Origin of the sequence: Streptomyces sp. NRRL S-37, from assembly GCF_000721605.1 — a bacterium.
Taxonomy (GTDB): Bacteria; Actinomycetota; Actinomycetes; order Streptomycetales; family Streptomycetaceae; genus Streptomyces.
Genome location: NZ_JOIZ01000003.1, coordinates 230687 through 288357, shown reverse-complemented (window position 1 = coordinate 288357; position 57671 = coordinate 230687). Strand labels below are relative to the sequence as shown.

Below are 57671 nucleotides of genomic sequence, written 5' to 3'. Positions count from 1 at the left end.
GACGGCGCGGATCGCCCGGGTGCGCCCGCTGGTGACCGTCGAGGACGGCACGGGGCAGGTCGAGCTGGCGGTCGACGTGGAGCGTTCCCGGGGCGGGGCACCGCTCACCGTGGAGGCGAGCGTCGGCGGCGTACGCGCCCGCGCGGAGCTCGACGGGACACGGGGGGCCGTACGGCTGCGGGTGCCGGACGTACGGCTGTGGTGGCCCCGGGGGTACGGCGAACAACCGCTGTACGACGTCGAGTTGACGCTGCTGCACGGTGAGGAAGCGCTGGACTCGTGGCGGCGGCGGATCGGGTTCCGGACGGTGGGGCTGGACACCTCGGCCGATGAGCACGGCACCGGGTTCACCCTGGTCGTCAACGGGGAGCGGCTGTTCGCGCGGGGCGTCAACTGGATCCCGGACGACGTCTTCCCGTCCCGGATCACCCGTGAGCGCTACCGGCGGCGGCTGGAACAGGCGGCCGGCGCGGGCGTGGACCTGGTGCGCGTCTGGGGCGGCGGGATCTACGAGAGCGAGGACTTCTACGACGCCTGCGACGAGCTGGGGCTGCTGGTCTGGCAGGACTTCCCGTTCGCGTGCGCCGCCTACCCCGAGGAGCAGCCGCTGCGCGGGGAGGTGGAGGCGGAGGCGCGGGAGAACGTCGTACGGCTGATGCCGCACCCCTCGCTGGTGCTGTGGAACGGCAACAACGAGAACCTGTGGGGGTTCCGGGACTGGGACTGGGAGCCGGGGCTGGCCGGGGACTCCTGGGGCGAGGGGTACTACCTGGGCGTACTGCCCAGGGTCGTCGCCGAGTTGGACCCCACACGGCCGTACACGGCGGGCAGCCCCTGGTCCGGTTCCTGGCGGCACCACCCCAACGACCCGGCGCACGGCACGCACCACTCCTGGGAGGTGTGGAACCGTACCGACTACGCCGACTACCGGCTCCATGTGCCGCGTTTCGTGGCCGAGTTCGGCTGGCAGGCGCCGCCCGCGTACGCCACGCTGCGCCGGGCGCTGCCCGGGGAGGAGCTCGCGCCGGACTCCCCCGGCATGCTGCACCACCAGAAGGCGGACGACGGCAACGGCAAGCTGGAGCGCGGGCTGGCCCGCCATTTCGCCGTTCCGGAGGGCGACTTCGACCGCTGGCACTATCTGACGCAGGTCAACCAGGCGCGTGCGATCGCCGCCGGGGTCGAACACTGGCGCTCGCACTGGCCGGTGTGCGCGGGCACGGTGGTGTGGCAGCTCAACGACTGCTGGCCGGTGACGTCCTGGGCCGCGATCGACGGGGACGGGCGGGAGAAGCCGCTCTACCACGAGCTGCGGCGGCTGTACGCGGACCGGCTGCTGACCGTGCGCGCGGACGTGGACGGGGGCGGCGGTGGTCTGGTGGTGGCGGCGGTCAACCAGTCCGCCGGGGACTGGCACGGCACGCTGTGGCTGCGCCGGATGTCCGTGGACGGCACGGTGCTCGGGGAGGCGGGCCCGGCGCTGGCCGCCGGGGGGCGGACGGTGGCGGTGACCGAGGTCCCGGCCGGCCTGGTCCCGGCCGGCCCGAAGGAGTTCCTGGTCGCCGACGCGGACGGCCTGCGGGCCGCGTACTTCCCGGTGCCGGACCGGGAGATCCCGTACCCGCGGCCCGAGTTCGAGGTGGCGCTCGCGCCCGGCGGGATCACGGTCACGGCCCGCACCCTCGTACGGGACCTGCTGCTCCAGGCCGACCGGCTGGACCCGGACGCGGTGGCCGACCGGGGGCTGGTGACCCTGCTGCCCGGAGAAGAGGTGACCATCGGGGTGCGGGGCTGGAAGACTCCGGACCCGGACACCGCCCGCCGCGCCCTGTACTGCGTGGAGCCCCCTCGATGACGGCAACGCCGGCCCCCCGCGTCACCATCAAGGACGTCGCCGCGCGCGCCGGTGTGTCCAAGGGGGCCGTGTCCCTCGCCTTCAACCGGAAACCCGGCCTGTCGGAGGCAACCCGCGAGCGGATCTTCCGGGCGGCGCGGGAACTGGGCTGGGCGCCGAGTCCGACCGCGCGCACGCTGGCCGGGTCGCGGGTGGACGTGGTGGGGCTCGCGGTGTGCCGGCCCGCCCGGCTGCTCGGCCTGGAGCCGTTCTACATGGAGTTCATCTCGGGGGTGGAGAGCGTCCTGGTCGAACGGTCCTGCTCGCTGCTGCTGCGGCTGGTGCGCAGCCCGGACGAGGAGGTCGGGCTGATGGAGTCGTGGTGGAGGGGCCGGCAGATCGGCGGATCGATCCTGGTGGACTTCCGGGCCGACGACCCCCGCCCGGCGGTGGCCGGGCGGCTCGGGCTGCCGACGGTGGCCGTCGGGCACCCGTCGCTGACCGGCGGGCTGACCTCCGTATGGACGGACGACGCCACGGCCGTGACCGAGGCGGTGCGGTATCTGGCGGCGCTCGGGCACCGGCGGATCGCCCGGGTGGGCGGCGCGGCGGCGCTCGGGCACACCGCGATCCGTACGACCGCGTTCGACGAGGCGGTCGGGGCGCTGGAGCCGCCCGCGCGGGCGTGGCAGGTGGCGACGGACTTCTCCGGGGACGCGGGCGCGCGGGCGACCCGCTCGCTGCTGGCCGCCGCGCCGGGCGACCGGCCGACGGCGATCGTGTACGACAACGACATCATGGCGGTGGCGGGGCTGTCGGTGGCGGCGGAGATGGGGCTGCGGGTGCCGGACGACGTGTCGCTGCTGGCGTGGGACGACTCGCAGCTGTGCCGGCTGACGCATCCGACGCTGTCGGCGATGAGCCATGATGTGCACGGGTTCGGGGCGGAGGTGGCGCGCACGCTGTTCGGCGTCATCACCGGCGAGGGGCCGGGCTCCCACCCGGTACCGACCCCGGTCCTGACACCTCGGGGGTCCACGGCACCGCCGTGAGGGGTTCTCGCCCCCGCCGCCCTTACCCGTCCCCTCCCGGGGGCGCTGCCCCCGGACCCTCGCTCCTCGAACGCCGGAGGGGCTGGAAGTCAGCCCCTCCGGCGTTCGAGGAGCGGGGTCTGGGGCGGAGCCCCAGGTTCGGGACGGGAAGGGGCGGCGGGGGCGAGGCAAACGTGTGATGTTCGCCGCTCCGGCCGACGGGACTGTGCAGTCACGTTACCCACAAGTAGCATGTCCCGTAAGCAAGCGCTCAGCGTCCCGCACCTGGAGGAGAGCCATCGTGCCTCGTACCGTCAGGGACGTCGTCTTCGTCGACGGCGTCCGTACCCCGTTCGGCAAGGCGGGCCCGAAGGGCATCTACCACGAGACCCGGGCCGACGACCTCGTGGTGAAGGCGATCCGGGAGCTGCTGCGCCGCAACCCCGGTCTCGACCCGAAGAAGATCGACGAGGTCGCCATCGCCGCGACCACGCAGATCGGCGACCAGGGCCTGACCATCGGCCGCACGGCCGGCATCCTCGCGGGCCTGCCCACCTCGGTCCCGGGCTACTCCATCGACCGCATGTGCGCCGGCGCCCTGACCGCCGTCACCACGGTGGCCGGCTCCGTCGCCTTCGGCGCGTACGACGTCGCCATCGCGGGCGGCGTCGAGCACATGGGCCGCCACCCGATGGGCGAGGGCGTGGACCCCAACCCCCGCTTCGTCTCCGAGAAGCTGGTCGACGAGTCCGCCCTCTTCATGGGCATGACCGCCGAGAACCTGCACGACCGCTACCCGCACATCACCAAGCTGCGCGCCGACGAGTACGCGGTCCGCTCCCAGGAGAAGGCCGCCAAGGCGTACGCCAACGGCAAGATCCAGGCCGACCTGGTCCCGGTCTCCGTACGCCGCACCAACGAAGAGGCCGGTGAGACGGGCTGGGGTCTGGTCACCGCCGACGAGCCGATGCGTCCCGGCACCACCCTGGAGAACCTCTCCGGCCTGAAGACCCCGTTCCGCGTCCACGGCCGGGTCACCGCCGGCAACGCGGCCGGTCTGAACGACGGCGCCACCGCCTCCCTCATCGCGAGCGAGGACTTCGCCCGCGAGAACGGCCTCCCGGTCAAGATGCGCCTGGTCTCCTACTCCTTCGCGGGTGTGGAGCCCGAGGTCATGGGCTACGGCCCGATCCCGGCCACGGAGAAGGCGCTGGCCCAGGCCGGCCTGTCCATCTCCGACATCGGCCTGTTCGAGATCAACGAGGCCTTCGCCGTCCAGGTCCTCGCCTTCCTGGACCACTACGGCATCGCCGACGACGACGAGCGCGTCAACCAGTACGGCGGCGCCATCGCGTTCGGTCACCCGCTGGCCTCCTCCGGCGTCCGCCTGATGACGCAGCTGGCCCGCCAGTTCGAGGAGCAGCCGCACGTCCGCTACGGCCTGACCACCATGTGCGTCGGCTTCGGCATGGGCGCGACGGTCATCTGGGAGAACCCGCACTTCGAGGGGGACAAGTGAGCACCACCACCGCAGAGCTGCTGAAGGGTGCGGCCGAGCTGTTCCCCGGCGAGGTCGTCACGCAGGCGCACGTACGCCACTTCGACCTGCCTCTGGGCGCGGGCCGTTTCGCGCTGATCACGCTGGACAACGGTCACGACCACACCAAGCCGACCACCCTCGGCCCGCAGTCGCTGGCGAACATCGACGCCGCGATCGACCAGGTCGAGAAGGAGGCCGCGGACGGCGACATCGTCGGCGTCGGCGTCACCGGCAAGCCGTTCATCTTCGCGGTCGGCGCCGACCTCAAGGGCGTCGAACTGCTGAAGCGTCACGAGGACGCGCTGGCCATCGGCAAGGGCGGCCACGACGTCTTCAAGCGGCTGTCGAAGCTGGCCGTGCCGACGTTCGCGTACTACAACGGCGCGGCGATGGGCGGCGGCGTCGAGATCGGCCTGCACTGCTCGTACCGGACGGTGTCGGCGGCCCTGCCCGCCTTCTCGCTCCCCGAGGTCTTCCTCGGCCTGGTGCCCGGCTGGGGCGGCTGCACGCTGCTGCCGAACCTGATCGGCGCCGAGAAGGCCGTCTCGGTCATCATCGAGAACAGCCTCAACCAGAACAAGCAGCTCAAGGGCGCTCAGGTCCACGAACTCGGCATCGCGGACGCGATCTTCGAGGGCGCGGACTTCCTGGAGCAGTCGCTGATCTGGACGGCGGCCGTCCTCAAGGGCGAGATCGTCGTCGAGCGTCCGGTGATCGACCGCGGTGAGGCCTGGGACCAGGCCGTCGCGCGCGGCCGGTTCATCGCCGACTCCAAGGTGCACGGCGCCGCCCCGGCCGCCTACCGTGCCCTGGACATCATCGCCGCCGCCAAGGACGGCGACCTCCAGAAGGGCTACGACGCCGAGGACCAGGCGCTCGCCGACCTCATCATGGGCGGCGAACTGCGCTCCGGCATCTACGCCTTCAACCTGGTGCAGAAGCGCGGCAAGCGCCCGGCCGGCGCCCCGGACAAGTCGCTGGCCCGCCCGGTCACCAAGGTGGGCGTGGTCGGCGCCGGCCTGATGGCCTCCCAGCTCGCGCTGCTCTTCCTGCGCCGCCTGGAGGTGCCGGTCGTCCTGACCGACATCGACCAGGAGCGCGTCGACAAGGGTGTGGGCTACGTCCACGCCGAGATCGACAAGCTGCTCGGCAAGGGCCGGATCAACCAGGACAAGGCCAACCGCCTCAAGGCGCTGGTCTCCGGCGTCCTGGACAAGGCCGAGGGCTTCGCGGACGCGGACTTCGTCATCGAGGCCGTGTTCGAGGAGATGGGCGTCAAGCAGAAGGTGTTCGCCGAGGTCGAGGCGGTCGCCCCGGCGCACGCGATCCTCGCCACCAACACCTCCTCCCTCTCCGTGACGGAGATGGCGTCGAAGCTGAAGCACCCCGAGCGGGTCGTCGGCTTCCACTTCTTCAACCCGGTTGCGGTCCTGCCGCTGCTGGAGATCGTCCGCGGCGAGAAGACCGACGAGGCCTCGCTGGCCACGGCGTTCGGCGTCGCCAAGAAGCTGAAGAAGACCGCGGTGCTGGTCAAGGACGCCCCGGCGTTCGTGGTCAACCGCATCCTGACCCGCTTCATGGGCGAGATCCAGAACGTCATCGACGAGGGCACACCGGTCGAGGTCGCGGAGAAGGCGGTGGAGCCGCTCGGCCTGCCGATGTCCCCGCTGGTCCTCCTCGAACTGGTCGGCCCGGCGATCGGCCTGCACGTCTCGGAGACCCTCAACCGGGCCTTCCCGGACCGCTTCACGGTCTCCCCGAACCTCGCGGCCGTCGTCAAGGCCGGTAAGCGCGGCTTCTACGTCTACGACAGCGGCAAGCCCGAGCTGGACCCGGAGGTCGCCGCGCTGCTGAAGCAGGGCGACACCGTCCTCACCGAGGAGCAGGTCCGCGCCCGCGTCCTGGACGCGGTGGCCCAGGAGATCGGCCTGATGCTCGACGAGGGCGTCGTCGCCGAGGCCCAGGACATCGACCTCTGCCTGATCACCGGCGCCGGCTGGCCCTTCCACCTGGGCGGCATCACGCCGTACCTGGACCGCGAGGGCGTCTCCGAGCGGGTGAACGGGAAGCGGTTCCTGGAGGCGGGGGTGGCTTCGGTTCCGGCGTAGCGCCGACCGCACCACGCGCCGATGGGCCGTACCGGACTCCTCCGGTACGGCCCATCGGGCGTTCGGCGCGGTACCCGGCGCCTACCAGTCGCCGGTGAAGGGACGGTGCTCACACACATCACCGCACGCGTGGCGCGAGGCGCCGAAGGAGCGGATGGGGCTGTTCTCCGGAACACCGACGACCTTGAACGTCGTGCTGGCCGGCGCCGACTCCGTCGCCCCGAAGAGGGCGATCGCCTGCACGGTGTGGGTGCCGGGACGCCAGGGATGACCGTGCCGGAACCCCCATTCGCCCTTCTCGTCGACACCGGTCGCCCCGATGAGCAGACCGTGTTCCATCAGTACGACCTTCGTGGCGCCGGGCTGGACCTTTCCGGAGAAACGGGGCCGGGGTCCGCAGAACGCTCCTTCCGAGGGCACCGAGATCACAGGCGGCAGCACCTCCGTCCGCACGGTGAACCGGCGCTCCAGTACCGGTGAGCAGCCGTCGCCGCGCAGTCCGACGCACTGGACGACGTGCTCCCCCGCCGTCCAGTTGACGGAACGGCGCCAGATCCACTGGCCGGCGCCGCCGACCTGGGTGCCGCCGATGTACTGGCCCTGTTCGAAGAACAGGATGTAGTCGGTGCCGGGCGCCGCGGTTCCGGAGAACTTCACCATGGGACCGGCCAGCGCGCCCGCCGCCGGCTTGGACACGGCGGGAGGCTCGCCGACCGGCTGCGCGTAGTGCAGCGCCGACTCGGGTGACTGGATGGTGAACTCGGTGGAGACGGGCGGCAGGGTCGGTGGCGTCATGAGCGTGGTGACGTCCACGTCCGCCTTGTCTAGGACGCCGAGGTTGCACAGTTCGGACACGACGACGCGGGCCACCTGGGAGGCGCCGGCGTGGTTCAAGTGGGAGGAGTCGATCTGCCCGTCCGGGTGGAGGGGGTGCTCCCCCGCATCGACCCAGGAGAAATACTGACGCAGGCGGGTCGGGCCGATCTGGGCCCACAGTTCCATGGTGCGGCCGGTCAGGTCGATCACCGGGGCGCCCAGTTCGGCGGCGACCTCCAGCATGGCCCGCGGGTACTCCCCCCGCGTGTTCAGCACCTCGCCGGTGGCCGAGAAGGCGTAGCGCGCGCAGGGGGTCACCAGGACCGGCACGCCTCCCTCCGCGTGGATGTACTGCACGAAGAGCCGGAGCAGCTCCTGGTACTCGGGCACGGGCACGTAGCGCATACCGTTGTGGATCATGTGGTCGACACCGCCGAAGCCGATGAGCACGATGTCGCCGCGCTTCATCCGGTTGAGCATCGCCGGGAAGCGTTCGGTGAAGTACTTCCGTGTGGTCATGGCGCTTCGGGCGTAGTTGGCCACGGCGACCGGCCCCACCAGAAGGTCCTCGATCTTCTGTCCCCAGCCCGCCATCGGGGCTTCTTCGTCCGTCCGCGGAGCGGGTACGGAGTCCCCGAGGACGAAGATGGTTCGGTTCACTGATTTCCCATTCCTAGCGGTCGACCACGTTCATGGCCATGGCTCCCGAAGCCGAGCAGTAGGGCCGCACCCACACCGGACGGACCGGGTGGACGACGGCGTACTCCGACGTCTCGTCCCCGACGAGCGGCAGGGACGGGTAGGCGTAGGCGCCCTTGACGTCGGGGAAGTCCTCCAGCAGGTGGCACACGCGCACCTTGTGCCGGTCCAGCGGGTCCGGCTGCAGCCACCAGTCCCAGTCCTCCCAGCGCTCCAGCCGGTGGTCGACGACCCGGCGCACCGGCACCTCGGCACGGAACGCCTGCCGGCCGAGCACCTGCACGGGCACCGTGAAGTTCTTGCCGTACCGGCCGCGGCGGCTGACGACGAACAGCGCTCCCGGCTCGATCCGCCGGCCCCCGCACAGCACGCCCCGCAGGGTGATGGCCCCGTCGCCGATCTCCACTCCAGTGCACTCGGCGTGCTCCTCTCGCAGCACCGTGCGCAGCATCAGCCGGCCGTTGGGCTGGGCGTAGGGCAGGTTCCAGGTGATCGGCCCGGCCGGCGGGCGGCCGACGAGGCGTCCGCGCGCGTCGATGAGCGCCCGTGTGTCGCGGAGACCGGCCTTCATATGGACGTGCGCCGACTTGGGTGAGCGCATCGTCACCTGCCAGCGTCCGTCGCCGAGTTCGTCCAGTGACGCGGGGCTGAGCGCGGCGGTGTAGCGGGTACCTCCGTTGTCCAGGTGCGCGCGGGAGGTGCGCAACGGAAGGTCGGGCCTCCGGTTGCCGTCCGAGGACTTGTGGCGCAGCACGTACTGCCAGCGGTGGCGGCCCTCCCCCGGGCCGTCGGTGCTGAAGTGCAGCCAGCCCGCGCCGTCGGCGGTGACGTTCACCGTCGCCGCGCCGAGGACGGTCGGCGGCACGGTGGTCTGGACGGCCGCGGTCTTGCGCGGACCGGCCGGTGCGCGGTAACCGCGGACGGCGGCGGCCCGGCGGCGGGCTGCGTCCTCGAACAGCTTCACGTAGCGGTCCGCCACGGCGGCCGGGTCGTAGCGGGCCGCGTTGCGCAGCGCGGCCTCGCCCATGGCGCGGCGCAGCGGCTCGTCGGCCATGAGGCGGCGCAGCCCCCAGGTGATCCCCTCGACCTCGCCGTTGGGCACCAGGAAGCCGTCCTCGCCGTCGCGGAGGATTTCCCGGGGGCCCACGGGGCAGTCGGTGGAGACCACGGGCAGTCCGCAGCGCATCGCCTCGACCAGGGTCATGCCGAAGGACTCGGCGCTGGAGGTGACGGCCGCGATGGATCCCTTGGCCCACTCGGACTCGATCGGCGAGAAACCGCCCATGAGCAGCGCGCGGCCGTTCAGCCCGAGTTCGGTGACCAGCGCCCGCAGCTTGCCGGCCTCGCCGCCGTCACCGTAGATGCGCAACTGCCAGTCGGGGAACTCCTCGGCCAGGCCGGCGAAGGCGCGGATCAGCAGGTCGTACCGCTTGATGCGGTGCATGCGGCCGGCGCTGACCACGATCTTGCGGGTACAGTCGGAGGGTTCCACGGTCGGCTGCGGCACGCTGTTCGGGATGCCGACCACGGAGATGCCGGGGATCGGGGTGTTCTCCATGAAGGAGCGTGCGTCGGCCTCGGTGACCGTCGTGATCGCGTCCAGCCGCGGGTAGACCCTGGCCATCTCGGCGCGCACGGCCGGCGGGATGGCCAGGTGGGTCATGTGCTCCTGTGCGACGCGCAGGGCGCCGTCCCTGGTGTGGGCGGCGACGAAGAGGTTGAGGCTGGGCCGGGTGCCGACGACCACGTCGGCGTCGGTCTTCTTCAGCTCCCGGATGATGCGCTCGTCGGTGAACCGGCTGTACTGGGCGTAGAACTCCTCCTGGCGGGGAACCACCTCGCTCGGTTCCTTGCTGCCCGCGGCGCCGCGGTCGGACGACCCGGGACGCAGGTCGACGAGGGCCCGGACCGTGATGCGCGGGGATATCTCGAACTTGGTGGTGTTCGCACGCCGGAAGACGGAGACGATCTCCACGTCGTGGTGGACGGAGAGGGCCTCGGCGAGGTTGATGACGGTTCTGTTGGTACCGCCGATGCCGTAGATGTTGTTGATGAGGAAGGAGATCTTCACCGGACCTCGCGCTCCTTCCGCTCGAAGGGACTGGGCACCGGGTAGTAGGACTCGAGGAACGCGCCGAGCATCGCCGTCTGACGGTCGGTGTCGTTGCCGTCGGAGAGGGTGTCGTTGATACAGAACGCCTGCCGGTCGCGACGGGCCAGCAGGATGCCCAGCCGGCGCTGGATCTCGGGCTTGGCGAGGTCGAGGTAGGCGAACTTGATGTCGGCCGGCACGGCCCGGCCGGTGAAGTAGGCGTAGTAGTGGTACAGCGAGGAGGGGATGGAGATGTCGGTGGGGCTGCGGAAGCGGCTGTGCGAGGTCTGCCAGTGCGCTTCCCGGTACTCGTGCTCGATCTCCTGCAGCACACTGCGGCGCAGGGCGTAGGGCGCGTGCCGGAGCTTCTGGACGATGACCGTGCCGAAGTTCTCCAGGAGCAGCCGCCGGTTGTTCTTCCCGGCGGCGTCGACCGGCCGGTCCACGGGGCTGGAGTCCCAGCGGGGCACCTGGGACGGCGAGAAGAAGGTCCGGGTCATGCCGTTGGACAGGAAAAAGTCCTGGGGTGTGACGGGGCGGCCGAGGAACATGTCGTCGTTGAGGTAGAGGAAGTGCTCCGCCAGGCCCTTGATGTGGTGCAGGCGGCTCTCGATGGCGTGCGAGTTGAAGGTGGGCAGCGCGGCCGGGTCGGCGAAGATCTCGGAGTGGTCGACGACGGTCAGGCGCGGATGGCTGTCGTTGAGCCAGGCCGGACGCTGCCGGTCCGTCACCAGGTAGACATGGCGCACCCAGGGGGCGTTCTGTTCCAGGGCCCGCAGGGAGTAGCGCAGTTCGTCGCGGCTGATGTACCGGGCCGCGTTCGCCGACTCGGTGTGGTAGCCGCCTCCGTAGACGCCGCGTCGCTGCTGCCAGGCGGGGTCGTTGCCGTCGACCCAGGTGTAGACGACATCGACGGGGAAGCGGACGTCCTCGGGCAGGGGGTCGGCGCACGCCTGGAGGGTGCGCACCGAGCGGGTGCGGCGAGTGTGCAGGGCGGCGAAGCCGGTCAGCCGGCTGACCGGCACGGTGACGCGGGCCTCGTACGGTGACACGTCCTCCGTGACACGGTTGGGGCGCGGCGCCACGAGGCGTCCGTCCTCCGGTCGCCAGAACTCGATGTCGCAGCTGTGTTCCAGGCCGAGTACGAGCGTGCCGGTGGGATCGCTCCACACCATGCCGATCTGCAGTACGGCCGCGTGCCGGGCCAGTTGCCGACCGGGGCGCGAGCCCGCCAGCACCGCCCTGCCCTGTGGCGTCTCCCCACGGCAGGCCCGCAGATACACGGGGCTGTGCCCGGCACAGCGTTCCAGCGCCCTGCCGACCCGGTCGCGATCGGCCTCGGACACGGCGAGGCAGGAACGGAAGTCGGAGGCTCCGCGGATCGCGAAGTAGTCGATGCCCGCCTCCTCCAGGGCGGTCACGACCAGTTCGAGGTTGGCCTCCCGCAGACCCAGCGGTGAGACGGTGGGCCGGACGAGGGCGATCCGGTCTCCGTGTCCGGCCAGTGCGGCAAGCCGCTCGCCCTCACCGAAGAGATGTGGCCAGCGGCGGCGGGCCCGGATGCCGCGGAACAGCCGGGGTACCAGGGAAAGCACGTGCAGTCGGCGGAGCACGTGCTTGAGCACCATGCGCAGCCGCAGGGGGACACGGCGTGCGATACGGCGTCTGAGGCCGGCCGGGACCAGGCTGCGGTAAGCCCCGACCGCGGCGGACGCCTCGGGGTTGCCTGTACTCACGAGTGGTTGTCCGGATCTGTGGAGGTCCCCGGGCGGTCGTGCTCGAAGACGCTGGGAACGGGGAAGTACTGGTGCAGAAAGCGCACGACGGCCTTGGTTCCACCGCCGGTTCGCGCTTCCTCGGTGCCCAGTCCGAAGAACTGCAGCTGTTGCAGGTCCCGGCGGACGAGCAGCCGCTCCAGGCGGGTGCCGATGCCGGGCAGCGCCGCGTGCAGCGCCACCGATGCCTCCCCCGACGGGTCGGCGAGGCCGGCGACGTACCCGAAGTGGTGGACCATGCCGTCCATCGGGTGGGTCCCCGGGACGGCGGGCAGCAACTGGTCGTCCGCGACAGGCAGCGGGTGCGCCCCCGTCTCCGCGAGCCGGGTGAGGGTGTCGGACCGGTAGGGCTGGGGGCCCGGGGCGTAGCCGTGTCCGGTGAGGCGGCCCGTGGCGGAGTAGCCGGCACGGACCCACTCGGCGAAGGACTCTGCCGCGTTCCACGGACCGCGCCGCGGACGGGTTCCGCCGCTGGGCGTGAAGTAGTCGAAAGGACGTACCGGGCGGCCGATCAGTGCCCCGGGACGCAGCAGGAGGAAGTGTTCGGCCACGTCGGGGAGCTGGTCCAGCTGCCACTCGGCGCCGGGCCGGGCACGGACGACGCTGAGCCGTTCGTCCGCCTTCAGCCAGGCGGGCGGCTCCGCCTGGGCGACGACGTGCACGACGTCGACCCACGGCGCGTACTGGTGCAGGGACCGCAGGGCGGCGCGCAGCAGCTCCTCTCCCCATGGCTTGGGGTGTTGCCACAGGAGCACCGCGTCCACGGGGAAGGTGATCTCCTCCAGCCGTACGACGTCGAAGTTCTCCAGGGTGATCGTCGGCTCCAGGTCACCGTCGATGTCGCAGTAGCCGGACAGCCGGTCGAGGCCGATCTCGATGCCGGGTGCTTCGGCGGGTACCGCGCGCTGGACCCGGTTGGGGCGTGGGCCGATGAGCCGTTCGTGGGGCAGGTCGGTGTTGGTGGTCCAGAACTCGATCTCGATGCCCTGGTCCTCGCCGAGCCACAGGTGTTCCGTGGGATCGGTGCGCAGCCAGGTCAGGCGGATCACCCTGGCCTTGCCGTAGTTCTTCCATGCCCTGATGTGGCTGCCCGGGATCTCGCGGGTGTCGCCCGCGGACGGGGAGACGGAGACGACGTAGCCGGTGTGTTCCTCCAGCAGCGCGCGCAGCACCCGGCGCACCGTGCCCTTGTCCCGCTGTTCCACGGCGATGCAGAGCCGGCGGTCGTCCAGGGCGGGCACGGCGAACCAGGGGACCTCGGCCGTGTCGAGCGCGTGGGTGACCAGGTCGTGGTCGAGCCGGCGGGCGAGGTCGACGGTGAGGCCGGTGTGCACGTGGGCGACCCTGCCGTCGGGTGCCTGCGTACGGCGTTCGGACTGTCCGAGCCCCGCTCGGCGCACGCGCCGCAGGGCCTTGCGGTGCAGTCGGGCCTCGCGGCGGCTCAGGGTGCGTGCGAGGCCGCCCTTGACCTTGCGCCGCACGCCCGCCGGGAGCGTGGTCGCTGCCGCCGAGCGCACCGGCTGGGGGACGAACCGCCGGTAGACGTGGGCCGCGGAGCTCATCGACGTCGGATGGGACACGTCATGAACTCCGTCTCATCGTTCGAAAGGACTGGGGGTGGGGAAGTAGGAGGTGAAGAAGTCGTCCAGCAGTTCCTGCTGCGCCTCGATGTCCTCGGGGGTCGAGAAGGCGTCGTTGAGACAGAAGGTGTCCTGGTCCCGGCCGTCGAGCAGCCGTTGCAGTCGGTCCGCCAGGTCCGGCACGGCCAGCTGGAGGTAGGTGAAGGGCATGGATCCCGGCTGTGCCCGTCCGGTCAGCGCCGCGTAGTACAGCGCGAACGACGAGGTGGGCGACAGGTCGGTCATGGCCCGGAATCTGCTGGCCGAGGTGCGCGCCCATGCCTCGGGGAACTCGAGTTCGGCCTCCTCCATCGCCGAGCGGCGCAGGGCGTAGGGGATGTGTTCCATGGGCTGGGTGATCACCTTGCCGAAACGTTTACTCAGAAGGGCCCGGTTGTTCTTGCACGCCGCGTCCACCGGCGTGTCGGTCTCGGCGACCGGACCCTGCGGGATGCGGTTGCGCGAGGGGAAGTAGCGGGCCGTTCCGTTCGGAGTGAAGAAGGCGTGCGGGGCCACCGGGCGACCCATGAACATGTCGTCGTTGAAGTACAGGAAGTGTTCGGCGAGCCCCTCGATGTGGTGGAGCTGGCTCTCGATCGAGTGCGAGTTGAAGGTCGGCAGATCCTCCGGGTCGCGGAAGATCTCCCGGTGGGTGGCGATACGGATCCCGGGCACGTCCTCGCGCATCCAGGCGGGGACCTGGTCGTCGGTGACCACGTAGATGTTCCGGATCCACGGCGCGAACATGTGGATGGACCGTACCGAGTAGCGCAGTTCGTCCCGGCTGATGAAGCGGGCGTCACTCGCCGACTCCGCGTGGTAGGCCTCACCCTTGGCCCGGGCCTTGCGCTCCGCCCAGACGGGGTCGTTGCCGTCGACCCAGGTGTAGACGGCGTCGACCGCGAAGGCGATGTCGTCCGCGCAGTTCACCAGGAACTCGGGCCGGGTGGGCAGTGCGGGCGCGAGGTGCCCCGGGGTCCAGTCCGAGACGAACCGGCTGAACAGCCGGGCGGCGCCCATGACGTTCCCGCCGTCGGCCGCCACCGCCCAGGTCGCCCGGTTGGCCCGGGGAGCGACGAGGTGCGTGCCGTGCCGCTGCCAGAACTCGATGGCACAGCCGTACTCGTGCTGGAGCAGCAGGTGCCGGCCCGGGTCGGTGCGGTACCAGCTGATCTGGAGCACACGCGCGTTGGCGACCTCTCGCCAGGCCCGGGGGTCGCGTGAGGAAACCGGCTTGGCGGGCCGGGGCGCGTCCGGGTCCACGACGGACAGATGGCCCGGGAACTGGCCCAGCCCGCGGAACACGGCCTGCAGCACGCGTTCCCGGTCCTCCTCGGCGACGCCGAGGACCGTGCCGTGGTCGACCGTGCCCCGGACGGCGAAGTGGGGGACGCCGACCGCGGTCAGCAGAGCGGAGAGCGCCGAGCGGTTGGCCTCGCGGGCCGCCAGCGGCGTCAGCCCCGGCTCGACGTAGACGTCGCCGTGCTCGGCCGTGAACGTCGTGGGCGCGGTCGCGGCGGCACGCCGCGGTCCGGCACCACCGTCCCGCCGCGAACCGTCCGGCCTGGCCGTTCGCTGGGCGGGGAAGTCAGATACGGTCGTCACGCCACTGCCCCTCACGGGACGACGCATGCAGCGGCACAGTCACCCACCCTCTCCTCACCCGGGACATGCCGCAGTGAGCACTGGTGGCCGTGAGCCCTCGTGCCCCCCGGCTCGATTCACGACCACATCCGGCACCGGCACACCGGCCGGCGCGGTTCATACCGTTGATTCAACCTTCACAGGACCGCCACAGTGTCACCAATGGTCCTGATAGCTGTCAACAGCAATCACTTATGACAGAAAATACACGGCTCCCTGACATGGGCCTGAACGTCGGACATCGGGTAGATGTCCAGGCCTGCCATCCGACTCGTCCGGCAATCGGTCTATAGTTCGGAAACGCTTCGGCGGCCATCGCCACGGCGGGGCCCGGCCTCTCCCCCCACGCGTGCCCTGCATCCCATGTCCGGACAGCGAGCCGGCAGACGAGAGAGGACCGAGGTCCATGACGCACGCCCCGACGGAGACGACGAGCCCCCGCCGGTCCAGACGTGCGCCCTCCGGCCGGCGGCCGACCTCGGGCCGGCGGCCGGTCCGGCCACCGCGACGCCGCCGCGTCTGGCGCTGGATCGCGCTGAGCCTGGTGCTGCTCGTCCTGGCCGCGGGGGGTGTCGGCTACTGGCTGTACAGCGACCTCAACGGCAACATCAAGGGCGTCGACATCAACGAAGCGATCGGCGACGACCGGCCCGAGAAGCTGCCGACCTCCGGGCAGAACATCCTGGTCCTGGGCTCCGACTCCCGCTCCGGGGACAACGCCGAACTGAAGACCGGCAAGGTCTCCGGCGCCCGCTCGGACACCGCGCTGGTGATGCACATACCGGAGGGCCGCACGGAGGCCGTCGCGGTCAGCATCCCCCGCGACACTCTCGTGACCCGGCCCGCCTGCTCGAAGCAGGACGGCTCCGAGGTGGCATCGGCCGAGCGTGTGATGTTCAACTCCATCTACTCGCAGGTCGGTCCGGCCTGCGTGGTCAAGACGGTGGAACAGATGTCGGGGATCCGCATGGACCACTACATGGAGATCGACTTCGCCGGCTTCAAGGATCTGGTGGACGCGATCGGCGGGGTGACCGTCACCGTCGAGGAGCCCATCAAGGACACCTCCAGCGGTTTGGACCTGGCCGCCGGGACGCACAAGCTGAACGGCACCGATTCACTGGCCTTCGTACGCACCCGGCACGGCGTCGGGGACGGCAGCGACCTCGGCCGCATCGGTCTCCAGCAGCAGTTCATGCTCGCGCTGCTGAGCGAGATCAAGCGCCAGGACCTGTTCGGCAGTCCCGCCAAGACCTACAAGATCGCCGACCAGCTCACCTCGGCGCTCACCACCGACTCCGAGCTGGCCTCCCTCACCAAACTCGCCGAGTTCGGCCGCAGCCTCAACGGCGTCGACCCGTCCTCCATGGAGACCATCATGCTGCCGGTGGCCTACGACACCCAGGACCCCAACCGGGTAGTGGCGGCCCAGCCGCAGGCGGACGACCTGTGGCAGGCGCTGCGCAAGGACGAGGACATCCCGGAGTCGGCCAAGAAGTCTCCCGCCACGGGCGGCGGCACTTCCTGAACCACCGGCCCTCACGGCACCAGGGGCCTCGACGCACGGATGTCCGGCAGGGCAGGAGCCGGGCTCCCCTCCTGCCGGACATCCATGCGTACGTCAGACACTCACCGCCGGATCGAGCGACAGGCCCGGACCCGCACCCTGCCGGGCGACGCGCGGCGCCCCGTCCGGGCCGATCACCGCGAGCACGACCCGGCCGCGGCCGTCCAGAGCCAGCGCCGGAGCTCCCACACCGAATTCACCAGTGGGCGACCACCACAGGCCCGCCCCCTCGTTCTCGGTACCGCACACAGCGAGCATGACCTGCCCGTCGAGTCCCCGGTGCGCCAGCACCGTGCAGTCGTACCCGTCGAGCACCACGCGCAGCACCGCGATCCGGTCACCGGTCGACGCGCCGCCGAGCGGGACCACCCAGCCGCCGGGGCGGTGGGCGAGGAGCTGCCCTGTCTCCTCGTCGGCCCAGTAGTACGTCGCCCGGTCCGGCGCCGTCTCCAGCAGGGCGAGGGTGCCGGGCGTCACCCGCAGCGCGATCTTCGGTTCCTGGGTCAGGTCACCGTCGGCCGCCGACTGGCACCACCTCATGGCGTGCGCCCGGTTGCCCGCGAGCACCTCGATGCGGCCGGAAGCATGGGCGACCGCCGCGAAACCGTCCCGCACACCACTGCCCTTGAGGTCCGCCCAGGGCTCCCACTTGCCGCTCGCCGCCTCCCTGCGGAGCATCAGTCCACCGCCCGCATTGGGTACGAGGACGTGCACCCGGCCGCTCGCGCTCACCGCGGCCACCGGTACCCCGAGCCGGGCGGCCCGCTCCCGGTCCTTGTGCGGATTGCCCAGCGACCGCCACTCGGTGACCGGGCGGGCGGTCTGGTACTGGATGGCGTGGACGATGTCGACGGCGGGCGGGCCGTCGCCCCCACGGGCACGCCGGCCCAGGAAGTGGACATAGGTGTCCGCGCCCTGCGTCACCGACAGATGGGTGAGACCCGGGACGGCGACGAACTCCGGCTCCGACCAGTGCGGGCCGCCGGGCCTGGTCTCCGTCCAGCGCAGCAGCCCGGCGCGGGTGCGGGCGTAGGCGGTGAGCCTGCCGTCCTTGCCGAGAACGAGCCAGCGACCGTCGAGGGTCTCCTCGGCGGCGTGTCGCTCACTCACGGCGCCGATGCCCCGGTCGGCCGAACTGCCGCGGGCCGTGCCGCGCCCGGATTTGGTCCGCATGACGTGACCTGCCCCTCCTGCCGCTGGATGCGACTGACCTGCCGTCCTCCCGAGCAGCTGTTCTACGCGGAGGCTGAGCGCAGACCATCATAGATCGAACATTTGACGACCATGATGTGACAACCACTGCACGGATCCGCCTTGGGTCAGGGCATCTTCAGACCTCCCGCCATGCCCGAAGTGCCAGCCCCGGCTCGTCCTTGCGGCGGGTGAGCAGGAGGGTGCCGGTGGACGGGGTGAGGGTGGCCGCGACGATCTCGTCGTGTTCGTCCAGGGCCACGGCCACCTCCGCGTCGGGTGGCAGCTGAGGGCCCGACCCGGTCCACCAGGCACCGGCCCGCTCCCGCTCGGTGGGGTACGCGGCGAACACGACGCGGCCGTTCGTGGAGCGCTGGGCGAGCACCGTGCAGTCGTGGCCCTCGATGACGCAGCGTACGGCCGATACGGGGCCGGGGCCGGCCGCGGTGATGAGGGGGACCGGATCGGACCCGGGACGCCAGGCGCACAGCTCCCCGCGTTCGTCGGTGAAGTAGAGGGTGGTGTGTTCCGCGGAGGTGGCCAGCGCGTGGAGGGTGTCCGGGCGTGCGGAGGCGCCGGTGTCCCCCGTCCGTACGGGCTGTTTGCCGGGCTCCTGCTGGCGCCAGTGCGCGATCCCGCCCGGGACGGCGGCGTACAGCTCGACCAGGCCCGACTCCCCGGTCACGGCCGCGAGCCGGTCCTGGACGCCCTCTCCCCCGAGGTCCTGCCACGGGTTCCAGCCGCCCTTCTCCTTCTGCGCGAGCAGGCTCACCCCGCCGCCCTTGTTGCGGACGAAGACGTGTGCGCGGCCCCGGTCGTCGACGGCGACGGCCGGGGTGCCGGTGCGGTCGCCTTTCTTGTCGGGGTGGCCGACGGGGGTCCAGTCCAGCGGGGCGAGGCGGGGGCGGAAGTGGGTGGAGTGCACCAGGACCGACCCGTCGGACCCGGTGGGCCGCCAGGCGACCAGGTGGGCGTAGCCGTCGGCGCCCTGCCCGACGGCCGGGCCCGGGTGGAGTCGCTGGTCGCCGCCGACCCTGCGGGGTGTCTCCCAGGGGCCGCCGGGGACGAGTTCCGCGCGGCACAGGACGGCGTCGTCCGACGGCAGGTAGACGGTGAGGCGGCCGTCGCGGCCGCGGAGGAGCCAGTCGCCGTTCACCGGTTCACCTTACGCAAACCTGTTCGTGGGGCGGGGCGGGTCCGGGCCTTGGCACGTGTTCGCCGTGTTGTCGTCGGTCGCCGGATCCCCACGGGCGGCTTCGCCCGCGTGCGGCGGGACGGGTGGGGCTCGCGTGGGACCCTGGCGCCATGGATGACACCGCCGCCCTGCTCGTGATCGTCGACGCCGCGAACGTCGTCGGGTCGGTGCCCGACGGGTGGTGGCGGGACCGGCGGGGGGCCGCGGAGCGGCTGCGCGACCGGCTGGCCGCGGACGGGGTGCCCGGTCGTCCGGGGCCGGTGGAGATCGTGCTGGTGGTCGAGGGTGCGGCGCGTGGGGTGGAGTCGGTGCCGGGGGTGCGGGTGGAGTCCGCTCCGGGCAGTGGTGACGATCACATGGTCGCGCTGGCGGCCGGGGCGGGAGACCGTCCCGTCCTGGTCGTCACGGCCGACCGTGAGCTGCGCCGCAGGGTGACCGCCCTGGGGGCGGAGGTCGCCGGTCCGCGGTCGGTGCCCCGCTGAGACCGGCGACGTCCGGCGCCCGCTACGTGTCGGCGTTCAGGTCCAGGCGCTGGTGGATCAGGCGGGCGAAGTGGGCCAGGGTGCGTCCGGTGGCCAGGTCGGCCGGGCCGAGGCGGATGCCGAACAGGTCCCTCGCCTGGAGCAGGAACTGCATGCCCAGCAGTGAGTCCAGTCCGAAGTCGGTGACGTTGCGCGTGGGGTCCAGGTCGGCCGGGTCGGTCTGCAGGACGTCCGCGAGGAGCTGGGTGATCGTCTCGGTGATCTTGTCGATCGCCTCGTCCGCCGGGAGGTCCGCCAGCGTGCTCAGGAGTTCGTCGCGGGCGTCCGGGGAGGCCGTGGCGGAGGACGGGGCCAGCGGGGCGAACCGGGGGGTGGCCAGGGCGGGCAGCAGGTGGCGTGCGGCTCCCCAGCGGTAGCGGCCCGCCCCGGCGACGTCGGTGCCGGCGGCCAGGAGGCGGTCGGTGGTGGCGAGGACCTCGGCGGGGGTGAGCAGTTCGAGGCCGCGTCCGGCCATGGCCGGGCCCATGCCGCTGCGGGCGACGTAGCCGGTCTCGCCGATCGGCCCCCAGGCCAGTGCCGTACCCGGCCGGCCGGTGTCGCGCCGGGCCCGTACGAGGGCTTCCAGGTAGGCGTTGGCCGCCGCGTAGGCGGCCTGGCCCGGGTTGCCGATGGCGGCGGAGACGGAGGAGCAGGTGAGGAACAGGTCCAGGTCGCGGTCGGCGGTGAGGCGGTCCAGGAGGGCCGCGCCGCCCGCCTTGGGCGCCAGGACGGCGGCGAACCGGTCGTCGGTGAGGTCGGCCAGCACCGCGTCGTCCATGTGCATCGCCGCGTGGACGACGCCGCGCAGGGGGTGTCCGGTGGCGTCGACGGCGTCGAGGACCCGGCGCAGCGCGGTTTCGTCGGTGACGTCGGCGGCGTGGGCGGTGGCGTGCACGCCGCGGTCGGTGAGTTCCCTCAGCAGGGCGGGTGCGTCGGGGGCGTCGGGGCCGCTGCGGGAGAGCAGGGCCAGGTGGCGGGCTCCGCGGTCGGCCAGCAGGCGGGCGGTGGCGGCGCCGAGTCCGCTCAGTCCGCCGGTGATCAGGTAGGTGCCCTCGCCGTCGAGGCGGAGGGTGCCGGGTGCGGGTTCCACGGGGACGGGTTCGTCGAGGGGGTCGAAGGTGACGACGACCTTGCCGGTGTGCCGGGAGTGCTGCAGGAGGTGGAAGGCCTCCTCGACCCGTGCGGCGGGGTGGACCGTGTGGGGCAGGGGGCGGTAGGTGCCGGAGGCGGCCTCCGCCTCGAAGTCCGTGAGGAGCAGGGTGCCGAGTTCCGGGTCGTCGATGACGGCGTCGAGGTTGAAGCCGATGAAGGTGAGGCTGCGGTCGAAGGGGCGCAGCCTGATCGGGTTGTTGAGGAAGATGTCCTTCTTGCCGAGCTCGATGAAGCGGCCGTTGGGCCGCAGGAGGCCGAGGCCGTGGGTGATGGCCTCGCCGCTGAGGGAGTTCACCACGACGTCCACGCCCCGGCCGCCGGTCAGTTCCCGTACGCGGGGGACGAAGTCCAGGCTGCGTGAGTCGAGTACGTGCTCGGCGCCGAGCGTGCGCAGCAGGTCCCGTTTGGTCTCCGTGCCGGCGGTGGCGATGACGCGGGCGCCCTGACGGCGGGCGCACTGCAGGACGGCCAGGCCCACCGCCCCGGCTCCGCCGTGCACGAGCACGGTCTCCCCGGGGCCGAGACGGGCCTGGTTGACCAGGGTCTGGTGGACGGTCAGGAAGGCGACGGGGAAGGTCGCCGCCTCCGTGAAGCCCAGCCCGTCGGGGATGCGGACGACGGCGGAGGCGGGGGTCGTCGCACGGGAGGCGAGGGCGGCGGGCACGAGGCCGCAGACCCGGTCGCCGGGCTTCAGGTCTTGTACGCCCTCCCCCACGGCGCGTACGACACCGGCGCCGTCGGTGCCCAGTCCGCGGCCGATCGGGCTGTTCTCCACCGCCTCGGGCGGCAGCAGGCCGTTGGCCCTCATGGGGTCGCGGTAGTTGAGGGCCACGGCCCGCATCTCCAGGGCCACCTCGCCCGGTCCGGGTGCGGGGAGGTTCGTCTGCCGCCAGATCAGCCGCCGGCGCAGGCCGGGGTCGCGGGCTTCCAGGATGTACGGCGTGCCGGCGGGGACGCCGGGGGGCTCGTCCGCCGGGTGCTGGACCTGCCGGGGGACGAACCTGCCCCGGCAGGTCAGGACGATCTCGTCCTCCTGGGCGTCCGGGCCGTCGTCGCCGGGGGCGAGGAGTTCGCCGGCCAGGCGGCGGGCGTCGGCGTGGGGGTCACCGGTGCGGTGGCAGGAGAGGCGCCGCAGGGAGAGGTCGGGGCGCTCGTTGGCGAGGGTGCGGCAGGCCGCCCAGACGGCCGCGTCGCCGGGGTGGGAGGGCTGCTCCGGGGCCGGGAAGAGGCCGGTCGGGCGGGTGACGAGCCATACGCGGGGGACGGCGGTGGTGCCGGTGGTGCCCTTCGGGCCGTCGCAGGCGGTGGCCAGGGAGCGCAGGAGGGCCGCCCGGCGGGTGGTCCGTGTGACGACGGTGTCGTACGGGCCCGGTTCGGCGAGCAGCAGGACGACGCGTGGATCGGGGCCCGTGGGCAGGGTCTCGCGCCAGGCGGCGGGCCGGTCGGGCGCGATGACGACGGTGGCCTTTCCGAGGAGGGCGGCCAGTGCCCGCGCGGTCGCCGTCTCGGTGTCGTCCTCGACGGCGATCGTCCAGGCGGCGCCGGGGATCACGGGCGGTGGTTCGGTGTCCGGATCGTGGTGGTGGTCCGAACTGTGGTCACGGTCGCGGTCCGGTCCACGGCCCAGATCATGGTCGCGGTCATGGCTCGTACCGCCGTCCTGGCCCGGAGCGTCGTCGTGGTCCGCCGCCGCGAGGAGGACGGAGCGGTCCTCGGGCCCGGTCTGGGCCACACCGGAGAAGCCGCACCGCCGCAGCAGCGGGGCCCACTGGTCGCGGGAGAGGATGCGGGACGCCGGGCGCAGGGTGTGGTCGCCGCGCTCCCAGAAGTCGTCCAGCGTGCCGGAGAGCAGGGCCTGGAGCCGGGCGTGGTGCGGTTCGGTGGCCAGCAGGTGTCCGCCGGGGGCCAGCACCGTGTGCAGCCGGCGCAGGGTCGCGGCCAGGTCGGTGGTGGCGTGCAGGGCGTCGCCCGCGAGGACGAGGTCGAAACCGGACCGGGGCAGGCCCTGGGCGATCAGGTCGGCGTCCGGGTCCAGGGTGCGGTGGTCGACGAAGTCGTGGGCGGCGAAGCGGTGTTCGGCGCGGGTGAGGCCGCTGCCGGTGGGGGCGGCGCAGGTGTAGCGGGTCCGGTCGGCCGGCAGTACGGGCAGGGCCGCGGCGGTCAGGGCTGTGGTGGCCGCGCCGACTTCCAGGACGCGCAGCGGACGGTCGGCGGGCCAGCGGGCGACGATGTCGCCGAGCAGCGCCTGCACGGCGCGGTGGGTGAAGCGGTGGGCGGGGCCGGTCTCGTGGAGTTGCTCGTATGCGCTGTCCCCGGCCGGCAGGAGGTCGCGTGCGTCGACGCGTCCCCGCACCACGTCGGGCAGCCGGCGCAGCTGCCGGTTGAGGAGCAGCGTCTCGGCGCCGAACCGGGGGTGGTCCTCCACCAGGCCGCGCAGCAGCTCCTCGGCGCGGGTTCGCGCGCCGGTCAGCTGCCAGGTCTGTCCGGTCGTCCGGGCGAGGCCGTGCTCGGCCAGCAGGGGCAGCATCAGTCGCACCACCCGCCGGTGCCGGGGCTGCAGTCCTCCGGCCACCAGGTCGCCCATGGAGAACGGGGCCGTGGGATCGGTGAGGAGGCCGTGCAGCGTCTCGGCCCAGCGGTGGGCGCCGGCCTGTTCGGCGGCGGCGGTGAACCGGTGGTGGCCGCTGTCGTCCAGGGCGGCGCGGGCGGCGGCGATACGCGGTCCGGCCGCGCGGAGGATCTCGGCGGGCGCGGGGAGCGGGGAGGGCGGGGCGGGGGTTCCCGGGTGGGGGGCGGCCCGAAGCACGGTGCGCTGGACGGTCAGCGGGGTGTGCTCGGTCAGGTGGCCGCGGCGGGTGCGGCAGCCGTCGATCTCGGCGGTGACCGTGCCGTCGGCGTCGGCGTAGGTGATGTCCCAGCACATCTCGTGGGCGCTACGGCTGCGTCGGCGCAGGTGGACGACGCCGGTGGGCGCGGGGGTGCGCCACACGCGTACGGATCCGAACACGGTCGGCAGGAACGCGGCGGATTCCGTGTTCTCCCCGGCGAGGGCCACGGTGGCCTGCAGCGGTGCGTCGATGAGGACCGGGTGGGCGGTGTAGGTATCAGCGGTGTGCGTCAGCCGGTAGGTGACGAGGGCCTCTTCGTCGCCGACGTCGACCCGGTCGATGAGCTGGAAGTCCGGCCCGCAGTTCAGGCCGATGCCGTGGCACGTCCGGTAGAAGTCGGGGCCGTCGACGCTCCGGTCGCAGCGGGCCCGGAGGGCGGCGAGATCGAGCGGGTCCGGTGCCGTGCCGAGCAGGGTGCGGACCTGGGCGCGTACGACGGGGTGGCACTCCCCCTGGTGTTCCTCGCGGACGCTGATGGTCACGGCGCCGTCGTCGGGGGTGACCGCGGTCTGCAGGGCGACCGGGGTCGGGTCGGGCCAGGGCACGGACAGCGGGCGGCCGATCTCCAGGTGCCGTACCTCGACCGGGCGGTCCAGGGCCCGGCGGCCGGCGCTCAGGGCCATCTCGACGTAGGCCGCGGCCGGCATGAGGACGTCGTCCCCGATCCGGTGGTCGCCCAGCCAGGGCACGAGTTGCGGTTCGACGGTGCCGTGCCACACGGGGTGCGGGGCGGGCATCCGCTCACCCACCAGCGGATGGTCCAGCAGACCGCTGCCGCTGGTGCCGGCGACCCGGTCCTGCGCGGTGCCGTGCCAGTACCGCTCGTGCTGCCAGGCGTAGGCGGGCAGGTAGACGACCCGGCCCGGCCGGGGGAAGTGGTGGCGCCAGTCGGTGGCGGTGTCGGCGGCGAGCACGGCGGCGACGGTCGCCGCGGTCTCGCGGGGGCCGTCCCCGTCGCGGTGCAGGGTGGCGACGCAGGTGGCGCCGGTGCGGCGCAGGTAGGGGCGCAGCACGGGGTGCGGGCCGATCTCGGCCAGGATGCCCGCGTGTCCGGCGGCGAGCAGCGCGGCGGCCTCGGCGAACCGGACGGGTTCGCGGATGTTGCGCCACCAGTACGTGGCGTCGAGTTCCGGTCCGTTCAGTTCGGTGCCGGTGACGGTGGAGACGAACGGGATCCGGGCGGGGGCGGGCCGGAGTCCGTCGAGGGCGTCGAGCAGCGGTTCCCTGATGGGGTCCATGGCCCGGCTGTGGAAGGCGTAGTCCAGGTCGAGTTCGCGGAAGAAGACGCCGCGGCCGGTCAGTTCGGCGCCCCAGGCGGCGAGTGCGTCGGCGTCCCCGGCGACGGTCACGTCGCTCTCGCTGTTGATGCCCGCGATCTCCAACGTGCCGTCGTGACGAAGGAGTTCCTCACGTGCCCGCGCTTCGGGCAGGCCGACGGCGGCCATGCGGCCCCGGCCGGCCGTGGCGCCCTGGGTGCGGCTGCGTGCGGCGATCACCAGGGCCGCCTGTTCGAGGGTGAGGGCCCCGGCGGCGTGGGCGGCGGCGACCTCGCCGACGCTGTGTCCGGCCACGGCCCGCGGGCGCACGCCGTGCGAGGCGAGCAGCCCGGTCAGGCCCACCTGGACGGCGAACAGGGCCGGCTGGGCCACCTCCGTACGCTGCCACTTCCGGGGGGAGGGGTGGGCGAGTTCCTTGGCCACCGACCAGCCGAGGTGGGGTGCCAGGGCCGCGTCGGCCTCCTCGACGGCCCGGCGGAAGGCCGGTTCGCGCTCCAGGAGGTCGGCGGCCATGCCCGGCCACTGGGAGGCGTTACCGGAGTACACGAACGCGGTCCCGTCCCGTTCGCCCGTGCGGACGACGGCCCCGCGGGCGGGTTCCGCGGCCGTCAGCCGGTCCAGTTCCCGGGCGGCGTCCTCCGGGCCGGTGGCCAGGACGGCGGCGCGGTGCGGGTGCGCGGTGCGCCGTACGGTGCTGGTGTGGGCCAGGTCGTAGAACTCGCCGGGTTCCGCGTCCCGCAGCCGCTGCGCCATGTGGGCGGTCATCCGCTTCAGCGCCTTGGGGGACCGCGCGGAGACGACCAGTGGCAGCGGGCGCCCGTCCGGCACCGGACTCGGCCCGGTCCCGTGGGCGGCGGGCGGCGGGGTGACGACGACGTGGGCATTGGCGCCGCCGAAGCCGAAGGCGCTCACTCCCACGGCGGACCGCTCCCCCACCTCCAGCGGGACGGGTTCGACGGCGGGGGCCAGTCCCAGGCCGTCGAAGTCGATGCGGGGGTTGAGGGGGAGGGCGTGCAGGGACGCCGGCACCAGCCGGTGGCGCAGCACCAGGATCGCCTTGAGCAGGCCGGCCATGCCGGAGGCGGGCTCCAGGTGGCCGAGGTTCGACTTCACCGAGCCGATCGGCAGCGGGCCGCCGCGCCGGTTTCGGCCCAGGGCCCGGCCGATGGCCTCGGCCTCCGCCGGGTCCCCGATCTGGGTGCCGGTGCCGTGGGCCTCGACGTAGACGACGTCGTCGGCGTCGATGCCGGCCTCCGCGTAGACCGCGTGGAGCAGCGCCTCCTGTGTCTCGGCGCTGGGGACGATCATGCCGGTGCTGCGGCCGTCGGTGTTGTTGCCGGTGGCGGCCAGTACGGCGTGGACGCGGTCGCCGTCCGCCACCGCGTCCGCGAGGCGCTTGAGGACGAGCACCGCGCCGCCCTCCGCGCGGACGAACCCGTCGGCGTCGGCGGAGAACGCCGCGCAGTGCCCGCGCCGGGAGAGCATGTTCGCGTAGGAGAATCCGGCGAAGGAGTAGGGGTTCGACAGCACGTTGACACCGCCGGCCAGGGCGACGCGGCCGGTGCCCTCGTGCAGGGTGCGGCAGGCCCGGTCGAGGGCGACCAGGGCGGAGGAGCAGGCCGTGTCGACGGCCATGCTCGGCCCGCGCAGGTCGAAGGCGTACGACATCCGGTTCGCCGTGATGGACAGGGTGGCGCCGGGCATGGTGTGCGGGCTGGTGTGGTCCTGCATCATCGACAGGTTGACGCCGTAGCCGGGGTCCGAGACGCCCACGTACACGCAGGTGTCCGATCCGGCCAGCGATGCGGCGGGGATGGCGGCGTCGTCCAGTGCCTCGGCGGTCATCTCCAGCAGCAGCCGCTGCTGCGGGTCGATGTGCCGGGCCTCCGCGGGGGACATGCCGAAGTAGGCGGGGTCGAACGAGGCGACGTCGTCGAGGAAGCCGCCGGCGGCGGTGTAGCTGCGGCCGGGGCGCACGGTGCCCGGGTCGACCGTACGGTCGCGGGGCAGCCGGTCGGCGGGCATCTCGCCGACCACGTCCCGCCCGTCGCGCAGCACGGACCACAGGCCGTCCAGGTCGGTGACGCCTCCGGGGAGCCGGCATCCCACGCCCACCACCGCCACGGCCCGTTCACGCTGCTGCATCACCAAGTACCCGCCCCTTCACGCCGATTACTGGCTCTCGTGCGGATTGAAGCGGATCGGAGGGGACGACGAGCGGGAAAATCCATCCCATATCACTCGTTAGGGTGGACATCCCCGTGTATGCGTCATGACGGTCATGCGGCGGCTACGGTGGCGCGGTGCCCGAAGCCATCCGTGCCCGTATCGCCGCCGTCTCCGCTCATCTTCCGTCCCGTTACCGGACCTTGGACGAGATCCGCGTCAAGATCACCGAGACGGGTGGCTACGCTCCGCCGCCCGGCCTGCTGGAGGACCTCACCGGGGTGCGCGGCGTCCATGTGCACGAGGACGGCGAGGACGCCTCCGACCTCGCCGTGACGGCCGCCCGCACGGCGCTCGACGAGTCGGGGCTGAAGATCGGCGACATCGGTCTGCTGCTGTTCGCCTCGACCTCGCAGGACCTGGTCGAACCCGCCACGTCCCACCTCGTGGCCGCCAAACTGGGCGCCTCGTGCCCGGTGTTCGACGTCAAGAACGCCTGCAACAGCTTCCTCAACGCCATGGAGGTGGCCGCGTCGTTCATCGAGACCGGCCGCTGCCGCACGGTCCTCATCGCCTGCGGTGAACCCTCCACCCTGGCCACCCGCTGGCACGCCCCCAGCCGGGAGGACCTGCTGAGGGCCCTGCCCGGCTACACCGCCTCCGACGCCGGCGCCGCGATGGTGCTCACCGCCGGCCCCGCGGGTGACGGCGATCCCGGCATCCTGGCCCAGCGGTTCGTCAGCAACTCCGCGGCCTGGAACGCCTGCACGGTGTCCGGCGGGGGCAGCATGCACCACCTCTCCGTCCACGATGACCACACCACCCTGCGGCTGAACGGGGACCTGCGCCGGGCCGCGCTCGACGTGCTCCCCCGGATCCTGGACACCGCCGGGGAGGGACTCGAGGCGGCGCGTTCCGGCGCCTACGCCTTCATCGCCTTCCACCAGATCGCCATGCCGCAGTACCGCGAGGTGATCGACTGGTTCTCCCTCCCCGAGGACCGCTGCCTGCCCGCGGTGGCCGAGCACGGGAACTGCGCGGCGGCCTCCCTCCCCCTGCAACTGGTCAAGGCGCGCGAGGCCGACCGCATCGAGAGCGGGGACCTGGTGGCGATGATCGGCCTGGCCAGCGGTTTCAGCTTCGGCCTGGCGCTCGTACGGTGGTGACCGCCCGAGCCGTGGACACCCCGGCCCCCGACCCCGTACCGGATCCCGCCACGCTGGAACGGCTGATGCCGGGCTACCCCGCGCCCCGGCACTGGCGGCGCGTGCCGGTCACCGGACAGCACTACCTCGATCTCGGCTCCGGGCAGCCGGTGCTGTTCCTGCACGGCAACCCGTCGTGGAGCTACGTCTGGCGGGGGCTGCTGCACCGGCTCGCCCCGCACGCCCGCTGCCTGGCCCCGGACCTGCCGGGCTTCGGGCTGTCCCGGCACCTGCGGCCGGCGGACGGGGTGCCGGACCCCTACGAGGCCCAACTGGAGGGACTGGACGGCCTCTACCGCCACCTGGTGCGGGACGAGGGGCTGCCCGAGCGGGGCTGGACGTTCGTCCTGCACGACTGGGGCGGCCCGCTCGGTGCCGCCTGGGCCCTGCGGAACCCGGGTGTCGTGGCCCGGCTGGTCTGCTGCAACACCGTGGCCTTCCCCTTCCCGGACGGCTTCCGGCTGCCGCTCCCCCTGCGGTGGATCCGTGACCACCGGCCGGTCGCCGAACTCGTCCACGCCACCAACGCGTTCGCCCGGGTCGCCGTGCGCGCCGGCGTCCACCGTCCGCTGCTCACGGCCGAACGGCGGGCCTACCTGCGGCCCCACGCCCGCCGCGCGGAGCGCCGGGCGCTCACCGACGCCGTCCGGGCGATCCCCCGCGGCCCTGCGGACCCGGCGTGGCGGCTGCTCGAACCTCCCGGCGACGGGGCCGGCCTGTCGGAACTGCCCCTGCTCATCGGCTGGGGCATGCGCGATCCCGTCTTCACCCCGGCGCTGCTGGAGGAGTGGGTCCGCCGCCACCCGCACGCCGTCGTCCACCGTTTCCCCGACGCGGGGCACTTCGTGATGGAGGACGCCGGCGCCGAACTCGGCGACCACGTCCGTGACTTCCTCCAGGGGGCACCATGACCGCCACCGTTCCCGGCATCGCCGCACGCCTGACCGACGGGCCCGACACCGTCGCCCTCGTCGAATGCCGGAAGGGGACCTCCCGGACGACCCGCCGTGACGAGCTGGTGCGGCGCTGCCACCTCCTCGCGCGGGCCCTGCGCGAGGCGGGCGTCCGGCCCGGTCACAAGGCCGTCGTGATGACCCGCGACGCCCACGACCTCACCGCCGTCTCGTACGCCCTCGGCCTCCTCGGCGCCGTCCCCGTCCTGATCGAACCGCGCGCCGAGGTCGGCCGCTGTCTGCGGGACGTCGCCCCGGACGTCTTCGTCGGGGAGCCGCTGGCCCACCTCGGGCGCCGGGTTCTGGGGTGGGGCCGCCCCCACGTACGGATCCCCCTGGTCACCGCTCCCGCGCCGTTCCCCCTGGGACGGCGGCTGACCACCCGCGCACCGGCCGGCGACGTCCCGGTCCCGCCGGTGCGGGAGCCCGACGGCGACGAGCCGGCCCTCATCGCCTTCACGTCCGGCTCCACCGGACGGCCCAAGGGCGCGGAGTACCGTCACACCACCCTGGCCGGGCAGCTCGACGCGCTGACCACGCTGATGGACCCCCGGCCCGACGACGTACTGCTCGCCGGGTTCCTGCCGGCCGCGCTGCTCGGTCCGCTGCTCGGCGTGACCACCGTCGTCCCGGCGGTGAACCACCTGGCCCCGGCCCGCACAGCGCCGGAGGAACTCGTCGGGCCGGTCCTGAAGCACCGGGCGAGCATCGTCCTGGCGTCACCCGCCGTGCTCACCCTGATCGCCCGTCACTGCGCCCGCCACGGCATCACCCTGCCCTCGGTCCGGCAGGTGCTGTCCTTCGGCGCCCCGCTGCGCGTCCGCCTCGCCGACGCCCTGCGCAAGGCCGTGCCGGACGACGCCGAGATCCTCAGCGTCTACGGTGCCACGGAGTGCCTGCCCGTCTCCGCGATCGGCGACCACGAGCTACGGGCCTCACGCGCCGCGCCGCCCGCCGGGCACGCCGGGACCTGTCTGGGCCGGCCGCTGCCCGGCATCCGCGCCCGGATCCTGGACGCCGACGCCACCGGGCTCGGCGAGATCGCCGTCACCGGCCCCACCGTCAGCCCCGCCTACCACGCGCGCCCCGACGCCGACGCCGCCGTCAAGAGCGCCACCGGCCACGGCGTGCTGCACCGCACCGGGGACCTCGGCCGGCTCGACGACGAGGGCCGGCTGTGGTTCCTCGGCCGCAAGGCCCACCTGGTCACCGGCGCCGGTTTCACCCTGACCACCGAGGACGTCGAGGCCGCGGCGGACACCGCCCCCGGCGTCCGGCGCACCGCCCTGGTCGGCGTCGGCACGGCCGTGTGCCAACTGCCCGTGCTGTGCGTGGAGCCCCTGCCGTCCACCCCGCACGCCGCCGCCCTGTCGGCTGTACGCGCCGTCCTGAGGGACCATCCGGACGGGCACCGCGTCGGCGCCCTGCTGATCCGTCACGGTTTTCCCACCGACCCCCGGCACAACTCCAAGATCGACCGGATGCGGCTGGCCGGCTGGGCCGCGAAGCGCCTGCGCGGGAGGGTCCGATGAGGGTACTGGTCACCGGCGGGAGCGGCTTTCTCGGCCTGGAGATCTGCCGGCAGCTCAAGGCGCGCGGCGACACCGTCTCCTCCCTGTGCCGCCGCCCCAGCGGCGCGCTGGAGCGGCTGGGCGTCCACCAGCACCTGGGGGACCTCACCGACGCCACCGCGGTCTCGCGTGCCGTCGCCGGGTGCGACGCCGTCGTCCACAACGCCGCGCTGGCCGGTGTCAGCGGCCCGCCGCGGCCCTACTGGGCCACCAACGTCGTCGGCACCCGCCAGGTGATCGGGCAGTGCCGCGTCCACGAGGTACGCACGCTCCTCCACACCTCGACCGCCAGTGTCGTCTTCCGGCCCGGCGGTGTGGAGGGCGTCACCGAGAGCCTTCCCCCCGTCCCCCGCCACCTGGCCGCCTATCCCGCGACCAAGGCCCGCGCCGAGGCCCTGGTGCTGGCCGCGCACGGTCCGGAGCTGGCCACCGTCTCGCTGCGCCCGCACATCATCTGGGGGCCGGGCGACCCCCATTTCGCGCCCGCCCTCGCGCGTGCCGTGCGGGCCGGCCGGCTGCTGATGCCCGGTGACGGCGGCAACCTCGTCGACACCACCCACGTCCGGACCGCCGCCCACGCCCATCTGCTCGCCCTGGACCGGCTGCGGCGGTCACCGCAGGCGGTGGGCGGCCGCGCCTACTTCATCGGCCAGGACGACCCGCGTCCCCTGCGCGAGCTCACCCGGCACTTCCTGCGGGCCGCCGGCACCGACGCCCGCTGGTGCGCCGTACCGCCCCGGCTCGCCACCGCCGGCGCCGCGGCCGGTGACGCGCTGCTGCGCGCGGTCCGCAGTCCCCGTACCCACGCCCTGAGCCGCTTCCTGGTCGCGGAACTGCTGCATCCGCACTGGTTCGACCTCACTGCGGCCCGCCGCGACCTGGACTTCGAGCCGCCGGTCTCGTTCGACGCCGGTGTCGCGGAGCTCATCCGGCTCGCCCCGTCCGCCCCGAACGACCGAGAGGAAACCCCGTGCCGGACACCTACGCCGCCGTCCGTTCCGTCCTGACCAGCGCCTTCCGGGTCCCGGAGGACGAGATCCTGCCCCAGCGCACACTGGGGCAACTGGACCTGGACTCGCTGGCCCTGACGGAGCTGGTGCTCGTCCTCCACGAACACCTCGGGGTGCGGATCGGCACCGAGGACCTCTCCCGCGGCACGACCCTCGCGCAGCTCGCCGGCCGCCTGGACGCACTGCTCGCGGACGGCACGAGCACGGTGGCGCCGTCGTGACCGAGCCCGTCGCCGTCACCGGTCTCGGCCTGGTCACGCCCGCCGGAGAGGACGCCGGCGCCACCTGGGAGGGGGTCTGCCGCGGGGTGGGCACCGCGTCCCGCGATCCGGCGCTGGCCGGGCTGCCGGTGGACTTCTCCTGCCGCGTCCCCCTGTCGCGCGACGCCCTGGACCGGCGCGTCGGGCGCACCGCCTGGCGCATGTCGCGCAACGCCGTCCTGGCGGTGCTCGCCGCCCGTGAGGCGGTGCGCGACGCCGGCCTCGACCCCCGGGCGTGGGACGGCGAGCGGGTCGCCGTCGTCATCGGCTGCGGGATGGGGGCGGGCGCGGAACGCGAGGAACAGGCCGGGCGGCTGCGGGACCTGGGCGCCGGCATGGTCTCCGCGCTCACCGTCCCCCAGATCATCCCGAACATGGCGGCCGGGGAGGTCTCCATCGACCTCGGGGCCCGCGGGCCCGGTCTCGCTCCCGCCACCGCCTGCGCCTCGGGGGCCACCGCCGTCGCCGTCGCCCGCGACCTGCTGGTCTCCGGCCGGTGCGACGTCGCGGTGGCCGGGGCCACCGAGGCCGCCGTCACCCCGCTGACGGCCGCCGGTTTCTGGCGTGCGGGCACCCTGTCCCGGCGCACCGGCGAGCCCGCCGGTGCGTCCCGGCCCTTCGCCGCCGACCGTGACGGCTTCGTCCTGGCGGAAGGCGCGGGCGTCGTCGTACTGGAGCGGACCGGGGACGCGGCCGCCCGCGGTGCGCGCGTCCGTGCCCTGCTGGTGGGCTGCGGCAGCACCTCGGACGCCCACCACCCCACCGCGCCCGCCCAGGACGCCCGGGGTGCGGAGGCGGCGCTGCGCACCGCCCTGGCGGACGCGGGCCTGGCCCCGCACGACGTCGACCACGTCAACGCGCACGGCACCTCCACTCCGCTGGGTGACGCCGCCGAGGCGGCCCTGATCGCCCGGGTGCTGCCGCACCGCCCCTGCGTCACCGCGCCCAAGGGCGTGCTCGGCCACAGCCTGGGCGCGGCGGGCGCCGTCGAGGCGGCGCTGACCGTGCTCACCCTTCAGCACGGCACGGTGCCGCCGGTCGCGAGCCTGGACGCCCCGGCGCCGGGGTCCGGCCTCGACTGCGTGACCAAGCGGCCCCGCCGGCAGGACGTCCGGGTCGCCGTCAGTCACTCCTTCGGCTTCGGCGGGCACAACGTCGTCCTCGCTCTGGCCAGGGCCTGACGGCGGGCCCGTACCGGTTCAGCGGGACGGCGGGGCGGCGGCCGGGTCCTCGTCGTGGCCCGGGGCCATCCGGCTGTGGCCGCGGCTGTAGAGGAAGTAGACGACGAAGCCGATCGCCATCCAGATGCCGAAGCGGACCCAGGTCTCGGCGGGCAGGTTCAGCATCAGCCACAGGGACGCGGCGACCGACACGATCGGCAGGACCGGCACCCAGGGGGTGCGGAACGACCGGTGCAGGTCGGGCCGGGTCCTGCGGAGGATGATCACGCCGATCGCGACGACGACGAAGGCGAACAGGGTGCCGATGTTCACCAGCGCGGCGAGCTCGTTCAGCGGGGTGAAGCCGGCGAGGACCGCGATGAGGACGCCGAGCAGGACGGTCGGCCGGTGCGGGGTCTTGAACCGGGGGTGGACCCGGGAGAAGAACCTCGGCAGCAGTCCGTCGCGGCTCATCGCGAAGAAGACCCGGGTCTGGCCGAGCAGCAGGATCATGCAGACGGTCGTCAGGCCGACGGCGGCGCCGAAGCTGATGAAGCCCGCGAACCAGGGATGCCCGGTGGCCTTGAAGGCGTCCGCGAGCGGGGCGTCCACGGACAGCTCGCTGTAGTGCTGCATGCCGGTGACGACGATCGACACCAGGACGTACAGCGTGGTGCAGATGAACAGGGAGCCGAGGATGCCGCGGGGCATGTCGCGCTGCGGGTTCCTGGTCTCCTCGGCGGCCGTGGCGACGATGTCGAAGCCGATGAAGGCGAAGAACACCACCGAGGCGGCGGTGAAGATGCCCATCACACCGAAGTTGGCCGGGGCCCAGCCGAACATGAGCTGGATGAGCGGGGCGTCGAGGCTCTGTCCCGCGGGTACGGGCTTGGAGTCCGGGATGAACGGGTCGTAGTTGTCGGCGGTGATGAAGAAGGCACCTGCGATGATCACCACGAGGACCACGGTCACCTTGATGGCGACGACGACGGAGGTGACGCGGGCGGACAGCTTCATGCCGAGGACGAGGATGCCGGTGAGCACCAGCACCAGGGCGGCGGCGAGGATGTCGAACCCGAAGACGTCGGCTCCCTCGCGGCTGCCCAGCGCCGCGGGCATCTCCCAGCCCGCGTTGGCCATGAGCGACTGGATGTAGCCCGACCAGCCGACGGCCACCACCGCCGTGCCGAGCGCGAACTCCAGGACCAGGTCCCAGCCGATGATCCAGGCCGGCAGTTCACCCAGGGAGGCGTACGAGAAGGTGTACGCGGAGCCCGCCACCGGGACGGTGGAGGCGAACTCGGCGTAGCAGAGCGCGGCGAGCGCGCAGACGACACCGGCCACGACGAAGGCCAGGGCGGTAGCGGGGCCGGCGTTGTTCTTGGCGACCGTACCGGTGAGGACGAAGATGCCGGTGCCGATGATGACGCCGACGCCGAAGACGGTCAGGTCCAGCGCGGACAGGGATTTCTTGAGCGCGTGCTCAGGCTCCTCGGTGTCGCGGATGGACTGCTCTACCTTCTTCGTCCGGAAGAGGGGGCTTGTCACGGGGACCTCCCACGCTTGTCGTCCTCGACATGATCGAGAGGGGGCGTAGCTCGTATGCCCCGGCGCGGGCTCTTTCACGCAGACGGGCCGCGCGCGCCACTCTTCACAGTGGCACGGGCGGCCCGTCCGGGCGACGCGTGAGGCGCGGGTCAGTCGCGGGCCGGCTCCACGGAGTCGACCGCGTCGGCGGTGGAGCGCTCGTACCTGCCGTCGAGCTTGGCGACCAGGCCGGTGACCTGGCGGGCGATGTCGGGGGCGGTCAGTCCGATCTCGGCCATGACCTCGGCACGGGAGGCGTGGTCGAGGAAGCGCGGCGGGATGCCGAAGTCGCGCAGCGGCACGTCCACGCCGGCGTCGCGCAGGGCCTGGGCGATCGTGGAGCCGACGCCGCCGACGCGGGAGTTGTCCTCGACGGTGACGACCACGCGGTGCTTCTCGGCGAGCGGGGCCATGGCCTCGTCGACGGGTTTGACCCAGCGGGGGTCGACGACGGTGGTGGAGATGCCCTGCCGGTCGAGGAGGGCGGCGATCTCCAGGCACATCGGGGCGAGCGCGCCCACGGAGACCAGCAGCACGTCGGGGGCGTCGGTGCCGGGCTCGCGCAGGACGTCCATGCCGCCGACGCGGCCCACGGCGGGTACGGCGGGGCCGACGGCGCCCTTGGAGAAGCGGACCACGGTGGGGGCGTCCTCGACGGCGACGGCCTCGCGGAGCTGGGCGCGCACCTGGTCGGCGTCGCGCGGGGCGGCGAGCCTGAGGCCGGGGACGACCTGGAGGATCGACATGTCCCACATGCCGTTGTGGGAGGCGCCGTCGGTGCCGGTGACGCCGGCCCGGTCGAGCACGAACGTCACGCCGCACTGGTGCAGGGCCACGTCCATGAGCACCTGGTCGAAGGCGCGGTTGAGGAAGGTGGCGTACACGGCGAAGACGGGGTGCACGCCGGCGTGGGCGAGTCCTGCGGCGGAGACGGCGCCGTGCTGCTCGGCGATGCCGACGTCGTAGACGCGGTCGGGGAAGCGCTTGGCGAACTTGTCGAGGCCGACCGGCTGGAGCATGGCGGCGGTGATGGCGACGATGTCCTCGCGCTCCTCGCCGAGCTTGACCATCTCCTCGCCGAAGACGCTCGTCCAGTCGGCGCCGGAGGTGGCGATCGGCAGGCCGGTGTCGGGGTGGATCCTGCCGACGGCGTGGAAGCGGTCGGCCTCGTCCGCCAGGGCGGGCTGGTAGCCGCGGCCCTTCTCGGTGAGGCAGTGCACGATCACCGGGCCGTTGAAGCGCTTGGCGCGGGCCAGGGCGGACTCCAGGGCCTCGATGTCGTGGCCGTCGATGGGGCCGACGTACTTCAGGCCGAGGTCCTCGAACATGCCCTGCGGGGTGATGAAGTCCTTCAGGCCCTTCTTGGCGCCGTGCAGGGTGTCGTAGAGGGCCTGGCCGACGACCGGGGTGCGCTCCAGGACCTCCTTGGTGCGGGTCAGGAAGCGCTCGTAGCCGTCGGTGGTGCGCAGGGTCGCCAGGTGGTTGGCGAGGCCGCCGATGGTGGGCGAGTAGGAGCGCTCGTTGTCGTTGACGACGATGACGAGCGGGCGGTCCTTGGCGTCGGCGATGTTGTTGAGGGCCTCCCAGGCCATGCCGCCGGTGAGCGCTCCGTCGCCGATGACCGCGACGACGTGGCTGTCGTCCCGCTTCATGATCTGGTTGGCCTTGGCGATGCCGTCGGCCCAGCCGAGGACGGTGGAGGCGTGGCTGTTCTCGATGACGTCGTGCTCGGACTCGGCCTGCGAGGGGTAGCCGGACAGGCCGCCCTTCATCTTCAGCTTGGAGAAGTCCTGCCGGCCGGTCAGCAGTTTGTGCACGTAGGACTGGTGGCCGGTGTCCCAGAGCACCTTGTCCTTGGGCGACTCGAAGACCCGGTGCAGGGCGATGGTGAGCTCCACCACACCGAGGTTGGGGCCGAGGTGGCCGCCGGTCTTGGAGACCGCGTCGACCAGGAAGGTCCGGATCTCCCCGGCCAGCAGGTCGAGCTCCTCCAGGCTGAGCCGGTCCAGATCGCGCGGTCCCCTGATGCGGGTCAGCAGCGGCACCCGTGCCTCCTTGCAGTAGAGCTGATCGAGCTGTTGCCGGGCGGGTCGAGTCTAATGTTCCGCTCAACCGATCGGCCCCCGGGCCGTGCGTCGTACATCACCCGGTCAGCGGTACCCACGGACAAAGAACTGTTGCCCGGCACCTGAAAGGCACCGGGCAACAGCAACACCCTCTACGGGGCGCGGAGCACTGCGCGGTCAGCCGCGGCGGACCGGCAGTCGCGGCGCTACGCGCGTCCCGCGGTCTTCTGCGTCTTGCGGGTGACCGCGTCGATGACGACGGTCGCCAGCAGCACGCCACCGGTGATCATGTACTGGACCGGCGAGGCGATACCCTCCAGCGCCAGACCGTACGTGATCGAGATGATCACCATCACACCGAGCAGCGCGTCCCACGTGCGGCCACGGCCACCGAAGAGCGACGTACCGCCGATGACGGCCGCGGCGATGACGTTCATCAGGAACTCACCGGTACCCGCGCCCTGGTTGGCGGAGGCGATCTTCGAGGCGACGAACAGGCCGCCGATCGCGGCGAAGGTGCCGGCGATCGCGAAGACCGAGATGCGGACCAGCTCGACGTTGATGCCGGCGCGGCGGGACGCCTCGACGCTGCCGCCGAGCGCGAAGACCTTGCGGCCGTACGCGGTGCGGCGCAGCACGAAGTCCGTGAGCACCAGGAACGCCAGGAAGATCACCACGGCCAGGGGCAGGCCCTTGTACTGGTTGAAGACGATCGCGGCGGCGAAGGCCAGGATCGCGAGCAGCACGGTCCGCACGATGATCTCGTTCAGCGGGCGGGACGGCACACCGGCGGCCTCGCGGCGGCGGTTGTCGAAGAACGCCAGGAGGAAGTACCCCACGGTCGCGACGAGCGCCAGGCCGTACGCGGCGGCCACATCGCTGAAGTAGTAGCTGGTCAGCTTGACGACGATGCCCTCGGAGTCGAGGTTGATCGTGCCGTTGTCGCCCAGGATCTGCAGCATGAAGCCCTGCCAGAACAGCAGTCCGGCCAGTGTCACGGCGAAGGCCGGGACGCCGATGCGGGCGAAGATGAAGCCGTGGATGGCGCCGGCCACCGTGCCGGTGAGGATCGCCAGCACCAGGGCCAGGATCTCGTTCATCCCGTTGGTGACGTTCATGACCGCGAAGGCCGCGCCCGCGACACCGCTGACCGAGCCGACCGACAGGTCGATCTCGCCGAGCAGCAGGACGAAGACGATACCGACGGCGATCATGCCCGTGCCGACCATGGCGACGGACATGTCGGAGAAGTTGCCGGCGGTGAGGAAGTTGGAGTTCAGGCTGGTGAAGATGGCCCAGATGATCAGCAGGCCGACCACGACGGGGATGGAGCCGAGGTCACCGGCCTTCATCTTCCGCTTGAACTCGTTCCAGTAGCCCAGCAGGCCCTGTTCGCGCACCAGCAGCCGGGGGTCGACCACGGTGACCGCGGCGGCGGCCGCCTCGGGGTTCTCCACGGCGTGGTCCTCGGCGGGGGTGGAGGTCTTCTCGGTGCTCACTTCTTGATCTCCCCATTGGTGCGCGCCGCACGACGGGTGACGGCGTTGTCCGTGGCGCCCGTGATGGCGGAGATGATCTCTTCCTGCGAGGTCGACTTGACCTCGAAGACGCCGTTGTTGCGCCCGAGACGCAGGACCGCGACCTTGTCCGCCACGGCCTTCACATCGGCCATGTTGTGGCTGATGAGGATGACCGCGTGGCCGCGCTCGCGCAGCCGCTCGACGAGGTCGAGGACCTGCGCGGTCTGCTCGACGCCGAGGGCGGCGGTGGGCTCGTCCAGGATCACCAGCTTGGGCTCGCCGAGCATGGACCGGGCGATGGCCACGACCTGGCGCTGACCGCCGGAGAGGGAGGCGATCGGGATCCGGACGCTGGGGATGCGGATCGACAGGGTGTCGAGGAGCTCGCGGGAGCGGCGCTCCATCTCGACCTCGTCCAGGACTCCGCGCCTGCGGATCTCCCGGCCCAGGTAGAGGTTGCCGACGACGTCGATGTTGTCGCACAGCGCGAGGTCCTGGTAGACCGTCGCGATGCCCAGGTTCTGGGCGTCGTGCGGCTTGCTGATCTGGACGGCCTTGCCGTCCCACTCGATGGATCCCTCATCGATGGGGTGCACGCCGGCGATCGTCTTGACCAGCGTGGACTTTCCGGCGCCGTTGTCGCCCACCAGGGCGACCACCTCACCGGCGTGGACCTCAAGCTCTACGTCGGTGAGCGCCTGGACGGCACCGAAACGCTTGGAGACCCCGCGCAACGCCAGCACGGGCGTAGCGGACACGTGAACCATCTCCTTCGCCGCCTGACCGGGCGGGAGGTTGTGCAGAAGTTTCTGAGGGGGGTGTTCCGTCCGGCGCCCCGCGTAGCTTGCGGGGCTGATGTGTGCGGGGCGCCGGCGGAGCGTGTGGCAGTCGGTCCCGTGCGGGGAGTCCGGGTCACGGATTCCCCGAGGCATCACGGGAGTCGGCGACTGCTTACTTGAGGCCGATCTTGTCGCAGGCGGCCTTGTACTTGCCCGTGCAGATCTCCTGGACGGTGTAGATGCCGTCCTTGATCACGGTGTCGTTGATGTTGTCCTTGGTCAGCGAGACGACCGGGACGATCACGGACGGGACACCCTTGGTGGTGGGGCTGTCGACCTTCTCCTTGGCGAGGGAGTCGAGCGACTTGCCCTGGGCCAGCAGCACGGCCATCTCCGCGGCCACGTCGGCCTCCTGCGGGTACGGCTTGTAGACGCTCATGTACTGCTCACCGGTGACGATGCGCTGCACACCGGCGAGTTCGGCGTCCTGGCCGGTGACCGGCACGTTGTCGAGGCCGGCGGCCTTCAGGGCGGTGATGATGCCGCCCGCCATGCCGTCGTTGGCGGAGTAGACGCCGACGATCTTGTCCTTGCCGATGGCGGAGATGGCGCCCTCCATGTTGGAGTTGGCGTTCTCCGGCTTCCACTCCTTGGTGTCGTACTCGCGGCCGACCTTCACCTTGCCGTCGAGGACGGAGTGCGCGCCCTCCTTGAACATGGCGGCGTTCGGGTCGGTGGCGGAGCCGTTCATCATGACGATCTGGCCGTCCTTGGCCTTGTCGCCCAGCGCCTCGAGCAGGGCCTCGCCCTGGGTCTTGCCGACGGTCACGTTGTCGAACGAGGTGTAGGCGTCGATCGGGCCCTCGGCCAGACGGTCGTAGGCGACGACCGGGATGCCCTGGTCCTTGGCCTTCTTCACCGAGCCGGCGATGGCCTTGGAGTCCACCGCGTCCACGATGAGCACGTCCACCTTGTTGGTGATCATCGTGTCGACCTGCTGGTTCTGCAGGCTGGCGTCCTGCTTGGCGTTGGCGTAGACGACCTCGCCCTTGTTGTTCGTGAGCTCCTTGACCTTCTTCTCGATCAAGGGCTTGTCGAGCTTCTCGTACCGCGCGGTCTGGTTCTCCGGCAGGAGCAGACCGACCTTGATGTCATCGCCCTTGGCGGCGGAGTCGCCGGAGTCCTTCTTGTCACCGGACTCGGCGGCGCTGCCGCAAGCGGCCAGCGAGACGGCCATCGCACCGGCGGCGATGGCAACGGCGGCACGACGCATACGCGTGTTCACTTCTACAAAACCTCCCTGACGAGGCCGCGTCGTTGCGGCCGAGGTGGCTGGAAGTCAACTCGGCCACACGTGCGACGTCAAGAAGTAAATCCTTAACGAGATGGCAACGGTGCCATCCGTTCTCTAAGTGAAGGCAGGGGTCGCCGCGGTGAGCGACCCGGTCGCCGTGCCGTCCAGAAGGGTCGAATCGCCCATCTCGCTCAGTGCGAGGGCGAGCGCTCCGAGCACCTCGGCACGGCCTCCAAGTGCCCCGGGGAGAACGGACAGTTGACGTGCCGCACTGGGGATCGCGTAGCGGCCGACGGACTCCCGGATCGGCCCGAGCACCAGTTCACCGGCCTCGGCGAGATCACCGCCGAGGACCACCCGGCTCGGGTTCAGCAGGTTGCAGAGATTCGCGACTCCACTGCCGATGTGGCGGCCGACGTCGGCGATCACCCGACGGCAGCCGGGGTCCCCGTCCCGCGCCAGCCGCACGATGCCTTCCATGGTGAGGTCGGTGCCGTGACTGGGCTGGAGCAGCGGCAGCACGTAGCGTGCGGCCGTGAAGGTCTCCAGACAGCCGCGGTTGCCGCAGCGGCAGACGGGGCCGGATTCATCGAGTGTAATATGTCCGATTTCTCCCGCGGTGCCGCCCGGACCGCGATAGATCTTCCCGCTGATCACCAGGCCGGCGCCGACACCGCTCGCGACCTTGATGTAAGCAAGATCACGCACCCCCCGGCCGCTGCCCCAGACCATCTCGCCGAGGGCGCCGAGGTTGGCGTCGTTGTCCACGTGCACCGGTACGCCGAGCCGCCCCCGCAGCTCCTCGGCGGGCCTGGTGCCGGTCCAGCCGGGCAGGATCGCGGTCGAGCCCAGGGTCCCGGACTCCACGTCGATCGGCCCCGGTACGCCGAGGCCCACCCCCGCGACCTTGGACGGGGCCACCCCGGTCGCCTCGATCAGCCGCTTGACCAGGTGTTCCGCCCGGTCGAAGCCCTCCGCCGAGGAGGCGTCCACATCCAGCGGCTCGGACTCCTCGGCCAGTACCTGATGGGCGAGGTTCCCGACCGCGACCCGCAGATGGGTGTGCCCGAAGTCGACCCCGATCACGATGCCGGCGTCGCCGCTCAGCGAGACGCTGCGCGCCCGGCGGCCGCCCGCCGAGGTGGGGGTGACCTCGACGGTTCCCCGGTCCTTCAGTTCCCGGACGATGTTGGAGACCGTGGCCGCGGACAGACCGGTCGTCCTCGCGATCTCGGCCTGGGTGAGGGAACCCGCAAGACGTACTGCCCGGACGACCCGCTCCAGGTTGGCTCGGTGCAGCGACGACTGCGACCCCGGAGTCTCCACGACGACCTCCTGCGCGCGGGGGCCGCTTCGGTGAGGCCCCTCTCATGTCCAACTAGTGAACTCTAAGATGAGCCGTTCGGGTTGCCTCCCGTCAAGAGGTTGAACCGTTTCCGGGTGCATGGACACAGGGACACGCGCCGCTCCCAGGGGCGGGAGCGGCGCGTGTGCGAGGCGTTCCGGTGCGTCACTTCAAGGCTGTACCAGGGCGTTACTTCAGGGTGGCGGAGGTGAGACCCGCCTGCACCTGGCGCTGGAAGGACAGGTAGACCACCAGCATGGGCACCATGGCGATCGTGACGCCCGCGAAGAGCACGGGGAGGTCCGAGGCGTAGCCCTGCTGCTGCTGGAGCTGGATCAGTCCCTGGGTCAGCACATAGCGTTCCGGATCGTCGCCGCTCTGCGGCTGCATCAGCACCGTCGGCAGGATGTACTGGTTCCACTGGCCCAGCGTGTTGAAGATGCCGACGCTCAGCAGACCGGGCTTGGCCATCGGCAGCATCACCTGGAAGAAGGTCCGGGTGTGCGAGGCGCCGTCGAGGACCGCCGCCTCGAAGACCGCCGTGGGCAGGGTCCGGAAGAAGGCGTGCAGGAAGAACACGGTGAACGGCATCGAGTAGGCGACGTACACCAGGGCCAGACCGTGGTAGGTGTTCAGCATGTCGAGCCGTTTGACCATGAAGAACAGCGGCACCAGGGCGAGGAAGACGGGGAACATGGCGCCCGCGACGAAGAAGTAGTAGAGCAGGCGGTTGCCCCGGAACTCGTAACGGGCCAGCACATAGGCCGCCATGGAGCCGAGCAGCATCGTCAGCGGCACGGACATGACGAGGACGATGACGGTGCTGGTGAAGTAGTCGCCGATACCCTTCTCCCAGGCGCGGGAGAACACGTCCAGGTCCCAGTTCCGCGGCCAGCCGAAGGCGGAGCCTCCGATCTGCGTGTCGGTCTTGAAGGAGCTGAGCACCAGCCACAGCAGCGGCAGCACGATCAGCACCGCCCACACGGCGAGGAAGCCGTGCGAGAAGACGTTCAGTACGACGCCTTCGCCGCGCCGGTCGCCGGGGCGGACGGTGCCCTTGGTCACCGGTGGCGGGGTGGGGCCCTGGGTGGGGGCGGTTTCCTTGAGGGGTGCGCTCATCGTCGTTACTCCGCCTCAGAACTCGATGCGCTCGCGACGGGTGGCGCGCAGCATGACCACGGACACGATCAGGGTGAGGAGCAGCATGACCACGCCCATGGCGCAGGCGTAGCCGCTGCGGCCGTACACGAGGAAGTTCCGCATCATCACGGTCGACATGACCTCGCTGGCGTGGTCGGGGCCGCCGCCGTAACCCCGGCCGGAGGTCATGGTGGAGACCAGGATGAACATGTCCATCGCCGCGATGCCGAGGTAGACCCAGGCGGTCTGCACGGAGTCCCACAGCAGCGGCAGGGTGATGCGGAAGAAGGACTGGGCGCGGCCGGCGCCGTCGATCAGCGCGGCCTCGTAGATGTCCCTCGGAATGGACTGCATGGCGGCGGAGAACAGCACCAGGTAGAAGCCGACGCCGTGCCAGACGACCACCGCGATGAGCGCCCAGAGCACGAAGTCCGGTTCGTTGAGCCATTCCACCGGGTTGTTCTTGTCGACGAGCCCGAGTTCGATCAGGACGCCGTTGAGCATTCCGCCGCCGTCGCTGCGGTACACCGCTCCGAAGAGCACCGCCATGATGGCCAGGGACAGCACCTGCGGAAAGAAGTAAATGACCCGGTAGTACTTGGATCCGGCGACTCCCGAGACCCCTCCAGAACGTCCGCGTCCGCCCGCGTTCAGCATGAAGGCGAAGAACAACGCGAGCAGAATGGTGATCACCGGGATGAACACCAGGAACAGGATGTTGTGCCAGATGGCACCCATGAAGATGTCGTCCTTGAACAACGCCGTGTAGTTGTCGAGGCCGACAAAACTGAAGGTCTGCGACTGGCCTTTCCAGTCGGTCAGTGAATAACCGAACGTCTGGATGTACGGCCAGATCACGAAGATCAGATAGAGCGCCACGGGAAAGAAGAGGAATCCCGCGACGAACCGGTGCTGCCCTTTGCGCATGGCGTTCCTGCCCCTGGGTGCGGCCGTTCCGGGCCGGGGCCGCCCCGGCCCGGAACGCGGTCGGTCGAGCGAGATCAGTCGCGGTGGTTCTTCTTCGAGTCCGGGTCCTTGGCCTGCTTGTCGACCGCGGCCTGGGCCCGCTTGAGCCACTCCTTGGGCTGGATGCGCTGGGCCATCAGCTCGTTGGAGGCGTTCTCGATGGCGGCGTTCATCTCGCTGTACCACTCGGTGTACAGGTAACGGAAGGTGTTGTCGCCAGCCGCTTTGGATGCCTCGACCGTGGACTGGGTGCCCGGCCGGAGCTGGACGTTCGGGTCGACGCCGTCCTTGAGGATGGTCAGCGAGTTCGCCTCCTTGGCGAACAGCGTCGACCACTCCTTGGAGAGCATCCTGCGCATGAACTCCTTGGCCGCGGGGAGGTTGTTCGCCTTGGACGGGATGATGAAGGGCTCACCGGAGCCGGCCCGGATCGCCTCGAACGGCAGCGCGCTGCCGGGCAGCAGCGGCATCGGCAGGAACTTCATGTCGAAGTCCTCCGGTGTCGTCTTGAGCTGCTCGTTCTCGAGCCAGGAACCGCTGGTGATGAAGGCAGCCTTGTACTGGTTCCAGCGGGTCTGCGACTCGGTGTGGGTCAGGCCGTTGGTCCCGGGCATCAGGTAGCCCTTCTCGACGACCTCGTAGACGGCCTCGACGGCCTCCTGCGCGGCGTCGGAGCCGGCGAACGCCTTGGGGTCGAGGTTGTCGATCGCCTTCATGGCGTCCAGGCCGCCCTTCTTGGCGATCAGGTCCATGATGGCGACGTTGATGTAGTACGGGTACTTGCCCTGGTGGGCGAGACCGCCGATGCCCTGGGCCTTGGCGTCCTTGCAGACGGCGAGGAAGTCGTCCCAGGTCTTGGGCGCCTCCCAGCCCTTCTCCTGGAAGAGCTTGCCGGAGTACCACAGGCCCCACACCGTGTAGATGTAGTTGAGGGCGACGACCTTGCCCTCCTGCATTCCGGCGTCGAGCGTGCCGGGAATCAGGGTGTCGCGGACCTTCTTGCCCGGGTCGTCGACCGAGGGGGCGTCCAGCACCTCGGCGAGGTCGAGGAGCTGGCCGTTCTTGGCGAGCACGTCGATCGGGATCTGCTGGTTGCCGGAGTCGTCCACGATGTCCGGCGGGTTCCCGGCGTTGAAGCGGGGCTGGAGCTTGCCCGTGATCTCCTGCGTTCCGGTGTGGACGGAGGTGACGCCCCATTCCTTCTTGAACGCGGCCTCCCACGCCTTGGCGTAGTCGTCGCCGTAACCGCCCTTGAAGATGACGACGTCGAGTTTGCTGCCTTCCTTGACACCGAACGGGTTGGACTCGGACGTCTCGCCTTTGTTCTCACCGGAGTTGTCGCCCCCGCCCCCGCTGGCACACGCGGACAGGAAGCCCATCGCCGGTACGGAGACCAGGCCGAGCGCGGCGGACCGCTTGATCAGTGCGCGGCGCCCCACGCCGGACGTGCCGTTCTCACCGTTGCCGGTGTTCTGCGCGAAACCGTCGCCGGCGTTCCCGGTGGAACCGGTGCCGCTGTTCTCGGCGGAAGTGGATCCCATGCTCAAGTCCTCGCCTTCTCCAGGACTCAGGCGGTGAACCGGATCCTCCCCGGCACCGCGTTCGGGTCAAGCTGGGTCGTGCAGGAAGTGCGGCCGTACAGGATCGGGTGCGGTGGAGATGCCCCGGAGTGCCGACAGGTATAGTCCACTTCCCGTCAACGGAGCAAGATCGAATGCAAGGTTCGCCTCTGGTCTTTTCCGAGTTGAGACCTCCCGGAAATATCCCCCTCCGGCGCGTTCCTCCGCGGAGGAATGATCGCCGTTGGACTGGAATGCCGCATTCAAGCCCCTTGACACCACGAGCAACTTGACCCACTACTAGATCTTGCGCATCTCATTGACAACGTTGTCCGGCGCAGGGAGGGTCCTCACTCATGCACAACAGGGTTCGGCACAGATGGGGTTCGGCGGTCGTCACGGCGACCGCCTTCGCCTTGGCCGCGGGCTCACAGGGCGTCGCGGTGGCGCTGCCTCAGGCGCCGCCGAAGGCGGACCGTGAGTTCGCGTCGTCGTTCGAGGCCGGGGAGCCCGCCCCGGACTGGCAGAACACCGTCGACACCACGCGAGGCGGCGAGAAGCGCGCCTCGGGCGTGAACGGCGGTTACAGTTCGGGCATTCCGGGCAATGTCACCGACCATGTCACGGACGTCCGCGCCAGCGCGGAGAACACCGGCGGCGGGGAGGTGAAGGAGAACCTCGTCGACGGCGAGCCGAGCAGCAAGTGGCTGGCCTTCGAGTCCACCGGCTGGGTGGAGTTCGACCTGGACGCCCCCGTCAAGGCGGTCCGTTACGCCCTCACCTCCGCCAACGACGCCGCCGAGCGCGACCCGCGGGACTGGACCCTCAAGGGCTCCACCGACGGCGAGGACTGGAAGACCCTCGACACCCGCTCGGGCGAGACGTTCACGGAACGCTTCCAGACCAAGCTCTACGACATCGACGCCTCCGCCGTCGCCGAATACCGGTACTTCCGGCTGGAGATCACCAAGAACGGCAGCGGCAACATAGTCCAGCTCGCCGACGTCCAGTTCTCCACCGGCGACGACGAGGCGCCGATACCGCAGGACATGCTCTCGCTGGTCGACCGCGGCCCGTCCGGCTCGCCGACGGCCAAGGCGGGCGCCGGGTTCACCGGGAAGCGCGCCCTGCGCTACGCCGGCCGGCACACCGCCGAGGGGCGGGCGTACTCGTACAACAAGGTGTTCGACGTCAACACGAAGGTCGAGCGGAACACCGAACTGTCGTACCGCATCTTCCCGTCGATGGCGGACGGCGACCTCGACTACGACTCCACCAACGTCTCCGTCGACCTCGCCTTCACCGACGGCACCTATCTGAGCGACCTGCGCGCCACCGACCAGCACGGCTTCCCGCTCACCCCGCAGGGGCAGGGCGCGTCGAAGATCCTCTACGTCAACCAGTGGAACAACGTGGTCTCCCGGATCGGCTCGGTGGCCGCCGGCAAGACCGTCGACCGGATCCTGGTGGCGTACGACTCCCCCAAGGGCGAGACCAAGTTCCGCGGCTGGCTGGACGACGTGGCGCTGAAGCCGGTCAAGCCCGAGCGGCCGAAGGCCCACCTCTCCGACTACGCGGTGACGACCCGGGGCACCAACTCCAGCGGCGGCTTCTCGCGCGGCAACAACTTCCCCGCGACGGCCGTGCCGCACGGCTTCAACTTCTGGACCCCGGTCACCAACGCCGGTTCGCTGAGCTGGCTGTACGACTACGCGCGCGGCAACAACGCGGACAACCTGCCGACGATCCAGGCGTTCAGCGCGAGCCACGAGCCGAGCCCGTGGATGGGCGACCGGCAGACCTTCCAGGTGATGCCGTCCGTCGCCTCCGGCACCCCGGACCTGGGCCGTGAGGAGCGCGAACTGGCGTTCCGGCACGAGAACGAGACCGCCCGGCCGTACTACTACGGGGTGCGGTTCGAGAACGGTCTGAAGGCCGAGATGGCGCCGACCGACCACGCGGCGGCAATGCGGTTCACCTTCCCCGGCGACGACGCGAGCGTGCTCTTCGACAACGTCACCGACCAGGCCGGCCTGACCCTCGACGAGGAGAACGGCACCTTCACCGGCTACTCGGACGTCAAGTCCGGGCTGTCGACGGGCGCGACCCGGCTGTTCGTCTACGGCGAGTTCGACAAGAAGGTCACCGAGGGCGACGCCAGCGGCGTCAAGGGCTACCTGCGCTTCGACGCGGGCAAGGACCGCACGGTCACCCTGCGCCTGGCCACCTCCCTGATCAGCGTCGACCAGGCGAAGGACAACCTGCGCCAGGAGATCGGCAAGCACGCCTCCTTCGACAAGGTCAAGCGTGACGCGCAGAAGCAGTGGGACAGGATCCTCGGCAAGGTCGAGGTCGAGGGCGCCACGCCGGACCAGCTGACCACGCTCTACTCCAGCCTCTACCGGCTGTACCTGTACCCGAACGCGGGCCACGAGAAGGTCGGCGGAAAGTACCAGTACGCCTCCCCGTTCTCGAAGATGGAGAAGGCCGACACCCCGACGCACACCGGCGCGAAGATCGTCGACGGCAAGGTGTACGTCAACAACGGCTTCTGGGACACCTACCGGACCACCTGGCCCGCGTACTCCTTCCTGACCCCGTCCAAGGCCGGTGAGCTGGTCGACGGGTTCGTGCAGCACTACAAGGACGGCGGCTGGACCTCCCGCTGGTCCTCCCCCGGCTACGCCGACCTGATGACCGGCACCTCCTCGGACGTCGCGTTCGCCGACGCGTACGTCAAGGGCGTCGACTTCGACGCGGAGGCCGCGTACGACGCGGCGGTGAAGAACGCCACCGTCGTACCGCCGTCCTCCGGTGTGGGCCGCAAGGGCATGGCCACCTCGCCGTTCCTCGGCTACACCAGCACCGACACCCACGAGGGCCTGTCGTGGGCGCTGGAGGGCTACCTCAACGACTACGGCATCGCCAGGATGGGCGAGGCGCTCTACAAGAAGACGGGCGAGAAGCGCTACAAGGAGGAGTCGGCGTACTTCCTCAACCGCGCCCAGGACTACGTCAACATGTTCGACCCCGAGGCCGGCTTCTTCCAGGGCAAGAACGCCAAGGGTGACTGGCGGGTCGAGTCCTCGAAGTACGACCCGCGCGTGTGGGGCCACGACTACACCGAGACCAACGGCTGGGGCTACGCCTTCACCGCCCCGCAGGACAGCCGCGGCCTGGCCAACCTGTACGGCGGCCGGGACGGCCTCGGCGACAAGCTCGACGAGTACCTCTCCACCCCCGAGACGGCCTCCGCGGAGTTCGTCGGCTCCTACGGCGGTGTCATCCACGAGATGACCGAGGCGCGGGACGTCCGGATGGGCATGTACGGCCACTCCAACCAGGTCGCCCACCACGCCCTGTACATGTACGACGCGGCCGGACAGCCCTGGAAGACCCAGAAGAACGTGCGCGAGGTGCTGTCCCGCCTCTACACCGGCAGCGAGATCGGCCAGGGCTACCACGGCGACGAGGACAACGGCGAGCAGTCGGCCTGGTACCTCTTCTCCTCGCTCGGCTTCTACCCGCTGGTCATGGGCAGCGGCGAGTACGCCATCGGCTCCCCGCTGTTCAAGAAGGTCACCGTGCACCTGGAGAACGGCCGCGAGCTGGTCGTCAAGGCGCCGAAGAACAGCGCGAAGAACGTCTACGTGCAGGGCCTGAAGGTCAACGGCAAGCGCTGGAACTCCACGTCGCTGCCGCACTCGGTGATCTCGAAGGGCGGGGTCCTGGAGTTCGACATGGGCTCGCGTCCGTCGTCGTGGGGCAGCGGCAAGAACGCGGCACCCGTGTCGATCACGCAGGACGACGAGGTGCCGACCCCGCGCAAGGACGCGCTGAAGGGCGAGGGCGCCCTGTTCGACGACACGTCGGCGACCGGCGCCACGGTCTCCACCGTGGAGCTGCCCGTCACCGGGGACACCGAGGCGGTGCAGTACACGCTGACCTCCTCGGACCACACCAAGGCGCCCACGGGCTGGGTCCTCCAGGGCTCGGCCGACGGCACGACGTGGACGGACCTCGACAAGCGGGCCGGCGAGTCGTTCCGCTGGGACCGGCAGACCCGCGCCTTCTCGGTCGGCGAGCCGAAGGCGTACGGCCACTACCGGCTGGTGCTGACCGGTGAGGCGGCGCTGGCGGAGGTGGAACTGCTGAGCTGAGCCGACTGCCGCTCACAGGGCGGGTCCGGGCGTCGCCCGGGCCCGCCTTTTCCTTGGATTCCCGCAGGCCGACAGGTACCTCTCCCGTCCCCGGTGCACCAGAATGGGGGCCGCCCCCGGTGCTCTCCGGGGACGGCGCTTCCACGGCAAGGGAGAGCACGGGCATGACCCACTCGGGGGACTTCGACGCGGCCTGGCTGCCGGCAGAGGCGTTCCGGGCGGTCGGCAGCCGGCGTTCGCTGATACGCGCCGCCGGCGCCGGGCCCCTGGCGGAGACGGTGTACGGCGAACTGGCCGACGCCTGCGCGCGGTTCGGCGGACGGGTCGTACGGGACGGCGGCGAGGACGCCGAGCTGGTGCTCGAACTGGCCGGCGGTGATCTCGGAGACGAGGGATTTACGCTCACGCGCCGGGACGGCGTCACGACCGTCACCGCGTCCGCCGGACGCGGGCTGCTGTACGGCCTGTTCCACGTCGTACGGCTCGGAGAGGACGCCTTCGCCGGTGAACGGGCCCACGAGGAGCACCGTCCGGCGTACGCCTCACGCATGCTGGACCACTGGGACAACGTGGCCGTGCACCCGGTCATGGGCCAGGTCGAACGCGGCTACGCGGGCGGTTCGCTGTTCTGGGCCGACGGACGGGCGCGCGAGGACGTCGACCGGGTGCGGGCGTACGGCAGGCTGCTCGCGGCCTGCGGGATCAACGCCGTCGCCGTCAACAACGTCAACGTGCACGCCACGGAGGCGCGTCTGCTCACCGACCGGATCGGCGAAGTGGCGGCGATCGCCGACGTGTTGCGTCCGTACGGCATCCGCACCCATCTGTCGGTCACCTTCGCCGCGCCGATGGTGCTGGGCGGGCTGTCCACCGCCGACCCGCTGGACGAGGCGGTGCGCGGCTGGTGGGCGGAGGCGACCCGGCGGGTGTACGAGGAGATCGGCGACTTCGGCGGGTACGTCGTGAAGGCCGACTCGGAGGGGCAGCCCGGACCGTTCGCGTACGGCCGCTCGCACGCCGACGGCGCGAACATGCTGGCCGCCGCCCTCGAACCGTACGGCGGCACGGTGCACTGGCGGGCCTTCGTCTACGACCACCGCCAGGACTGGCGGGACCGGAGCACCGACCGGGCGCGGGCCGCGTACGACCATTTCACCCCGTTGGACGGGGAGTTCGCGGCGAACGCGGTGCTCCAGGTCAAGCACGGGCCGATGGACTTCCAGGTGCGCGAGCCGGTCTCCCCGCTGATCGGCGCCATGCCGGGCACGCGGCTCGCGGTGGAGCTCCAGGTCACGCAGGAGTACACCGGGCAGCAGCGGCATGTGTGCTGGCTGGGTCCGATGTGGAGCGAGGTGCTGCGGTTCCGGCCGGACGGCGAGGTGAGCGCCGGGCGGCTGGCGGACGGGCTGGTGGCCGTGTCGAACGCCGGCGACGACCCGTTCTGGACCGGGCATCCCCTCGCCCAGGCCAACCTCTACACCTTCGGGCGCCTGGCCTGGGACCCGGCGGCGGATCCGCGGGCGGTCCTCGGCGAGTGGATCGCGCTGACCCACCCGGGGGCAAAGGAGCGGCTGGCCGACGGGCTGCACGCGGTGCTCGACGGCTCCTGGCGGACGTACGAGAAGTACACCGCGCCGCTCGGCGTGGGCTTCATGGTGCAGCCGGGGCACCACTACGGGCCGAGCGTCGACGGCTACGAGTACAGCCCCTGGGGCACCTACCACTTCGCCGACCGGGACGGCGTCGGCGTGGACCGCAGCACGGCGACCGGCACCGGGTACGCCGGCCAGTACGCCGAGCCGTGGGCCGAGGTGTACGAGTCGCCGGAGACCTGCCCCGACGAGCTGCTGCTGTTCTTCCACCATGTGCCGTACGGGCATGTGCTGCACAGCGGGAAGACGGTGATCCAGCACATCTACGACACCCACTTCGAGGGTGTGGAGGAGGCCGAGGAGGCCCGCCGGGTGTGGGCGGACCTCGCGGACCTGGTGGAACCGGCCCGGCACGCGCGCGTGGCCGAGCGGTTCGAGGAGCAGCTGCGCAGCGCCCGTGAGTGGCGCGACCAGGTCAACAGCTACTTCCTGCGCAAGTCCGGGGTGCCGGACGAGCGGGGGCGGACCCTCTACTGAAGGCGCAGGACCGCCACGCCGAGCGGGCCGAGGGTGAACGGCTCGTCCCGCTCGGTGTGTTCGCCGGTGAGCAGGTCGGTGGCGGGTGCGTGGGCCGTCAGGCGGGCCGGTTGCGGTGCGTGGTTGATGAGGAAGAGCAGGCGGATGCCGTCGGGGGCGACACGGGTCGCGGTCTCGACGGCGGGGTGGCCGGCGTAGGGGCCGACGAGGCCGTGGCGGCCGAGGATCCGGCGGACCACGTGGCCGACGCCCGGCTGGTCGAGGGCCGTGGCGACGTACCACGCCTCGCCCCCGCCGACGCGGTGGCGGGTGACGGCCGGGGTTCCGGCGTAGAAGTCGGCGCCGTACGTGCCGACCGGTTCGGCGCCGCGCGGTCGCACGATCTCGAAGACCAGGCGGGCGTCGGCGGTGAGGCCGTCCAGGTGGACGGGGTTCACGACCTCCTCCTGGCGCGCGTCCCACTCGTCGATCCGGATGCCCATCAGCGGGGCGAGAGGTCCCGGCACGTCGGTGGGGAAGGCCCGGTCGTGCTCGTCGACGCGGCCGGAGAGGAACGTCGCCAGCACGGTGCCGCCCCGCGCGGTGACGGCCTCCAGGCGGGCCGCCAGGCCGTCCTTGACCATGTGCAGCACGGGAGCGAGGACCACGTCGTACGGGGTGAGGTCGGCGGTGACCGGGACGACGTCCACGTCGGCGCCGGCCTCGCGGGCGGCGCGGTAGTAGGCGTGAACGGTGTGCTGGTAGCGGACCAGCCGGGAGGGGCCGTCGGACATCTCCAAGGCCCACCAGCTGTCCCAGTCGAAGAGGAGGGCGGTGCGGGCGGGAGTGCGGGCTCCGAGCGTCGCGCCGCCCAGGGTCTCCAGCTCCGCCCCCACCTCGGCGACCTCCCGGAAGACGCGGGTGTCGTCCCGTCCCGCGTGGCCGATGACCGCACCGTGGTACTTCTCGCAGGCGCCGCGTGAGGCGCGCATCTGGAAGTAGAGGGCGGCGTCCGCGCCGTGGGCGACGGCCTGGTACGTGGCCAGGCGCAGTTCGCCCGGGCGGCGCAGCGGGTTGACGTCGCGGCAGGCGGTGGTGGACGGGGTCTGTTCCATCAGCCAGAAGGGGGCGCCGTCCTTGAGGCCGCGCATCAGGTCGTGGGCGAGGGCGGCGACGGTGGGCGGGGCGTCCAGGGGCGGGTAGCTGTCCCAGGACGCGAAGTCGAGGTGGGGCGCCCAGCGGTGGTAGTCGAGGGGGCGGAACAGGCCCATGAGGTTGGTGGTGACGGGGGTGTCCGGGTCGTGGGCGCGGATCGCCTCCTTCTCGGCGAGGAAGCAGCCGAGCAGGGCGTCGGTGGTGAAACGGTGGTAGTCCAGGGTGATGCCCTGGAAGGCGGTGTGGTCGGGGCCGCGCCAGTGCTCGGTGAGGGCGCTGGGCGGCTCGATCTGGTCCCAGTCGGTGTAGCGGTGCGACCAGAACGTCGTCCACCAGGCGTCGTTGAGGGCGTCGAGGGTGCCGTGGCGCTCGCGCAGCCAGCCGCGGAAGGCGTCGGCGCACAGGTCGCAGTAACAGGCGCCGCCGTACTCGTTGTTGATGTGCCAGGCGAGCAGGGCGGGGTGTTCTGCGTAGCGTTCGGCGAGGCGGGCCGCGAGCGCGGTGGCAAGGCGGCGGTACGCCGGTGAGCTGGGGCAGAAGTTGTGGCGCTGGCCGTAGCGGTGGCGGCGGCCCTCGAAGTCGGTGCGGTTGACCTCCGGGTGGCGTTTCGCCAGCCAGGGCGGGAGGGCGGCGGTGCCGGTGGCGAGGCAGACGTGGCGGCCCTCGGCGGCGGCGCGGTCGAGGACGCGGTCCAGGACGGTGAAGTCGTAGGTGTTCTCGGCGGGCTGGGTGAGGGACCAGGAGAAGACGCCGACGGTGAGGGTGTCGATGCCGGCGTCGGTGAACAGGCGGTGGTCCTCGTCCCCCACCTCCTCGGGCCACTGCTCGGGGTTGTAGTCGCCGCCGTAGGGGATCTTCGGGGTGCGGGGCGCGGTCATGCGGTGAAGTGCTCCTCGGTCTCGGCGATCACCGGGCGGCCGCTGTGCAGCAGGGACAGCAGCAGGGGGGCGGCGAGCAGGGCGGGCAGGGCCTCGGTGAGCAGGGCGGTGCCGGCGGCCGTCAGGATCAGCAGGGAGAGGGCGCCGAGGGTGGCCCTGGGGTGGCGCAGCAGGAAGTAGGCGGCGAGGCGGGCGGTGTCGCGGGTACGGAAGGTGAACAGGGCGGTGAGGACCAGGGCGTGCGCGCCCCACAGGAGGGAGCCCGTGCCGATCAGCGCGAGGAGCGCCGCCCACCAGCCGGGGAGTCCGGTGGCGGAGAAGTGGGTGAGGGTGAAGGCGATCACCGTGAGCCAGGCGAGCAGCGGCGCCCACAGTCTCAGCACGGGCAGGGCGTTCAGCCGCCAGCCGTGCAGGAAGGCGCGGACCGGGTGGAGGTCGGTGAGGTCGCGGCCGCGGTGGTGCAGGGCGTGGAGGGCGGCGGAGGCGGCCGGGCCCAGGGGCAGCAGGCAGAGGGCGGCGAGGGGGAGGTTGGCGGGGTCGGGTGCGAGGAGGAGGAGGCCGGCGAGGCCCGGCGCCGCGGTGAGCAGCAGCAGGGCCTCGACGGTGACGAGCGTGTGGATCAGCGCGGTGGCCCGGGAGAGCGTCCCGGTGCCGAACGTGTCGGCCCGTGCAGTGCTCACGGCGCCTCCCGGCCGAGCAGCCGCCGCTCGTCCCACCAGGGCGGGGTCTCGTCGTCGACCGGGGTCAGCTCGACGAGGGTGATCTCGTGGCGGGCCAGGGTGAGGTCGAGGCCGACGCGGCCGCCCTCGACCGGCAGCCGGTGGTGGGCGCGGGCGGGCTCGGACGCCTCGTGCAGGACGTCGAGCTGTCCGGACCTCGGGGAGCGGGGGCTGCCCATGTGCCGCCAGGCGGCATACGCGTTGCCGCGCTCCTCGTCGACGGAGGAGCGGCGGACGAACACCGTGCCGTGCGGGGCGGTGCCGGCCGGCAGGGACAGGCGCAGGGTGTGCCGGTCCGGGCCGGATGTCCCGCCGGCCGGGTCGACGGGGGCCCAGGCGAGGACGGTGACCCGGCCGTCGGCGTGCCGGGTCACCAGGTGGTCGTCACCCCGCGCCAGTCGCTCCTGCCCCATGCGGGACATGAAGGCGTACAGGTGGTAGGTGGGTTTGCGCAGTCCGCGGTGGGTGAGCAGGCCGAAGCCGCCGTGGAAGAGCGCGGTGGGGACGCCGGTCTCCTCGAAGACGTCGCTGAACGTCCAGTAGGAGAAGGAGTCGGCGTGGTCGCCGCCGGCCGTGACGACCGGGGCCAGGTAGGCGGCGTGGAAGGCGGTGTCGTGGACGGGGTTGTCGGGGCGGTAGGAGGAGTTGAACTCGGTGATGTGGACGGGCAGGCCCTCCAGCCGGGTGCCCTCGAGGGACCGGCGCGGCTCGGCGAACTGGTCCAGGAGGTCGCGCGCCGGGGCGAGTGTCTGGTGGACGCCGAACGGGACGTGCTGGGCGGGTCCGGAGCTGTAGGCGTGCCGGGAGACGAAGTCGACGGGCACGTCCCGGTGTTCGGCGAATTCGGCGAACCGCTCCATCCAGCCGTCGGCGCCGGGTGAGAGTGCCGGGCCGCCCACCTTCAGTCCGGCGTCCACCTCCTTCACGGCGTGCGCGGTCGCCTCGTACAGCCGGTGGTAGGCCTGTTCGTCGGCGTTCGGCCAGAAGTCGGGCAGATCGGGCTCGTTCCACACCTCGACGGGCCAGGTGCGCACCTCGTCGGCGCCGTAGCGGTCGACGAGGTGGGCGAGGGTGGCGCGGACCAGGTCCGTCCACTCCTTCTCGTCGGCGGGCGGGGTGACGTTGCCCCGCCACCAGAACACCGTCTGCTCGCCCGAGGCCAGGGCGCCGGGCATGAAGCCGAGTTCGAGGAAGGGGCGGATGCCCAGGCCGAGGCAGGCGTCGAGCACCTGGTCGAGGTAGGTGAACGAGTGGTGGGTGCGGCGGGCGCCCTGCCACGTGTAGGGGCGGTGGATGCCCAGGCCGTCGCTGAGCAGGCCGTGGCCGCGCAGATACCGGAAGCCGATGTCGCGCTGGAGCAGGGCGAGGGAGTCCTGGTAGTCGCGGCGCAGGGCGAGGTCGAGGCGGCCGGTGCCGACGCAGGCCCGCCAGGCGTCGGACAGCCGGCCGTCCGGCGCGCCGGGGACGCGGATCACGCGTTCTCCTTCTTGAACCGTTCGTATGCCTGGTTGTGCAGGTCGATGAACCGGTCCATGTTCTTGGCCTTCAGCTCCGCGACGTAGTCGTCCCACTCGGAGAGCGGGCGCTTGCCGAGGACGAACTGGAGGGCGTTCTGGGTGACGTGGTCCTTCAGCGGGGTGTCCCAGAGGGTGGCCTGCTCCTGCTCCTCGGCGCGCAGCGGGTGCGGCGGGTCGGTGGGCAGCTGTTCGCGGGAGGCCATGGCGTCGGTGAACTTCTTCTCGTCGGGGCTGAAGGAGGACGAGACCAGGGCCCAGCTTCCGCCGTAGGTGAAGACGCCGTTGTAGAAGCCGAAGTCCTTCTGGAGGTCCTTCGGGGCGTCCGGGTCGGAGCCCATGAGGCTGATGCCGGGCTTGAGTTCGTACTGTCCGGGTCCGGAGCGGGTGAAGGTGGTGTTCTCCACGCCCCACTTGCACAGCTCCTGGCCGGCGTCGGAGTACCAGAGCCAGTCCACGAACTGCATCAGGGCGACGAAGTCGTCGCCGTCCAGGGCCTTGCTGGAGATCATCATGCCGTTCTCCAGGCGGGCACCGCCCAGCACCACCGGCCCGGCGGGTCCGAGCGGCACCGGGATCATCTCGATGGTGGCGTCCTTGACCTGCTTCCGGAGGTTGTAGCGGTAGTTCTGCACCAGCTCCTGCGGGTTGGCGCTGATCGCGAAGGACTTCTCCGAGAGGATCTTCCTGACCGCCTCGTCGTCGGTCTGGGTGAAGCTCTCGGGGTCCATCAGCTTCTCGGCGACCAGCTTGCGCAGGTACTCGACGACCTGGCGGAAGGCGTCCGTGGCGCCGGTGAAGACGAACTTCCCCGCCTTCGCGTCCCAGCTGGTGTTCAGGTACGACCAGCCGGCCCGGACGCCGTGCGCCTGGCCGAGGTACTGGAAGAGGGCACCGGCGGGGAAGGGGGTGTTGGTGCTCCAGCGGTCGGTGAACGGGTAGCGGTCGGGGTACTCCTCCTTGAGTGCCTTGAAGGTCTGGTACACCTCGTCCCAGGTGGTGGGCAGGCTCAGGCCGTGCCGGTCCAGGACGTCGGTGCGCAAGGACAGCGAGTAACCCTGCTTGACCTTCTCGTGCAGTCCGGGCAGCAGGTAGTAGCGGCCGTCGGACTGGCGCAGCGAGTCGACCTCCGGCTGGAGGTTCCATCTCTTCACCTTGTCGCGGAAGTTGGGCATCAGGTCGACGTACTCGCTGACCGGGAGGATCGCGCCCGAGGAGACGAACGCGGTCTCCGCGCCCGGGTAGGTCTTGGGGATGAGGAGGGGGGCGTCGCCCGCGCCGATGAGCAGGCTGCGCTTCTTCTCGTAGTCGCTCAGCGGGACCGGGGTGGCCTTGAGGGTGACGCCGGTGCGCCGGGTGACCTCCTTCCAGAACAGCCAGTCGTCCTTCATCGGGTAGACGGGGTTGTTGTTGTGCAGGAGGGAGAAGGTCAGTGGCTCGGTGGCCTTGAACTGTTCGCCGGCCCGGTACTTCTTCATGGCGCCGTCGCGCTTCTTCGACAGGTCCTTGGCGCCGTCGCCGCCGTCACCGCCGCTTCCGCAGCCGGTGAGGGCTGCGAGGCCGATGAATCCCGCGGCGCCGAGGAGCTGGCGCCGGGAGAGCTGTCC

35 protein-coding genes (2 of these 35 running past the window's edge) are annotated in these 57671 nt (G+C 71.5%); 14 read left to right on the top strand and 21 right to left on the bottom strand.

What is annotated here, in order from left to right; all coding sequences use genetic code 11:
- From IH50_RS0105360 to IH50_RS0105345, 4 genes are all read left to right on the top strand, one after another.
- Positions 1 to 1855, top strand: partial view of a glycoside hydrolase family 2 protein gene (locus tag IH50_RS0105360; protein ID WP_030857797.1) — the 3' portion only. It extends 539 nt beyond the left edge of the window; only the last 1855 of its 2394 coding nucleotides appear in the window; the start codon falls outside the window, past its left edge; it ends in the stop codon at positions 1853 to 1855.
- Positions 1852 to 2886 carry a LacI family DNA-binding transcriptional regulator gene (locus IH50_RS0105355; RefSeq protein ID WP_030857791.1) on the top strand — a complete coding sequence of 345 codons (1035 nt, stop codon included), beginning with the start codon at positions 1852 to 1854 and terminating at the stop codon, positions 2884 to 2886. Before IH50_RS0105360 ends, IH50_RS0105355 begins: the two co-directional genes overlap by 4 nt.
- Before the next feature lie 280 nt (positions 2887 to 3166).
- Complete coding sequence (locus IH50_RS0105350; protein WP_030857782.1) at positions 3167 to 4384, top strand: thiolase family protein; 1218 nt, start codon at positions 3167 to 3169, stop codon at positions 4382 to 4384.
- The gene (locus tag IH50_RS0105345; protein ID WP_030857777.1) at positions 4381 to 6513 is read left to right on the top strand and encodes a 3-hydroxyacyl-CoA dehydrogenase NAD-binding domain-containing protein; all 2133 of its coding nucleotides are present in this window, start codon (positions 4381 to 4383) and stop codon (positions 6511 to 6513) included. Before IH50_RS0105350 ends, IH50_RS0105345 begins: the two co-directional genes overlap by 4 nt.
- An 81-nt stretch (positions 6514 to 6594) precedes the next feature.
- Here the strand turns inward: IH50_RS0105345 and IH50_RS0105340 are convergent, their stop codons facing one another.
- The 5 genes from IH50_RS0105340 to IH50_RS0105320 are packed head-to-tail and all read right to left on the bottom strand — an operon-like array spanning position 6595 to position 15146.
- Entirely contained in the window at positions 6595 to 7989 is a 1395-nt protein-coding gene (locus IH50_RS0105340) for a GDSL-type esterase/lipase family protein (RefSeq protein ID WP_030857775.1), read from the bottom strand.
- A 13-nt stretch (positions 7990 to 8002) separates the two neighbouring features.
- Positions 8003 to 10099 carry a glycosyltransferase family 4 protein gene (locus IH50_RS0105335; protein WP_030857773.1) on the bottom strand — a complete coding sequence of 699 codons (2097 nt, stop codon included), beginning with the start codon at positions 10097 to 10099 and terminating at the stop codon, positions 8003 to 8005.
- Positions 10096 to 11856, bottom strand: a complete 1761-nt coding sequence (locus IH50_RS0105330) for a stealth family protein (RefSeq protein WP_030857771.1) — start codon at positions 11854 to 11856, stop codon at positions 10096 to 10098. The genes IH50_RS0105335 and IH50_RS0105330 overlap by 4 nt, the downstream gene beginning before the upstream one ends.
- Positions 11853 to 13475: a sugar phosphotransferase gene (locus IH50_RS0105325; RefSeq protein ID WP_030857769.1), complete on the bottom strand. Its 1623-nt coding sequence runs from the start codon at positions 13473 to 13475 to the stop codon at positions 11853 to 11855. Before IH50_RS0105325 ends, IH50_RS0105330 begins: the two co-directional genes overlap by 4 nt.
- 15 nt (positions 13476 to 13490) lie before the next feature.
- Positions 13491 to 15146 carry a stealth family protein gene (locus IH50_RS0105320; protein ID WP_030857767.1) on the bottom strand — a complete coding sequence of 552 codons (1656 nt, stop codon included), beginning with the start codon at positions 15144 to 15146 and terminating at the stop codon, positions 13491 to 13493.
- Between the two features lie 418 nt (positions 15147 to 15564).
- Between IH50_RS0105320 and IH50_RS0105315 the strand changes: the two genes are divergently transcribed.
- Positions 15565 to 16686 (top strand): LCP family protein, encoded by a 1122-nt coding sequence (locus IH50_RS0105315; protein ID WP_030857765.1) that lies wholly within the window; start codon positions 15565 to 15567, stop codon positions 16684 to 16686.
- Positions 16687 to 16779: 93 nt separating this feature from the next.
- Here the strand turns inward: IH50_RS0105315 and IH50_RS0105310 are convergent, their stop codons facing one another.
- Positions 16780 to 17898, bottom strand: a complete 1119-nt coding sequence (locus IH50_RS0105310) for a hypothetical protein (RefSeq protein WP_030857763.1) — start codon at positions 17896 to 17898, stop codon at positions 16780 to 16782.
- A gap of 157 nt (positions 17899 to 18055) precedes the next feature.
- Positions 18056 to 19072, bottom strand: coding sequence for a hypothetical protein (locus tag IH50_RS0105305; RefSeq protein WP_030857762.1), 1017 nt, complete (start codon positions 19070 to 19072; stop codon positions 18056 to 18058).
- Between the two features lie 149 nt (positions 19073 to 19221).
- Here IH50_RS0105305 and IH50_RS0105300 point away from each other — a divergent pair, with 149 nt between their 5' ends.
- Positions 19222 to 19593, top strand: a complete 372-nt coding sequence (locus IH50_RS0105300) for a hypothetical protein (RefSeq protein ID WP_030857759.1) — start codon at positions 19222 to 19224, stop codon at positions 19591 to 19593.
- Positions 19594 to 19615: 22 nt separating this feature from the next.
- Here the strand turns inward: IH50_RS0105300 and IH50_RS43135 are convergent, their stop codons facing one another.
- Positions 19616 to 27094 (bottom strand): type I polyketide synthase, encoded by a 7479-nt coding sequence (locus IH50_RS43135; protein WP_030857757.1) that lies wholly within the window; start codon positions 27092 to 27094, stop codon positions 19616 to 19618.
- A 158-nt stretch (positions 27095 to 27252) separates the two neighbouring features.
- Here IH50_RS43135 and IH50_RS0105290 point away from each other — a divergent pair, with 158 nt between their 5' ends.
- From IH50_RS0105290 to IH50_RS0105265, 6 genes are read left to right on the top strand one after another with little or no spacing between them, the layout of a single operon-like run.
- Complete coding sequence (locus IH50_RS0105290) at positions 27253 to 28281, top strand: 3-oxoacyl-ACP synthase III family protein (RefSeq protein WP_030857755.1); 1029 nt, start codon at positions 27253 to 27255, stop codon at positions 28279 to 28281.
- Positions 28278 to 29231 (top strand): alpha/beta fold hydrolase, encoded by a 954-nt coding sequence (locus IH50_RS0105285; RefSeq protein WP_234328091.1) that lies wholly within the window; start codon positions 28278 to 28280, stop codon positions 29229 to 29231. Before IH50_RS0105290 ends, IH50_RS0105285 begins: the two co-directional genes overlap by 4 nt.
- Complete coding sequence (locus tag IH50_RS0105280; protein WP_030857751.1) at positions 29228 to 30805, top strand: AMP-binding protein; 1578 nt, start codon at positions 29228 to 29230, stop codon at positions 30803 to 30805. Before IH50_RS0105285 ends, IH50_RS0105280 begins: the two co-directional genes overlap by 4 nt.
- The gene (locus tag IH50_RS0105275; RefSeq protein WP_030857749.1) at positions 30802 to 31851 is read left to right on the top strand and encodes an NAD-dependent epimerase/dehydratase family protein; all 1050 of its coding nucleotides are present in this window, start codon (positions 30802 to 30804) and stop codon (positions 31849 to 31851) included. The genes IH50_RS0105280 and IH50_RS0105275 overlap by 4 nt, the downstream gene beginning before the upstream one ends.
- A complete protein-coding gene (locus tag IH50_RS0105270; RefSeq protein ID WP_030857747.1) occupies positions 31815 to 32075 on the top strand; it encodes an acyl carrier protein in 261 nt (86 codons plus the stop codon). Before IH50_RS0105275 ends, IH50_RS0105270 begins: the two co-directional genes overlap by 37 nt.
- Positions 32072 to 33295 (top strand): beta-ketoacyl-[acyl-carrier-protein] synthase family protein, encoded by a 1224-nt coding sequence (locus tag IH50_RS0105265; RefSeq protein ID WP_030857745.1) that lies wholly within the window; start codon positions 32072 to 32074, stop codon positions 33293 to 33295. Before IH50_RS0105270 ends, IH50_RS0105265 begins: the two co-directional genes overlap by 4 nt.
- Before the next feature lie 18 nt (positions 33296 to 33313).
- On the opposite strand, the gene IH50_RS0105260 is transcribed toward IH50_RS0105265, so the two are convergent.
- From IH50_RS0105260 to ngcE, 9 genes are all read right to left on the bottom strand, one after another.
- The gene (locus IH50_RS0105260) at positions 33314 to 34822 is read right to left on the bottom strand and encodes an amino acid permease (protein ID WP_030857743.1); all 1509 of its coding nucleotides are present in this window, start codon (positions 34820 to 34822) and stop codon (positions 33314 to 33316) included.
- A gap of 149 nt (positions 34823 to 34971) precedes the next feature.
- Positions 34972 to 36906: a 1-deoxy-D-xylulose-5-phosphate synthase gene (dxs, locus tag IH50_RS0105255; RefSeq protein ID WP_030857741.1), complete on the bottom strand. Its 1935-nt coding sequence runs from the start codon at positions 36904 to 36906 to the stop codon at positions 34972 to 34974.
- A gap of 227 nt (positions 36907 to 37133) precedes the next feature.
- Positions 37134 to 38426, bottom strand: coding sequence for a sugar ABC transporter permease (locus IH50_RS0105250; RefSeq protein WP_030857739.1), 1293 nt, complete (start codon positions 38424 to 38426; stop codon positions 37134 to 37136).
- Positions 38423 to 39214 carry an ATP-binding cassette domain-containing protein gene (locus IH50_RS0105245; protein WP_030832927.1) on the bottom strand — a complete coding sequence of 264 codons (792 nt, stop codon included), beginning with the start codon at positions 39212 to 39214 and terminating at the stop codon, positions 38423 to 38425. Before IH50_RS0105245 ends, IH50_RS0105250 begins: the two co-directional genes overlap by 4 nt.
- 184 nt (positions 39215 to 39398) lie before the next feature.
- Positions 39399 to 40499 carry a sugar ABC transporter substrate-binding protein gene (locus tag IH50_RS0105240; RefSeq protein ID WP_030857736.1) on the bottom strand — a complete coding sequence of 367 codons (1101 nt, stop codon included), beginning with the start codon at positions 40497 to 40499 and terminating at the stop codon, positions 39399 to 39401.
- A gap of 135 nt (positions 40500 to 40634) precedes the next feature.
- A complete protein-coding gene (locus IH50_RS0105235) occupies positions 40635 to 41846 on the bottom strand; it encodes an ROK family transcriptional regulator (RefSeq protein WP_030857733.1) in 1212 nt (403 codons plus the stop codon).
- A 208-nt stretch (positions 41847 to 42054) separates the two neighbouring features.
- The gene (locus IH50_RS0105230; protein ID WP_030857731.1) at positions 42055 to 42984 is read right to left on the bottom strand and encodes a carbohydrate ABC transporter permease; all 930 of its coding nucleotides are present in this window, start codon (positions 42982 to 42984) and stop codon (positions 42055 to 42057) included.
- Positions 42985 to 42999: 15 nt separating this feature from the next.
- Positions 43000 to 43932 (bottom strand): carbohydrate ABC transporter permease, encoded by a 933-nt coding sequence (locus IH50_RS0105225; protein ID WP_030857729.1) that lies wholly within the window; start codon positions 43930 to 43932, stop codon positions 43000 to 43002.
- Positions 43933 to 44006: 74 nt separating this feature from the next.
- Complete coding sequence (gene ngcE / locus IH50_RS0105220) at positions 44007 to 45512, bottom strand: N-acetylglucosamine/diacetylchitobiose ABC transporter substrate-binding protein (protein WP_030857727.1); 1506 nt, start codon at positions 45510 to 45512, stop codon at positions 44007 to 44009.
- A 374-nt stretch (positions 45513 to 45886) separates the two neighbouring features.
- Between ngcE and IH50_RS0105215 the strand changes: the two genes are divergently transcribed.
- Both IH50_RS0105215 and IH50_RS0105210 read left to right on the top strand, forming a co-directional pair.
- Positions 45887 to 49690, top strand: coding sequence for a GH92 family glycosyl hydrolase (locus tag IH50_RS0105215; RefSeq protein WP_030857726.1), 3804 nt, complete (start codon positions 45887 to 45889; stop codon positions 49688 to 49690).
- 164 nt (positions 49691 to 49854) lie between these two features.
- A complete protein-coding gene (locus IH50_RS0105210; protein WP_030857723.1) occupies positions 49855 to 51819 on the top strand; it encodes an alpha-glucuronidase in 1965 nt (654 codons plus the stop codon).
- On the opposite strand, the gene IH50_RS0105205 is transcribed toward IH50_RS0105210, so the two are convergent.
- The 4 genes in view from IH50_RS0105205 to IH50_RS0105190 are tightly spaced (each overlapping or abutting the next) and all read right to left on the bottom strand, a layout consistent with a single transcriptional unit that may run on beyond the window.
- Positions 51813 to 53831 (bottom strand): beta-galactosidase, encoded by a 2019-nt coding sequence (locus IH50_RS0105205; RefSeq protein WP_030857721.1) that lies wholly within the window; start codon positions 53829 to 53831, stop codon positions 51813 to 51815. The genes IH50_RS0105210 and IH50_RS0105205 overlap by 7 nt on opposite strands.
- On the bottom strand, positions 53828 to 54511 hold the full coding sequence (locus IH50_RS0105200) for a hypothetical protein (RefSeq protein WP_030857719.1): 684 nt from the start codon (positions 54509 to 54511) through the stop codon (positions 53828 to 53830). Before IH50_RS0105200 ends, IH50_RS0105205 begins: the two co-directional genes overlap by 4 nt.
- Positions 54508 to 56025, bottom strand: a complete 1518-nt coding sequence (locus IH50_RS0105195) for a GH39 family glycosyl hydrolase (RefSeq protein WP_030857717.1) — start codon at positions 56023 to 56025, stop codon at positions 54508 to 54510. The genes IH50_RS0105200 and IH50_RS0105195 overlap by 4 nt, the downstream gene beginning before the upstream one ends.
- On the bottom strand, positions 56022 to 57671 hold the 3' portion of the coding sequence (locus IH50_RS0105190) for an extracellular solute-binding protein (RefSeq protein ID WP_030857715.1). The gene runs 12 nt beyond the window's last position; only the last 1650 of its 1662 coding nucleotides appear in the window; the start codon falls outside the window, past its right edge; it ends in the stop codon at positions 56022 to 56024. The genes IH50_RS0105195 and IH50_RS0105190 overlap by 4 nt, the downstream gene beginning before the upstream one ends.

Bases quoted from the DNA above. Each gene is read 5' to 3' on its own strand.
- ngcE (WP_030857727.1), bottom strand. From the start codon at position 45,512: ATGGGATCCACTTCCGCCGAGAACAGCGGCACCGGTTCCACCGGGAAC.
- IH50_RS0105355 (WP_030857791.1), top strand. From the start codon at position 1,852: ATGACGGCAACGCCGGCCCCCCGCGTCACCATCAAGGACGTCGCCGCG.
- IH50_RS43135 (WP_030857757.1), bottom strand. From the start codon at position 27,094: ATGCAGCAGCGTGAACGGGCCGTGGCGGTGGTGGGCGTGGGATGCCGG.
- IH50_RS0105275 (WP_030857749.1), top strand. From the start codon at position 30,802: ATGAGGGTACTGGTCACCGGCGGGAGCGGCTTTCTCGGCCTGGAGATC.
- IH50_RS0105240 (WP_030857736.1), bottom strand. From the start codon at position 40,499: ATGCGTCGTGCCGCCGTTGCCATCGCCGCCGGTGCGATGGCCGTCTCG.
- IH50_RS0105205 (WP_030857721.1), bottom strand. From the start codon at position 53,831: ATGACCGCGCCCCGCACCCCGAAGATCCCCTACGGCGGCGACTACAAC.
- IH50_RS0105310 (WP_030857763.1), bottom strand. From the start codon at position 17,898: ATGCGGACCAAATCCGGGCGCGGCACGGCCCGCGGCAGTTCGGCCGAC.
- IH50_RS0105210 (WP_030857723.1), top strand. From the start codon at position 49,855: ATGACCCACTCGGGGGACTTCGACGCGGCCTGGCTGCCGGCAGAGGCG.
- IH50_RS0105300 (WP_030857759.1), top strand. From the start codon at position 19,222: ATGGATGACACCGCCGCCCTGCTCGTGATCGTCGACGCCGCGAACGTC.
- IH50_RS0105225 (WP_030857729.1), bottom strand. From the start codon at position 43,932: ATGCGCAAAGGGCAGCACCGGTTCGTCGCGGGATTCCTCTTCTTTCCC.
- IH50_RS0105280 (WP_030857751.1), top strand. From the start codon at position 29,228: ATGACCGCCACCGTTCCCGGCATCGCCGCACGCCTGACCGACGGGCCC.
- IH50_RS0105245 (WP_030832927.1), bottom strand. From the start codon at position 39,214: ATGGTTCACGTGTCCGCTACGCCCGTGCTGGCGTTGCGCGGGGTCTCC.
- IH50_RS0105320 (WP_030857767.1), bottom strand. From the start codon at position 15,146: ATGCGTCGTCCCGTGAGGGGCAGTGGCGTGACGACCGTATCTGACTTC.
- IH50_RS0105215 (WP_030857726.1), top strand. From the start codon at position 45,887: ATGCACAACAGGGTTCGGCACAGATGGGGTTCGGCGGTCGTCACGGCG.
- IH50_RS0105315 (WP_030857765.1), top strand. From the start codon at position 15,565: ATGACGCACGCCCCGACGGAGACGACGAGCCCCCGCCGGTCCAGACGT.
- IH50_RS0105230 (WP_030857731.1), bottom strand. From the start codon at position 42,984: ATGAGCGCACCCCTCAAGGAAACCGCCCCCACCCAGGGCCCCACCCCG.